Raw genomic sequence first — 55,100 nt, 5'->3', positions numbered from 1 at the left:
GCCGCCCCGCGGCACCAGGATGTGGGTGCCGGCAAAGCCGCCCTGCTTGCCCAGCGCGATGGCCGGGCCTTCATGCAGCACATTCGACGACGGCAGCTCGCGTGAGCCCATGCTGGCGTAGGCGAACAGCGTGCCGATGCCGCCTTCGACGTCGACCCAGCTGTCCTGGCGCGTCGCGCCGGTCAGGTGCGAGATCGCATACAGTTCTTCCTTGCGCTCCATCAGGTACAGCGCGAGCGCCTTCAGCGTGGCCGCGCGCTCCTGGAACGTCTGGCGCATCAGCGCCCTGACGCCCGTCTTGCGCGCGAAGGTCAGTGCTTCATCGAAGTCGATCTTCTCGGCGTGCGTGTGATAAATCAGGGTGCTGTCGAGCGCGCTGTGCAGCGGCGTATGCGATGCGGCGCCGTGCCAGCGGCCGGCGATCAGGCTTTGCAGTGTCGGGATGTGGCCCATGTAATCTCCAGTAGGTTCAGGACTTCGGCGTGTGCAGCGCGCTCGTGTCGAAAGCAATGCGGCCACGGTCCGGCGCCACGGCGGTGTCGGCATCGACTTCGCGCATGGTCTGCAGCGAGCGCACGGCCAGTTCGTGGTACTGGCGCGTGCCGAAGCTCTTCCACGCGACGTCGTCGTCGGTCAGTTCGCGCACCACCTTGGCCGGCGCGCCCATGACCATCGAGCGCGGCGGGATCACCATCCCCGCTTTCACGAAACTCATCGCGGCGACGATCGATTCCGCGCCGACGACCGCCTTGTCCATCACCACCGCGTTCATGCCGACCATCGCATTGCGCCCGACGCGGCAGCCATGCAGCACGGCGCCGTGGCCGATGTGGCCATCGACTTCGACGACGGTGTCTTCCAGCGGAAAGCCGTGCATCACGCATGAATCCTGCAGATTGGCGCCTTCCTCCAGGATCAGACGCCCGAAGTCGCCGCGCAGGCTTGCGCACGGGCCGATATAGCAGCGCGGGCCGACGATCACGTCGCCGATCAACACGGCAGAAGGATGCACGTAGGCGCTCGGATGCACGACGGGCCGCACGCCATCGATTTCATAGACTTTGACCATGCTGCTAGACCCGCTCGACGATCAGGGCGATGCCCTGGCCGACGCCGATGCACATCGTGCACAGCGCGTAGCGCCCGCCCGTGCGGTGCAGCTGGTTCACTGCGGTCATGACGAGGCGTGCACCGGACGCCCCCAGCGGGTGCCCCAGCGCGATTGCGCCGCCGTTCGGGTTGACGTGCGCCGCGTCGTCCGGCACGCCCAGGTCGCGCAGCACGGCCAGGCCCTGCGCGGCAAACGCTTCGTTCAATTCGATCACGTCCATCTGGTCCAGCCTCAAGCCCGTCTGCGCCAGCAGCTTCCTGACGGCCGGCGCCGGACCAAAACCCATGATGCGCGGCGCCAGGCCGACGGTGGCCATGCCGATCACGCGGGCGCGCGGCGTCAGGCCGTGGCGCGCTGCAGCCTCGCCGGAAGCCAGCAGCAGCGCGCAGGCGCCGTCGTTCAGGCTCGATGCATTGCCGGCGGTGACCGATCCGTCCGGGCTCACCACGCCCTTCAACTTCGCCAGCGCTTCGATGCTGGAATCGGCGCGCGGCTGTTCGTCGGTATCGACGATGCGCGTTTCCTTCTTGCCCTGGAGCGTGACCGGCACGATCTCGTCCTTGAAGACGCCAGCGGCATGCGCCTGCGCCCAGCGCTGCTGGCTGCGCAGCGCGAACGCGTCCTGGTCGGCGCGGCTGACATTGAATTCGCGCGCCACGTTTTCGGCCGTCTCGGGCATCGAGTCGATGCCGTACTGCGCCTTCATGCGCGGATTGACGAAGCGCCAGCCGAGCGTCGTGTCCTCGATTTTTGCGGCGCGCGAAAACGCGCTGTCGGCCTTGCCCATGACGAACGGCGCGCGCGTCATGCTCTCGACGCCACCCGCGATCACCAGCTGCGCTTCGCCGGCCTTGATCGCGCGCGCAGCGGTGCCGATGGCGTCCATGCCCGAGCCGCACAGGCGGTTGATCGTGTTGGCCGGCACGTCCTGCGGCAACCCGGCCAGCAATACGGCCATGCGGCCGACGTTGCGGTTGTCTTCGCCCGCCTGGTTCGCGCAGCCGTAGAACAGGTCGTCGACCTGGGTCCAGTCCACGCCGGGGTTGCGGGCCATCAGCGCGGCGATGGGCAGCGCGGCCAGGTCGTCGGCGCGCACGGTCGAGAGCAGCCCGCCGTAGCGGCCGAAGGGTGTGCGGATGGCGTCGCAGATGAAAGCGTCAAGCATGCTGGTTTCCTTGTTCATTGTTTGGGACGGCCGTCGACCACACGCCGGGCCTTGCCGGTCAGCGTGCGCTCGATGCCTTGCGGTGGCAGCAGGCGCACGCGCGTGGTCACGCCGACATAGGTCTTGATGCAGTGCTGCAGCTCGCGCGCCTGCGCTTCCACGGCGTCCGGCGCAAGCAGCGTATCGCGCAGCTCGCACAGCACCTCGAGCGTGTCGAGATGGCCGTCGCGCGCCACGACCAGCTGGTAGTGCGGCGCCAGTGCCGGCATGCGCAGCACCAGTTCCTCGATCTGGCTGGGGAACACGTTCACGCCGCGGATGATCAGCATGTCGTCCGAGCGCCCGGTGATGCGGCCCATGCGGCGCATCGCACGCGAGGTCGGGGGCAGCAGGCGCGTCAGGTCGCGGGTGCGGTAGCGGATGATCGGCAGCGCTTCCTTGGTTAGCGACGTGAATACCAGCTCGCCTTCTTGCCCATCGGGCAGCACCTCGCCCGTGTCGGGGTCGATGATCTCGGGGTAGAAATGATCTTCCCAGATCACCGGGCCATCCTTGCTCTCGATGCATTCGCTGGCCACGCCGGGGCCCATCACCTCGGACAGGCCGTAGATGTCGACCGCATCGATGCCGGCACGCGTCTCGATCTCGCGCCGCATCGCATCGGTCCACGGCTCGGCGCCGAAGATGCCGACCTGCAGCGACGACGCTGCGGGATCGAGCCCCTGGCGCGCGAATTCCTCGATGATGTTGAGCATGTACGACGGCGTGACCATGATGATCGATGGCTTGAAGTCGCAGATCAGCTGCACCTGCTTCTCGGTCTGTCCGCCCGACATCGGCACCACCGTGCAACCGAGGCGCTCGGCGCCGTAGTGCGCGCCCAGGCCCCCGGTGAACAGGCCGTAGCCGTAGGCGATGTGTACCAGGTCGCCCCGGCGCCCGCCGGCGGCGCGGATCGAACGCGCGACGATGTTGGCCCAGGTGTCGATATCGTTCTGCGTGTAGCCGACCACGGTGGGCTTGCCGGTGGTGCCGGACGAGGCATGCACGCGCACCACCTGCTCGCGCGGCACGGCGAACATGCCGAACGGGTAGTTGTCGCGCAGGGCCTTCTTTTCGGTGAACGGAAATTTCGCCAGGTCGGCGAGTGTCTTGAGATCGGTCGGATGCACGCCTGCGGCGTCAAACGCGGCGCGGTAGTGCGGCACGTTGTCATACGCATGCTGCAGCGTCCATTGCAGGCGTTGCAGTTGCAGCGCCTGCAATTCGTCGCGGCTGGCGCGCTCGATCGGTTCCAGGTCGCCCGGTGCGGGAAGGTGTTGGACCATCTGTCGACTCCTTGTGGTTCAGGCGTCCACGGGCGCCACGGTGCCGCTGATGCGATGCGATTTGCCGCGAAACAGCGCGATGGTGCGCCCGTCCGCGGTCTTCACCGTGACGTCGTAGACGCCGGTTTTGCCCTGCAACGCCTGCTCGGTGGCCTCGGCCACCAGCACGTCGCCCGCGCGGCCAGGGGCGAGATAATCGATCGTGCAGCCGGCGCCCACGGTGCTGAGGTTGTGCGAGTTGCAGGCGAAGGCAAAGGCGCTGTCGGCCAGCATGAAGATGTAGCCGCCGTGGCAGGTCGCGTGCCCGTTGAGCATGTCGGCGCGCACCGTCATCGTCATGCGCGCGTAGCCGGGCCGGATCCCGGCCAGCAGCATGCCCAGCGCCTGGCTGGCCGGGTCGCGTTCGTACATCGTTCGCCCGGCCAGCTCGGCCAGCGCCTGTGCGTTCTGATCCTGACCATCATGCATGAAAGCGCGCCCCCTGCGGATCGGCAGCCAGCTTGCGGCGCAGCAGCGGCGAGACGCGGTAGCGGTCTTCACCATACGTCGCGGCCAGGTTCGACAGCACGGTCACGACCTGCCCCATGCCGATCGCATCCAGCCAGGCCAGCGGCCCGCGCGGATAATTCACGCCCTTCTGCATCGCGATGTCGACGGCGCGCGCGCTGCACACGCCCTGGTGGACGGCGTCGGCCGCTTCGTTGGCCAGCATCGCTACCGTGCGCATCACGGCCAGGCCGGGCACGTCGTCCAGACGCGTGACGGTGAAGCCGGCAGCCTGGAACAGGCCGACTGCCGCGCGCCATGCGTCATCACTGCAACCGTCGGCGCGGGCGAGCGCGATGCGCGGCGCCTTGGCAGCGTCGAACAGCAGGTCGAACACGATCGTGTCACGCTGGTTATCCGCCTGCGCGCGCTCGGTGGCACTGCGCCCGTCAGTCAGATGGATCGCCGCGCCGCCGCAGTACAGGCCCGGTGCCGCTTCGATCTCGGTCAGCTCGATGCCGCAAGCCTGCAGCCGCGCGACGAGTGCATCGACGCTGCCGGGCGCGCCTGCGTACTTGATCGCCGCCGGCCGATCGCACGCAGCTTCGGATTGCGCGACCGGCGTCTCCACCCCGTCGCCATAGCGATAGAAACCGCGCCCCGTCTTGCGGCCCAGATAACCCGCATTGACCAGCTCCTGCTGCAGCACCGATGGCGTGAAGCGCGGATCGCCAAAGTACGCCGCAAACACCGACTGCGTGAACGAGAAATTGACGTCATGCCCGATCAGGTCCATCAGTTCGAAGGGGCCCATGCGAAAACCGCCGCAGTCGCGCATGACGGCGTCGAGCGTGGCCACGTCGGCCGCCTGTTCGAGCAGCAGGCGCAAGGCTTCGCCGTAGAACGGGCGCGCCACGCGGTTGACGATGAAGCCGGGTGTCGACTTGGCATGCACGGGGCTCTTGCCCCATTTTTCGGCGGTGGCATACACGACCTGCGCGACATCGCGCCCGGTCGCCAGGCCGCTCACCACTTCCACCAGCGCCATCAGCGGTGCCGGATTGAAGAAGTGCATGCCGACCAGGCGTTCGGGGTGCGCCAGTTGCGCGCCGATGGCCGTGACCGAGATCGACGATGTGTTGGTCGCCAGGATGCAGTCGCTGGCGACGACGGCTTCGAGCGCGGCAAACAGCGCGCGCTTGACCTGCAGGTCTTCGACGATGGCCTCGATGACGAGCACCGCACCGGACGCTTCGTGCAAGGCATCGATGCGGCGCAAGCGCTCGCGCGCGAGATCGGATTCGACGGCGCCCATGCGGCCCTTGGCGACCAGGCGCGCATAGGTGGCGCCGATCTCCGCGATGGCCTTGTCGGCGGCGCCAGTGCGGGTATCGAACAGCAGGACCTGATGGCCGGCGGTGGCCGCGACCTGAGCGATGCCCGCGCCCATTGCGCCGCTGCCGATGACGGCAATCGTCGAATGCGGTGGCAGTGACTGCATCCTCACTCCCCCTTGAACTGCGGCGCGCGCTTGGCCAGGAACGCGGCGACGCCTTCGCGGTAATCGTGGCTGTTACCGAGTTCGCGCATCATGTCGGCTTCGAGCTGCAGCTGCTGCGCCAAAGTGTTGGTGTAGCTGGCCTGGAAGGCGCGCTTGGTGAATGCCAGGCCCTTGGTCGGCGCCGCGGCAAAGTGTTGTGCCATGGCCAGCGCTTCGTCCATCAGCGTCTCGTCCGGCACGCAGCGCCAGATCAGGCCCCAGGCCTCGGCCTTTTCGGCACTGAGTTTTTCGCCCAGCATGGCCAGGCCCATCGCGCGCGCGGGGCCGATCAGGCGCGGCAGATGCCAGGTGCCACCGGTGTCCGGGATCAGGCCCAGTTTGCTGAACGCTTCGATGAAGCTGGCCGATCGGGCGGCCAGCACGATGTCGCAGGCCAGCGCCAGGTTGGCCCCGGCGCCGGCGGCCACGCCGTTGACGGCGCAGATGACGGGCATCGGCAGGTTCTTCAGCGTCAGCACGAGCGGCGCATAGAACTCTTCGACCGAGGCGCCCAGGTCGACACTGGGGGCGCCCGGGTCGACGGCGCGGTCGGCGAGATCCTGGCCGGCGCAAAAGCCGCGGCCGGCGCCGGTCAGCACCAGCACGCGCACGGACTGGTCGGCCTGCACGCGGGCAAGCGCATCGCGCACTTCGAGGTGCATGGCGCGGGTGAAGCTGTTGAGGCGATCGGGGCGGTTCAGGGTCAGGATGGCGACGCCGCCTTCTGCCTTGAACTGGATGCTGTCGTAGTTCATCGTGGTCTCCGTTCTTGTTCTGGTGGCGCGTGGTTATTCGGCGATATCGAAATCCACCACCACCTTGTCGGTCACCGGGAAACTCTGGCAGCTGAGCACGAACCCGCGCGCGACTTCATAGTCTTCCAGCGCGTAGTTCACGTCCATCTCTACTTCGCCATCAAGTACCTTGCAGCGGCAGGTCGAGCACACGCCGCCCTTGCATGAATAGCGCATGTCGATGCCGGCGCGCAGGCCCGCGTCCAGCAGCGATTCGGTGTCCCGGTCCATCGTGAAGCTGGCGGCGCTACCGTCCATGATCACGGTCACCTCGGTGTGCTGGCGCGCGCTGGCAGCAACCGCGCGCGGCGTGCGCTCGCGGGTCGGCACGCTCGCGGCAAACAGCTCGATGCGGATCTGCTCTTTTGCCAGCCCGGCCGCCTGCAGCGCGCGCGAGACGCCATGCATCATGTCTTCGGGGCCGCAGATAAAGGCGACGTCGATCGCCTTGATGTCGATCCACTGGCGCAGGAACTGCGTGCACTTGTCTTCGGTGATGCGCCCGTTAAAGAGTTCAATGTCCTGCTGCTCGCGGCTCATCACGTAGACCAGACGCAGGCGGTCCATGTACTGGTCCTTCAGGTCGGTGAGTTCGTCGCGAAACAGCACGCTCGACGAGGCGCGGTTGCCGTACACGATCGTGAAGCGGCTGCCCGGTTCGGCGAGCAGCGTGGTCTTGACGATCGACAGGATCGGCGTGATCCCGCTGCCGGCGGCAAACGCCAGGTAGTGGCGAGCGCTGGCCGCGTCGAGCGGCACATTGAAGTTGCCACTCGGGGGCATGACGTCCAGCTGCGCGCCCGGTTGCAGGCTGTCGTTGGCCCAGCTCGAGAACTGGCCGCCGGGCGTGCGCTTGATCGCCACGCGTAACTGGTCGTCCTGCACTGCCGAACAGATCGAGTACGAACGGCGCACGTCCTCGCCATCGATCGTGGTGCGCAGCGTCAGGTACTGGCCCTGGCGGAAGGCGAAGGTCTCTTTCAATGCCGGCGGCACGTCGAACGTCACGCACACGGCGTCGCGCGTTTCGTGTTTCACCTTGCTGACGGTGAGAGGATGGAATTGGCTCATGCTGGGCTTTAATGACACTTGAAATAATCGAAAGGCTCGCGGCAATCGAGGCACTTGTAGAGCGCCTTGCACGGGGTCGAGCCGAATTCGCTGGTCAGCTGGGTGTGGGCCGAACCGCAGTGCGGGCAGCTCACGGCAGGCGCGGCGCGGCGGCGGATCCCTGCGTGCAGGCCGCTGATGTCGATCGCCTGCTGCACGGGCGGCGCGATGCCGTAACCGGTGAGCGCGGCCTTGCCGGCTTTGCTCATCCAGTCGGTGGTCCAGGCGGGCGCCAGGCGCGTCGCGATGCGCACGCGTTCGAGGCCATGCGCGCGCAGTGCGTCGCCCACGCTGTCGGCGATCACGTTCATGGCCGGGCAGCCCGAATACGTCGGCGTGATCGTCACCACCCACGTGTCGTCGTCCAGCGCCACGTCGCGCACGATGCCCAGGTCAACGATCGAGATGACGGGGATTTCCGGATCGGCGACTTCGCCCAGCCAGGCCCAGACCTGCTCGACCGAAACGGCCAGCGCAGTCATCACCAGGCCGCGCCCGGATAGGCGCGCTGCAGGAACTGCATCTCGGCCAGGATGAAGCCGAGGCGCTCGCTGTGCCGGCCCTGCTTGCCGCCGCGCTGCATCCAGGCGTCGGGCGATGGCATGGTCAACGTGGCTTCGGCAAATATCTCGGCCAGGTGGATCAGATAGGCTTCACGCAGCGGCCCGACGGCCGGCGCCACGCCCTCTGCCACCATCGCCTCATCGATCGCGTCGTACAGGAACATCTCGCCGCTGTACATCCACAGGTCGTCCAGCGCGGTCTGCATCATCGCGTGGCTGGTGGGCGTGCCGTCGCCCAGGCGCACCACCAGGTCGCCGCTGCGGCGCAGGTGGTACGTGACTTCCTTGAGCGACTTGGCCGCAATCTCGACGATACGCGGATCGCTCGAGCGGGTCAGGCCATCCATCAGGAAGTAATGCCACGCATCGAACAGGAACTGGCGCATGACGACATCGGCATAACTGCCATTGGGCTGCTCGAGCAGGATGCAGTTGCGGTACTCGCCGCTGTCGCGCAGGAAGGCCAGGCGGTCTTCGTCGCGGCCCTGGCCTTCGAGTTCGGCGGCGTACGACAGCCACATGCGGGTCTGGCCCAGCAGGTCGAGCGCCACGTTCGACAGCGCCATGTCTTCTTCGAGTGCCGGCCCCTTGCCGCACAGCTGGCACAGTTGCTGCGACAGGATCAGGGCGTTGTCGCCCTGGCGCAGCAGGTAGTCGATTTTTGCATCCATGGGATTGGTCTCCGGCACGCTCACAGATTCTTGACTTCTTCCGGCATCGGGAAGAACGTCGGGTGGCGATACACCTTGCTGTTGGCTGGCTCGAACAGCGACGCTTTATCGGCCGGGCTGCTGGCGACGATGTCGGCGGCGCGCACGACCCAGATCGAGACGCCTTCGTTGCGGCGCGTGTAGACGTCGCGCGCGTTGTTGACGGCCATCTCGGCGTCAGGGGCGTGCAGGCTGCCGACGTGCTTGTGGGCGAGGCCGTGCTGGCTGCGGATGAAGACTTCCCACAGGGGCCATTCTTTGCTCATTGTTGTCTCCGTATTGCCATCGCATCGTGTGAGTGTGCGAGTGTGCGAATCTGCGTTGGAATCAGGCGGCCACTTTTTTTGCGGCCTGCTTGTCGGCGTGCGCCACCAGCGCGTCGCGGAACCATTCGCCGTCGTCCCAGGCTTTGACGCGCGTGCGCAGGCGCTCGCGGTTGCACGGGCCGTTGCCTTTCAAAACATCGTAGAACTCGGCCCAGTCGATCGCGCCGAAGTCGTACGAGCCGCGTTCGGCATTCCATTTGAGGTCAGGATCCGGCACCGTGAGGCCCAGGTACTCGGCTTGCGGCACGGTCTGGTCGACCATGCGCTGGCGCAGTTCGTCGTTGGAGAACAGCTTGATGCGCCAGGCGCTCGACTGCGCGCTGTTGACCGACTCGGCATCGGACGGCCCGAACATCATCAGCGACGGCCACCACCAGCGATTGAGCGCATCCTGCGCCATCGCCTTCTGCTCGGGCGTGCCCTTCGCCAGCGCCATCATGATGTCGTAGCCCTGGCGCGCATGGAACGATTCTTCCTTGCAGACGCGGACCATCGCGCGCGCATACGGCCCGTACGAGCAGCGGCACAGCGGGATCTGGTTGATGATCGCCGAGCCGTCGACCAGCCAGCCGATCGCGCCCATGTCGGCCCAGCTCAGGGTCGGGTAATTGAAGATGCTCGAATACTTGGCTTTACCGGCATGCAGGGCCGCCAGCAGCTCGTCGCGCGAGACGCCCAGGGTCTCGGCGGCGCTGTAAAGGTACAGGCCGTGGCCGGCCTCGTCCTGGATCTTGGCCAGCAGGACCGACTTGCGCTGCAGGGTCGGCGCGCGCGTGACCCAGTTGCCTTCCGGGAGCTGGCCGACGATCTCGGAATGGGCATGCTGCGAGATCTGCCGGATCAGCGTCTTGCGGTATGCTTCCGGCATCCAGTCCTTCGGTTCGATCTTGATCCCGGCGTCGATGCGCGCCTGGAATGCCCCCTCTTCGGCGCTCATGTCCTGTTCTGTGCGGACTTTATTGAGGCCTGTCTCCACCATTTGTGCGTACATGGATCTCTCCCGTTGCAAAATCTGTGAGAATCATAATACGATACAAAAAATCGGAAGTACACAATAATTTTGAATCATATCGAGCCAGCCCGTGAATGACATGACCAGCACCCAGTGGATCGCCCACAGCCTGGCCACGGATCCTCCGCGCCACAAGTCGCTGGTGGTGACGATCTGCGGCGACGCGATCGCGCCCCATGGCGGCGCCTTCTGGCTCGGCAGCATGATCGAGCTGCTGGCGCCCTTCGGCGTGAACGACCGGCTGGTGCGCACCAGCGTGTTCCGGCTGGTGCAGGAAGGCTGGCTGACGGCCAGCCGCGAAGGCCGGCGCAGCCGCTATGCGCTGGCGCCGACGGCGCTGCCGCGCTTCGAGCGTGCCAACCGCCGCATCTACGCGGCGCCCGGGCAGGACTGGGATGGCCGCTGGACGTTCGTGCTGGCCACGAATGGCAGCATCGACAGCGACCTGCGCGCGCTGGTGCGCAAGGAACTCGAATGGGAAGGCTTTGCGATGCTGGCCAGCGGTGTGATGGCGCATCCGGCGCCGGACCGCGACACACTGCGCGATATCCTCGCGCGCACGGGGGCCGAGGGGCGCGTGTTCGTGTGCCAGGCCGATGAGGTGCCGGACGCCGGTTCGCGCCCGCTGCCCGAACTGGTGGGCGACTGCTGGAACCTCGATGCGGTGGTGCTCGGGTACCGCGGCTTCATCGAGACGTTTGCCCCGCTGCCGGCCATGCTGGCGCGCGGTGACGTCAGCCCGGCGCACGCGTTCGCGATCCGCACCCTGCTGATCCACGCCTACCGCCGCGTGCAGCTGCACGACCCGATGCTGCCGCTGCCCCTGCTGCCCGACCCGTGGCCGGGCGCCGACGCGTATGCGCTGGCGCGCACCATTTATCAACTGAGTCACGAACGCGCCGAGGAGCACGTGCTGGCCATGCTGCGCGTCGAGGATGCGGCCACGCCCGAGGCGGATGCGGCGTTTCGCAGCCGCTTCGGCGGGCTGGCGCCGGTTACCTTGTCGCGACCGTAAAACGCGCGCGCACATGGCGCGGCTGCTCGATCTCGTCGACGATGGCGAGCGCCAGGTCGGCCACGGCGATGCCGGCCGGCTGCGCGCCATCCATCAGCAGGTCGTCGCCACCCAGACGATAGGCACCGGTCGGCTCGCCCTGTCCCAGCATCGCCGGCGGGCTCAGATAGGTCCAGTCGAGCACCGTGTTGGCGCGCAGTGCCGTCAAGGCGTCGCGCGCGGCGAGTGCGCCGGGCACCACGTTCGGCGGTACGTGATCCAGAAACTGCGGTGTATCGATCAGCTGCACGCCGGGCGCGACGAACAGGCTGCCGGCGCCGCCCACCACCAGCAGGCGTCGCACGCTACTCCCCTCGACGCCGCGCACGATCGCATCGAAGCCGCGCGTGAAGTTGTCGTACAGGGCAGGATCGTTCCAGCCCGGATTGAAGGCCGAAACGACGGCGTCCGCGCCTTCCACGGCACGGGCGACGGTGTGTGAGTCATAGGCGTCGGCCACGGCCACGGTCAGTCCGGGCTGCGCAGGCAGGCGCGCGGCGTCGCGCACCAAGGCAGTGACCTGGTGGCCGCGTTGCAGCAGGTTGGCAAGGACGGCGGCGCCAACAAAACCGGTGGCGCCAATGAGGGCGATGTGCATGGTGACTCCTGAATACGTGAATGAGCTACTTACGATACCGGCTTCACGACGGGGCGATAAGATAGGAAAATTCACTATCACCTTGAAGCTGGGCTAACAGATGCTTGATCTCAAACCGTATGCCGTGTTTGCCGAAACCGTCGCCGCCGGCTCGATGAGCGGCGCCGCGCGCCGCCTCGGCATGAGCCCGTCGGCCGTCAGCCAGACCATCCGCGCGCTCGAGGCGCAGGCCGGCGTGACGCTACTGCACCGCTCGACCCGCAAGCTGACACTGACCGAGGCCGGCGCGCGCTGCTATCCGCACTGCCTGCGGCTGCTGGAAGCAGCAAGTGCGGCCAGCGATTCGCTGCTGCAGGCGCGCGATGCGCCCAGCGGCGAACTGCGGGTGGCCGCGCCGGTGGGCTTCGGCGCCCATATCGCGCCGGCGCTCGCGCCCGTGCTGGCGGCCTGGCCGCAGCTGCGCCTGCGCCTGCTGGTGGACGACGCTATGATCGACCTGATCGGCGAGCGTATCGACCTGGCGATCCGCGCCGGCCGCCTGCCCGATTCGCGCTGGATCGCGCGGCCCTTGTGCCAGTTCGAGATGATCGTGTGTGCGGCGCCGGCCTACCTGGCGCGGCACGGCGTGCCTGCCACGCCGCAGGCGCTGGCAGATCACGCCTGGCTCACCTCCACGCGCGACGGCGTCGACGCCGACGACGGTCCGGCCACGATGGCGCTCGATCTGCACCGGGCCGATGCCGATGCCGACGTGCAGGTGCAGGTGCAGGTGCAGGTGCAGTTGCAGGTGCAGGCGCGCATCGTCAGCAACAACCAGCTGTCGCTGCACCAGATGTGCGAACAGGGCATGGGCCTGGCGCGCCTTGGCCACGCCGACGCACACGCCGCGATCGAGCGCGGCGCGCTGGTGCGCGTGCTGCCGCAATGGCAGTCGGCGCCGCTGCTGGTATCGGCGATGACGCCGCGGCGCGACGGCGATCCGGCCAAGGTGCGCGTGGCGCTGGAGGCGCTGCGACGCCACTTCACGGCCCTGCCGGGAACCCGGCCAGCCTAGCGAACGCCTGCTGAAAACGGGTATCATCATCGTTCTACGCACCTTCCCAACACAGGACAACACCATGTCTATCAAGATCAGCAGCCAATTCGACGCTGGCGCCATCGAGGTCGTGAACGCCACGAGCGCGAACGCCATCGACCTGAACATCCGCAAGGATTCGCACGCCGACATCATCCAGTGGTTCTATTTCCGCCTGCAGGGCGCGCAAGGGCAAGCCTGCACCATCCGCCTGCTCAATGCCGGCAAGGCCGCCTATCCGGCCGGCTGGGAAAACTACCAGGCGATGGCGAGCTACGACCGCGTGAACTGGTTCCGCGTGCCGACGTCGTTCGACGGCAGCGTGCTGGCCATCGAACACACGCCCGGCATGGACAGCGTGTATTACGCCTACTTCGAGCCGTATTCGTTCGAACGCCACCTCGAACTGCTCGACCGCGCCCAGATGGCCGAAAACGTGCGCATGCTCGACCTGGGTTCGACCGTCGACGGCCGCGACCTGAACATGCTGGTGATCGGCGAGCCGGCCGAAGGCAAGAAGAAGGTCTGGGTCATCGCGCGCCAGCACCCGGGCGAGACGATGGCCGAATGGTTCGTCGAAGGCATGCTCGACGCGCTGCTCGATCCGGCCAACCCGTTCGGCCGCCAGCTGCTGAAAGAGTCGGTGTTCTACGTCGTGCCGAACATGAACCCGGACGGCTCGGTGCGCGGCAACCTGCGCACGAATGCCGCCGGCGCGAACCTTAACCGCGAGTGGCTCAATCCGAGCATGGAGCGCAGCCCGGAAGTCTTCCTGGTGCGCCAGAAGATGCACGAGACGGGCGTGGACGTGTGCCTCGACGTGCACGGCGACGAAGGCTTGCCGTACGTGTTCGTGGCCGGCAGCGAGTCGCTGCCGAACTTCACTGCCGAGCAAGGCGCGGCGCAGGCCAGCTTCATTGCCGACTTCAAGATCGCCAGCCCGGACTTCCAGGACGTGCACGGCTACGGCAAGACGCCCTACACTGACCAGACCCTGACCATGGGCTCGCCGCACATCACGCACACCTTCGGCGCCCTGTCGCTGACGCTCGAACTGCCGTTCAAGGACAACGCAAACGACCCGGATCCGCTGGTCGGCTGGGACGGCGCACGCAGCGCACGCCTGGGCGCAGCAGTACTGCAGCCGGTGCTGAACGCGATCCGCGCGCGCAAATAAAGCCGGTAAAGCTGGGGTCAGGTCTGACATTTGGACACGACCTCAACTTTCACAGCTGGGGTCAGGTCTGACATTTGGACACGACCTCATCCTTAGCCACGTCCAGTGGTGTCTAGCCCATCATCAGCGTGGCCCGTGCCAGCTAGTTTCGACTGCCCGACTGTCGAGCTCGTGTCCGAATGTCAGACCTGACCCCGGCTCTTCAGTGCCAGCTGGTTTCGACTGCCCAACTGTCGAGCTCGTGTCCGAATGTCAGACCTGACCCCGGCTTTTCATTGAGCGCGCGCGGGTAGCTGCGGGGCGTGCAATGCAAAACGCCGTCGGGTCGACGGCGCTTTTTTGATGCCAATACCATGGAGAGCGTCAGCCGTACGGGACGTACTCGAAGCCGTTGGCGATGAGCGGCGCGACCGCTGCGATGTTTTCAGCGCTGTCGCTGATGGCCTCGAGCACCTGGGCGGTGCTTGCCTTTCCGCTGTCGAGCAGGCCGGCCCAGTAAGCCAGGCCGCCCGCGTCCGGCGCGCGCTCGAGGATGTTCGTGTAGTACTTCGTCACCAGGTCGGTATTGCTGGTCACGCCGTTGTACAAGGTGGCGTATTCGGCGCTGCCGATGAAGCCGGCGGCGATGTCGACGGTGTTCGCGCCATTGTCGAGGCGGTCGATCCAGTAGCCAAGACCCGCGCTATCCGGCGTGCGGTTCAGCGCGGCCTCGTACAGGCGGTAGATGGTGCCGCCATTGTCGTTGGCGCCGACGTCGATGGCGATGTGCTTGTCGGTGAAAGCGAGGCGCTCCACATTGATCAGGGTGTCGCTGCCGGCCGCGCCGGTCACCGCGAACGAGCTGTCGCTGCCACGGACCGAGTAGCTGGCGGCCGTGCCGCGGTAGACGGCGGTATCGATGCCACCATAGCCATTGAGGAAGTCGTTGCCGGCACTGCCGATGACCGTGTCGGCGCCCGACAGCACATAGGCGTAGGTCTGCTGGGTATCGAGTTCGTTGCGCGCGAATTGCGCGATCCGGCCGGCGTCGAGCTGTGCATCCGAGACGCGGTAGACTTCGACGTCGTTCTGGAAAAAGGACGTGCCGGTGACCGTGCCGGCCACCCGGTCGATGCCGAGATACGAGAAAGCGCCGCTGAAGGTCTGCTTGTTGCCCGCACCCTCGATCGTGATGCGATTCTGGATCGCCTCGGTGATGGTCCACTCCCAGTCCTGGGCAGTACGGAAGTCGAATGCTCGATACAACTCGATGGTGGCCATGCACGATCCTTTAAGTAGGTTACAGATCGACGCCCAGATGTGCCTTTACCCAGGCGTTAGCGTCGCTGCTGCTGTCGAAAAGCAGGGTGGCGATCGCGGTTTTATCCGGCGCCAGGAATGTGGCATACACCTTGCGACTGTCCCCGCTCGAGCTGAGCAGATCAGATTGGGGAGCGAGCTCGACGGTGGCTACCAGGTCGAGGTTGAGCAGCACCGTCTTCGGGCTGCTTTCCTTGTCGATGCGAACGAAACGGGTCATGCGTTTTCCTTAGTTGCCGGCAATGACCATGTTCTCGATCAGGATCGAGCCCGTGGTCTTGTTGCCGCGAACCAGCGTGTCGGTGCCGACGGCAACGATCTGCTGGAACATATCGCGCATATTGCCGGCGATCGTGATTTCTTCGACCGGATACTGGATCACGCCCTGCTCGACCCAGTAACCGGATGCACCGCGCGAATAATCGCCGGTGACGTAGTTGACGCCCTGCCCCATCAGTTCGGTAACCAGCAGGCCCGTGCCGAGCTTGCGCAGCATGCCCTCGAAGTCATCGGTGCGGCGTGTGGCCGTCGAGACGATCTCGAGGTTGTGCGCGCCGCCGGCATTGCCGGTCGTTGGCATGCCCATCTTGCGCGCCGTGTACGATGACAAGAAATAGCCCTGCAGCACGCCATCGCTGATCACCTTGCGGCGCACGGTCTTGACGCCTTCGTCATCGAACGGGGCCGAGCCGACGCCGCCGATCAGGTGCGGGTCTTCGACCACCTGGATATACGATGGGAACACCGGCTTGCCCAGCATGTCGAGCAGGAACGTGGACTTGCGGTACAGCGCGCCACCGGAGACGGCCTGCACGAACGCGCCCAGCAGGCCCGCGGCCAGCGGCGCTTCGAACAGCACCGGGCAGGTGCGGGTGGTGAGCTTGCGGGCATGCAGGCGCGCCAGCGCGCGTTCGGCGGCGTAGCGGCCGACTTGTTCAGGTGCGGCCAGTTGCATTGGGTCGCGCGACGACGTGTACCAGTCGTCGCGCTGCATCGCATTGCCCTTGCCGGCAATGGGCGCGACCGAGATCGTGTGGCGCGAAAACGGATAGCCGCCAAGGAAACCACGCGAGTTGGCAGCGACGAAGTGCGATTGCTGCACATAGACGCTGGCGCCTTCGCTGTTGGTGATGCGCTTGTCGACGGCGAACGCGGCAGCTTCGCAGCGCTGGCCCAGTTCGACGGCTTGTTCGGTGGAGATGGGCCACGGGTAGAACAGGCGCAGGTCGCGCGGCGCGGTTTCGATCAGGTCAGCATCGGGCAGGCCGGCGCAGTCATCCTCAGCGGTAAAGCGCGCGATGTTCGATGCTGCTTCGACGGTGGCCTTGAGCGACGCGGCGGAAAAATCGGACGTGCTCGCGTTGCCGCGGCGCTGGCCAAAATACACGGTGATGCCCAGGCCCTTGTCCTTGTTCTGCTCGATCGTCTCGATGTTGCCTTTACGCACAGAAACCGACAACCCGCTCCCTTCACTGATTTCAACCGCTGCATCCGACGCGCCTTGCTCGCGCGCGAGGGCCAGCATGTCGCGCGCCAGCTGTTTCAGCTGATCCTGGGTGTGGGTAAAAGGGGTGTCGTTCATCGGTGTTTTTCGTGGCCAGCCCTAAAACAGTTATCATAGCAGCCGTTTACTGTTTTCACTGATCGGCCCAGCGCCAATCAAATCATTCAAATCATGCCTAATCCAAATCGCGGCTCGGTGGGCTTCCAGTCCAACGAGTTCGAACCAGAGTACGACCGTCCCTCCAAGTCTGAGCTCAAGCGCCAGTCGAACGAGCTGCAAAAGCTCGGCGAGCAGCTCGTCGAAGCAGCGCGTGACCGCGTCAAGCGCGTCGAGATGCCGGAGGACGTGCGCGATGCCATCCTCACGTGCCAGACCATCACCAACCACGAAGGCCGGCGCCGCGCGCTGCAATTCGTGGGCAAGAAGATGCGCACGCTGAACGAAGAAGAAGTCGCCGTCATCCAGCGCACGATCGACAGCTGGAAAGGCGCGTCGAAGGCCGAGACAGCGTCGCTGCATGCGCTCGAACGCCGCCGCGACAAGCTGCTGTCGGACGACACGGCGCTGACCGTGCTGCTCGAAGAAAATCCCGAGCTCGACGTCCAGCACCTGCGCACGCTGATTCGCAACGCGCGCAAGGAAGTGGCCGAATCGAAGCCGCCGAAAGCCTTCCGCGAAATCTTCCAGATCCTCAAGGACCTGCAAAAGAAGAAGAAAGCCGACGCCGCAGCCGCTGCCGACGAAGAAGCGAACGATGACGAGTCCGACGACGAGTAACGCTATCGCTGACGATGTGCTGGTGATCGGCCTCGTCTCCGTCTCCGACCGCGCCAGCGGCGGAGTGTACGAAGACAAGGGCATCCCGGCGCTGACCGACTGGCTGGCCAGCGCGCTGACGACACCGTATCGCATCGAGACGCGACTGATCCCGGACGAGCGCGCAGCCATCGAAGCCACGCTGACCGATCTGGTCGACACGGCGCGCTGCCACCTGGTGCTCACCACCGGCGGCACCGGCCCGTCGCGGCGTGATGTCACGCCCGAGGCCACGCTGGCCGTCGCGACCAAAGAGATGCCGGGCTTCGGCGAACAGATGCGCCAGATCAGCCTGCGCTTCGTGCCAACCGCGATCCTGTCGCGCCAGACGGCCGTGATCCGTGAAACCGCAGACCATGCGGCCCTGATCATGAACCTGCCGGGCCAGCCCAAGTCGATCAAGGAAACACTCGAAGGCCTCAAGGACGACGCCGGCGCCACGATCGTGGGCGGCATCTTCGCGGCCGTTCCCTACTGCGTCGACCTGATCGGCGGTCCGTACATGGAAACCAATCCGGCGGTCAGCAAGACCTTCCGCCCCAAATCGGCATTGCGAAAGACACCATGACCCAGCTGCTGGACAATATCGAAATCGAGACCGCTCCGAATCCGACCATCGCCATCGTCTGGCTGCACGGCCTGGGCGCCGACGGCAATGACTTCGTGCCGCTCGTGCGCGAACTGGACCTGACCGGCCTGCCGGGCATCCGCTTCGTCTTCCCGCATGCGAACACGATGCCGGTGACGATCAACGGCGGCTACGTGATGCGCTCGTGGTACGACATCGTCGCCACCGACCTCACGCGGCGCGAAGACGAAGGCGGCCTGCGCGCATCGCAGCTGCAGGTCGAGGCGCTGATCGCCCGCGAAAAAGCGCGTGGCATCCCGGCCTCGCGCATCATCCTGGCCGGCTTCTCGCAGGGTTGCGCGATGACGCTGCAGACCGGCTTGCGCCATCCCGAGAAACTGGCGGGCATGCTGTGCCTGTCCGGTTACCTGCCGCTGGCCAGCGTGGCCGGTGCCGAGCGCAGCGAAGCGAGCCTGGGTACGCCGATCTTCATGGCGCATGGCGTGCAGGATCCGGTGGTGCCGTTTGCCCGCGCCGAAGAGTCGCGCAAGGTCGTCGAGGCGCTCGGCTATCAGGTCGAGTGGCACGCGTATCCGATGCAGCACACGCTGTGCCTTGAAGAGGTGCAGGACATCTCGACCTGGATTCGCAAGGTCGTGGCTTGATGTGACGTGACTGTTGTGCTGGCTGACCTGGATTCCCGCCTCCGCGGGAATGACGGTTTTTCAGGCACGTGACCGATATATCGTCGTTCCCGCGAAGGCGGGAACCCAAGTTTCGCACCGCACCACCAACGCCCGCATCAGCCCACGATCGCGGCCTCCACCGCATCGGCAAGCCGCGACACAATCTCCGACAACTCCCCCGGCGTCACGATGAAAGGCGGCGCCAGCAACACATGGTCACCCAGCTGACCATCGATCGTCCCCCCCATCGGATACACCAGCAAACCCCGCGCCATCGCCTCAGCCTTGAGCGCCGCGTGCAGTTTGATCTCCGGCGCAAACGGCGCTTTCGTCTCCCGGTCCCGCACAAATTCCAGCGCCATGAAAAGCCCGCGCCCGCGGATATCGCCCACGTGTTCATGCGTTCCAAACGCATCGCCCAGCATCCGCCGCAACAGCGCGCCTCGGCGCTGCACTTGCGCCAGCAGGTCGTCACGCTCGATCACCTGCTGCACCGCCAGCGCCGCTGCTGCCGCCACCGGGTGGCCGACATACGTGTGCCCGTGCTGGAACATGCCGCTGCGCTGGCGCAGCGTGTCGACGATGGCCTCGTGCGCGAGCACTGCGCCGATCGGCTGGTAGCCGGCACCCAGGCCCTTGGCCACGGCCACGATGTCCGGCGCCACGCCCTCCTGCCCGATCGCGTACATGCTGCCAGTGCGGCCCATGCCGCACATGACTTCATCAGCGATGAACAGGATGCGGTGCCGGTCGCAGATATCACGCACGCCCTGGAAGTAACCCGGCGTGGGCGGGATCGCGCCGCCGGTGGCGCCCACCACCGGTTCGGCAACGAAGGCGATGATGGTGTCCGGCCCGGCCTTGATGACGGCCGTTTCCAGTTCGTCGAGCAGGCCGGCCGTGTAGTCGTCGAGCGACATGCCGCCGCTGCAGCCCCGGTAGGCGTAACAGGGCGCGACGCGTAGCGCCTCTTTCAGCAGCGGGGCAAAGGCGCGCTTGCGCCATTCGTTGCCGCCCACGCCCAGCGCGCCAAGCGTGTTGCCATGGTAGCTCTGGCGGCGCGCGATGAACTGCGTGCGCTGCGGCTCGCCCGCCTCGACCCAGTACTGGCGCGCCAGCTTGAGCGCGGTCTCCATCGCTTCCGAGCCGCCCGAGACGAAATACACGCCACCCATGTCCTGCGGCCCGCCGGCGATCAGGCGCCCGGCCAGTTGCTCGGCCACGTCGGTGGTGAAGAACGCGGTGTGGGCATAGGCGCAGCGGTCGATCTGGCGGTGCATGGCCGCGATCACGTCCGGGTGGCCGTGGCCCAGTGACGACACGGCCGCACCGCTGCTGGCGTCGAGATAGGTCTTGCCGCTGCTGTCGCGCAGCACGATGCCCTCGCCGCCGACCGCCGTGGGCGGTACCTGGCGCAGGTTGCGGTGGATGATGTGGCTCATGGACGGCTCCCTCGGCGGTGGTTGCAACGCTTGACGATAAGCGTGCTCCGCAGCACTTCTTTTGATTTTTGACGCGGGCCGTGCGAATATTTTCCTGCTTTCAATTTCGATGCAACAGGCGGGTATGCGCGATGAGTGAACGTCTCGGCCCCATTCCCGATCACGCATTGAGCGCGGCCCAGCGCGCCGCCGCGCAGGAAATCATCGACGGCCCGCGCGGCGCCGTCTACGGCCCGTTCGTGCCGCTGCTGCGCAGTCCCGAACTGATGCAGCATGCGCAGCGCATGGGCGAGTACCTGCGCTACCGCAGCGCAATCGGCGTGCGGTTGTCGGAGCTGGCAATCCTGGTCACCGCGCGCCAGTGGGACCAGGCAGTGGAATGGGCGATCCACGCGCCGATCGCGGCGCAGGCGGGGATCCCGACATCGGTGATTGCAGCGATTGCAGCGCGGGAGCGGCCCGCGGACATGCTGGTCGACGAGGCGGTGGTGCACGATTTCTGCATCGCGCTGCACGAGACCAAGGCAGTACCGGACCGCGTGTACGCGGACGCGCTGGCGCTGTTCGGCGAACAGGGCGCGGTCGATCTGACGGGGATCTGTGGCTATTACACGCTGCTGGCGATGGTGATGAATACGGCGCGCACGGCCGTACCGGATGCCGGCGAGCCGCGCGGCGGCCCGCCTTGATACGGCTTACTTCGGATACGCCAAGACGTCGGCCTGCTGCTCACCGAGACCGGCGATGCCCAGGCGCAGCTGGTCGCCCTTCTTGAGGAAGCGTTGCGGCGTGCGGCCCATGCCCACGCCCGGTGGCGTGCCGGTGGTGATGATGTCGCCCGGTTCGAGCGTCATGAAGCGCGACACGTAGCTCACGAGCTGCGCGACGCTGAAGATCATGCTGGCCGTGTTCCCGGTCTGCATGCGCTTGCCGTTCAGTTCAAGGTACAGGTCGAGGTCCTGCACGTCGAGGATCTCGTCGCGCGTGACAAGGAACGGGCCGACCGGGCCGAAGGTATCGCAACCTTTGCCCTTGTCCCACTGCGAGCCCATCTCGAACTGATAGGCGCGTTCAGTCACATCATTCACCACGCAATAGCCGGCCACGAACTTGAGCGCCTCTTCTTCGCTCACGTACTGGGCGCGCGTGCCGATGATCACCCCGAGTTCGACTTCCCAGTCGGTTTTCTTCGAGCCTTTCGGCAGCTGGATCGGATCGTCCGGGCCGTTCAGGGCGCTGATGGCCTTGGTGAAGAAGATCGGTTCGGCCGGCACCTCGGCGCCCGTTTCGCGCACGTGGTCCAGGTAGTTCATGCCGATGCCGATGAATTTGCCGATGCCCTTGACCGGCACGCCCAGGCGCGGATTGCCGCGCACGAGCGGCAGCGTTTTCTGGTCGACTTTGGCGAGTTTGCGCAGTGCCTTGTCGGACAGCTGCGACGGATCGATATCGTCGATGATCCCGGACAGGTCGCGCAGGCGCCCCTCTTCATCGAACAGGCCCGGCTTTTCCTTGCCCGGGCGGCCATAGCGGACCAGTCTCATGATGTCATTCCTGTAGAAAAACGCGAATGATACCAATGAATGGTGTCAATGACTCATCTCATCGACTGCGCTAGTGGCTCAGCAGGTAGGCGCTGATATCGATCGCATCGCGCTCGCTCACGCCCATGTTCGGCATCGCATTGCCCGGATCGATCGCCTGCGGATCGCGGATCCAGCGCACCAGGTTGGCCTGGGTATTGGGCAGCTTGCCCGCAATGTAGCGCTGCTGCGCGAGCGCGTCGAGCGGCCGGCCCACGCGCACGTCGGAACCGGGCACACCCGGCACCACGTGGCAGGAATGGCAGGCGTATTGCGCGGCGGCGATCTTGCCGCGCATCGGGTCGCCCACCAGGCCGGGGGCCAGTTTCGGCGCGCAGCCGACCAGCAGCGCAGACAGGCCGAGAAGGATGGTGATCGTGGATTTCATGGCTGGCCTTCCTGTCCCTGCTGCGCGCGGTCCGTTGCTGTCTGTTCGACCTGCGGCGGAACGGCGCCGCCCGCCGTCATGCGTTTGAAGTCCTGGCTCGTCATGCCCGGCATGGCGCCCACGAATGCCACCACGGCCCACATGTCCGGCTCGCTCAGGTGGTATTCCCAGGCCGGCATGCCGCTCATCTTGATGCCGTTGCGGGTGATCCAGTACAGCTCGCGCGTCTTCCAGTTGACGTCGGCATCGACGAGCGGGCCCGGGGCCGGCTGCATGCTCATGCCGATCGTGCTGGGCGCAACGCCCGGCCCGCCGTGGCATTGCACGCAATTGGCCTGGTAGACGAGCGCGCCGCGCTGCAGGCGCTCGGGCGTGTTAAGGTTGGGTGGCACCACGACCTCGCGCGCGTGGTTCTGCACCGAGTACTGCATTCCCTCGCCCAGCACCGTGTAGACCAGCGCGTAATGCTGCGTGATCGCGCTCAGGTCATAGAAGCCGCCGCGCAGCACGATCAGGCCACCGACGGCGCCGATCGCGCCCGCGCCCAGCAGGGTCAACACCATGGTCTTGACAATAAGTCGTGCGCGATTAGATAGCATAGCCTAGGGCGTCCAGTTGAAAGAATGACATCTACTTTCCTTGTATTATAAAAGCCATCGCTTTTTCACGAAAAATCAACCGTGCGCAACCCATCTCGTCAACACCAACGCTTGCTTTCTGTGCTGCGGACTTGCCTGACTACGCACCTGAGCACGGGCGCCCTGCTCGTCTGCGCAGCCCTGGCGAGCGGCTGTGCAAAGGAAAAACCCGCCTCGCGCGTGGCCGGCGGCGACCCCGAACGCGGCCGCCTGCTGGTGCAGCAATACCAGTGCGCCGCCTGCCACTTCATCCCCGAAGTACAGGGTCCGAATGGCGATGCCGGTCCGTCGCTCCAGTCCATGGGCCGCATGAGCTACATCGCCGGCAGCATCCCGAACCAGCCAGAGAACATGATCCGCTTCCTGCAGAATCCCCCCGCTGTAAAACCCGGCACCCTGATGCCGGCGCTCGGCATCAGCAACGACGAAGCGCGCCACATGGCCGCTTTCATGTATTCGCTCAAATAATATGACGCCAATAAGCGACATCCAGTCCGTCATGCATCCGGCCGGCGCCGACGCGGCCATCATCTATCAGTTCACGTGGGTCCTGTTCGTCGGCGGCACGGTGATCTTCGCCATCGTCATGGGCCTGCTCGCGCTGGCCATGCGGCGCCAGGCGCGCCCGATCACGCCCGGTGTCTGGATCCTGGGCGCCGGTATCGCGTTCCCGGTGATCGTGCTCACCGCGCTGCTCACCTGGAGCACCTGGCGTACCGGGCAACTGGTGCCGCAAACCTCGCACAAGGCCTTGAGCATCTCCGTGACCGGCAAGATGTGGTGGTGGGAAGTGCGCTACCGCGACCCGACCAGCAACCGCGAAATCATCAGCGCCAACGAAATTTATATTCCGGTCGGCGAATCGGTGTACCTGGGCCTGACCGCATCGGACGTGATCCACAGCCTGTGGGTGCCGTCGCTGGCGGGCAAGCGCGACATGATCCCGGGCCGCGTGACGGGCCTGAACCTGCGCGCCGACAAGCCGGGCACCTACCGCGGCCAGTGCGCCGAATACTGCGGCGAACAGCACGCACGCATGGCGTTCCATGTGATCGCCCTGCCGCGTCCCGAGTTCGACGCCTGGCTCGCGCGCCAGGCCCAGCCGGCCGTGCCGGCCGACACCACGGTGCTGCAGCGCGGCCGCGAGGCGTTTCTCGCGCAGCAGTGCCAGACCTGCCACACGATCCGCGGCGTGACCGATGTCGCGCCGCAGCTGGATGAACGGATTGCCGATGCCCCGCGCCTCGGCCCCGACCTGACGCACATCGGCAGCCGCCGGCACATCGCTGCCGGCACGCTGCGCAATCACCGCGGTACGCTGGCCGGCTGGATCGCCGACCCGCAAGCCATCAAAACGGGCGTCTTCATGCCGCCCTCCCCGGACCTGGACGGCGAGACCCTGCGCGCACTGGCCACCTACCTTGAGCACCTGAAATGACGCGCGACGCAACCTTACCCAACTCCGCCCCCCGCCCGCCAGAGGAGCTGGAAAAACTGGAGGCCGTGTGGAAGACGCCATCCGGCCTGGGCTTCTTCAAGTCGGTCAACAACACCAATATCGGCCTGCTGTACATCGGCACCGCGATCCTGTTCTTCATCCTGGCCGGCATCCTGGCCCTGATCATGCGGGTGCAGCTGTCGGTGCCGGACAACGACCTGGTCTCGGCCGGCACCTACAACCAGATCTTCACGATGCACGGCACCGTGATGATGTTCCTGTTCGCGATTCCGATCGTCGAGGCGATCGCCGTTTATCTGCTGCCGAATATGCTGGGCGCGCGCGATTTGCCGTTCCCGCGCCTGTCCGCGTATGCGTTCTGGTGCTATGCCTTCGGTGGCCTGGCCTTCTTTTGCACGCTGTTCTGGGGCCTGGCGCCGGACGGCGGCTGGTTCATGTACCCGCCGCTGACGGGGATGAAATATTCGCCCGGCCTGAATGCCGACTTCTGGCTGCTGGGGATCGGCTTCATCGAGATTTCCGCCATCGCCGGCGCCATCGAACTGATCGTCGGCATCCTGTTCACGCGCGCGCCCGGCATGACGCTGCGCCGCATGCCGATCTATGCATGGGCGATGCTGGTCGTGGGCGTGATGATCGTGATCGCCTTCCCGGCCGTGATTGCCGGCACGGCGCTGCTCGAACTCGAGCGCGCGCTGAACCTGCCGATCTTCGACCCCGAACGCGGCGGCGACCCGATCATCTGGCAGCACCTGTTCTGGTTCTTCGGCCACCCCGAGGTCTACATCATCTTCCTGCCGGCTGCCGGCATGATCTCGACGATGATCCCGACGATTGCCGGCAACCGCCTCGTGGGCCGCCGCGCAATCGTCGTCGCACTCGTTGGCGTGGGCATCTTCAGCTTCGGCCTGTGGGCGCACCACATGTTCACGGCGGGCCTGGGCGTCATTGAAATGAGCCTGATCTCGGCGGCCAGCATGGCCGTGGCGATCCCCACCGGCATCCAGGTGTTCGGCTGGATCGCCACGCTGTGGAGTGGCCGCATCAGGATGAATGCACCGACGCTGTTCATGCTCGGCTTCATGTTCATCTTCGTGCTCGGCGGCCTGACCGGCGTGATGGTGGCCGTGATCCCGTTCGACTGGCAGGTACACGACACCTACTTCATCGTGGCCCACCTGCACTATGTGCTCATCGGCGGCATGGTGTTCCCGGTGTTTGCCGCGATCTACTACTGGATCCCGCTCATCAACGGCAACACGATGTCCGAGCGCCTCTCGAAATGGACCTTCTGGCTGCTGTTCGGGGGCTTCAATATCAGCTTCTTCCCGATGCACATCACGGGCCTGTTCGGCATGCCGCGCCGCGTCTACACGTATTCGAGCGAAATGGGCTGGGATGCGCTGAACATGATCTCGACCCTGGGCTCGTTCCTGTTCGCCCTGGGCATCCTCTTGATGATCATCGACGCCACGCGCACGCTGCGCCGTCCGACCAAGGACGTGGGCAATCCGTGGAATGCGGCCACGCTCGAGTGGCTGCCGTCGGAAGACTACGGCAACCGCAGCATCCCGATCGTCACGTCGGACGACCCGCTGTGGGACCAGCCGACGCTGTCGCAGGAAGTCGCCGAAGGTCGCCACTACCTCCCGAACACCGTTACCGGCCGCCGCGAAACCATCTCCACCAGCCCGGTCAGCGCAAAGCCGACCTACCTGATGATCCTGCCGGGCGACAGCTGGCTGACCGTGCTGGGCGCCTTCGGCACCGCCGGCTTCTTCCTGCTGCTGACCGTGAAAGCCAATGTGCTGGCGATCATCTGCGGCCTGATCGCCATCGGCTCGATCATCGCCTGGCTGTGGCAGTCGGACCAGAAGGTGCCGATGCGCGAGGCCGACATCGGCGGCGGCGTCATCCTGCCGATCGGCGCGCGCGGCACGGCGTCGCACTCGTGGTGGGGCACGTTCATCATGCTGATCGTGCTGTTCCTGATCTACTGCTCGTTCGCCTACGTCTACATCCACACGTCGATGCGGCTGCAGATCTGCCCACCGCCGGGCGCATCGCTGCCGGCGTGGTCGTGGACGCTGCTGTCGGGCGGCCTGCTGCTGGGCGGCTCCGCGCTGGTGTGGCTGAGCGACCGGGTCTCGAACAAGCTCACGCCGTGGGTGCTGATCGTGGCGCTGGCGTGTACCGCTGCCGCCTTCGGTGTCGACGTCCACAGCTGGCGCCTGGTGAACCTGGACGGCACGCGCGACACGTGGAGCGCGTCGATCTCGATCCTGCTCGGCTTCCAGGGCATCATGCTGTTCGTGCTGCTGCTGGCCGCGCCGTACCTGTGCGTGCGCGCCTGGCGCGGCATGATCAGTGCCGAGAACCGCGCCACGCGCGACAATATCGCGCTGATCTGGCATTACGTGACGCTGCAGGGCCTCACCGGATTCCTGGTGATCCGCGGCCTGCTGCTGGTGATGGAGTGATGCGATGAGCGACCATTTCTTTTCGCGCGCCACGCGCGCCTCGCTGCCCCTGCTGATCTGGGGCGCGCACTTCGCGTTCGCCTACATCGTCGCGGCGAGCCAGTGCACACCGGGCGCACTGCGCGCTGCGGGGCCCAATCCGTGGCTGCTGGGCGGCGCGACGCTGCTGTCGATGGCGGCGTGCGTGTGGGTCGGCGCCCTGGCCGGCAAGCGCCTGCGCCAGGGGTCCGATGAGTTTGTGGATTACGTGGGTGCGGCCAGTGCAGTGCTGGCCGTGGTGGCGGTGGCGTGGACCGGGATTCCGGTGCTCTTGGTGACGGGCTGCGCCTGAAACACGTCGTTCCCGCGGAGGCGGGAACCCAAGTTCTTCGCGGTGCCAGTAACGCAAGCACACTTGGGTTCCAGCCTTCGCTGGAACGAGGTGGGGACGTCTTGGTATTACCCGGCGTCCGGCACCACCCGCCAGATCACGTTGCCGACATCATCCGCCACCAGCACTGCGCCCTTCTTGTCCACGGCAACCCCCACCGGCCGTCCCTGCGCCTCGCCGTCCTTGTTGACGAAGTCACTGAGAATGTCGACCGGCTTCCCGTTCGGCATGCCATCCCTGAACGGAATGAACACGACGTTATAGCCCGAGCGCGGCTTGCGGTTCCAGGAGCCGTGGTTGCCGATGATCGCGCCGTTCCGGTACTGCGCCGGCAGCAGCGTGCCTTCGTAAAACGTCAGCCCCAGCGCAGCCACATGCGCACCCAGCGCGTAGTCGGGCACGATCGCCTTGTCCACCAGGTCCGGCCGCTGCGGCTTGACGCGCGCGTCGACGTTCTTGCCGTAGTAGCTGTACGGCCAGCCGTAGAAGCCGCCCTCCTTCACCGACGTCAGGTAGTCGGGCACCAGGTCGCTGCCGATTTCATCGCGCTCGTTCACGACCGTCCACAGTGCGCCCGTATCCGGATTCCACGCCATGCCGTTCGGATTGCGCAGGCCCGACGCGAACACGCGCGTGGCGCCACTGGCCAGGTCCACCTCGAGGATCGCGGCGCGGTTCTTTTCGATGTCCATGCCGTTCTCGGCGACGTTGCTGTTTGAGCCCACCGTGGCATACAGCTTCTTGCCATCCTGGCTGGCGATGATGTTCTTGGTCCAGTGGTGGTTCAGCCCGCCCGGCAGCGGCGCGACCGGCTGCGCTGCCTCCGTGATCTCGGTGGCGCCTTCCTTGTACCTGAAGCGCACGATGGCATCGGCATTGGCCACGTACAGCGTGTCGCCCACCAGCGCCATGCCGAATGGCGAATGCAGGTTCTTCAGGAAGACGGTTTTCAGCTCGGCCACGCCGTCGCCGTCGGCATCGCGCAGCAGCGTGATGCGGTTCGCGCTCGGCACGCCGGCGCCGGCGCGGGCCATCACCTTGCCCTGGATCCAGTTGCGAATCCCGCCCGCATCCGGCTTGGCCGGGGCATTCGACTCGGCCACCAGCACGTCGCCATTGGGCAGCACGTACACCCAGCGCGGATGATCGAGCGCCGTGGCGAAGGCGTTCACTTCCAGGCCGGCCGCCGCCGTGGGCATCACGCCCGCAGGCCAGCCGGTGGCCTTGGCGATGTTGACTGTCGGGATCAGGGTCTTGTTGGGCGCCTTGAGCTCGGGCTGCGGCCCGATGTCGGCGCCTTGCGGCAGCGTCGACTTGTCGCCGCAGGCGGCCAGCAACAGGATGGTGGCGCCGGCGCACAGGCGCGGAAGATGATGTCGCATGGTGTTCCCCCAAAATACAGAATGGAGAAATCTTATATTGACAAAACATTACACCATGTACGTTACGCCGAAGCAATCTCACGCCTGCCGCAGAAGCGCCCCCTTGCGACGACGCGCGTACTGCCACAACCCTGGCACCTGAATCAGCACCAGCAGCGCGAATGCACAGCGATAGGCAGCGGCAGGCGCGTGGCCCAGCAGATCGGGCTGCCAAAACCCGATCACCACGCCGAACCCGGCCTGCACCAGGAAGGCGCCAATGAAGATCAAGAGGTTCAGGAAGGTGGCGGCGCGCCCCGTCAGCGCGCGCGGCATCGACTGGGCCACGATCGCGTAATCGATGCCGGTGACCGTGCCGGCCAGCGTGAACATCACCGACAGCCACGGGAAGCTGGGCCGGTAACCGATCACGAACGCCGCCTGGATCAGAACGAACATCGTGATGCCGGCGGCCGCCACATCGAGCGGCGGCATGCCGCGCCGCCCGGCCCACTCGGTGATCATCCCCACTGCGATGGCGCCGAACACCACCGCCGCCATGCCCAGGTACAGCAGGTAGGCCACGGCGTCTTCCGGGTACAGCGCCACGTCGGCCAGCCAGCGCCCGATCCACAGGCCCTGCACGCCGAAGAACACCGCGTGCGGCACCAGCACCAGCGCCACCACGGCGCGAAAGCCGGGCGCGCGCCACACCTCGCGCAACGCTGGCAGCACCGGTGATAGCGGGCCGCCCCCGGGCGCCGCATCCTGGGTCTTCGGATACAGCAACGCAATCAGCAGGCCCGTGCAGGCGACCAGCCCGGCAAGCAGCAGGAACAGGCCGCGCCAGTCGGTGTACGTGAGCATCGCACGCACCGGCATCGTGGCGCTGGCCGCGCCCATGCCGCCGACGGCGATCAGGTAGCCGTGCACCGACGGCAGCCGGCTTGGTGCGATCCAGATCGACACGGCCTTGACCGCCGCCATGAAGCAGCCACCCAGGCCGCACCCCATGACGGCGCGCGCCGCGAGCAGGCTCCAGAAGCCGCCGCCACGCGCGAACAGCACCGCGCCGCAGGACGCCACCAGCAGCATCGCCACCTGCACGCGGCGCGGCCCGTAACGGTCCAGCGCCATCCCGACCGGCAGCTGGACCAGCGCGAACGCAAAGAAGAACGCACTGGTGAGCAGCCCCAGCTGGCCCGGCGTGAGCGCGAGCGCACTTGCCAGTTGCGATGCCAGCACCGCGTTCACGTTGCGCAGCAGCGAGGACAGGTAATGCCCCAGCGCGAACGGCACGAACACGTACACGAACACCGCCAGGCCGGACAGGCGCGGGGTAGCGGGAGACACCAGCGTGGCACCGGGTTGCATGGCGCAGCATCCGACCGGACGTCGACCGGTTATGCCGCGTCAGGCTGGGCGTGGCCGCGCTGGCCGGCAGGTACCAGCGGGATCACACGGCCGCCGGCGCCCCGCAGCGGGCCGCCGCTTTCCGTCTCGAAGAAGAAGCGGTCGCGCCCGAACGCCGGTTTCAGGTGATCGAGCCAGGTCGCCGTGGCGTCGTACCTGGCAAAGAACGGCCGCCGCACCCATTCCGGATTGCGGGCCTGCAGGAACTGCAGCGCGAACAGCTTTTCGCCATTGATCGTGACGACGCCGTCGATCACGACCTTGCCGGGGAACGCGCTCATCGACGGCCCGCGCACGGTGCGCGACAGGCCCGAGACCATCGAATAGGCTGCCTGGAAAATCTCGTGGGCGCGCGCCAGCGGCAGTGCAAAGTAGTCGCGCGGGCCGGTGTCGCGCTCGACGAACATATAATAGGGAATTGCACCCAGGCGCACGCCGGTGGTCCACAATTCGGCCCAGCTTTTCGGGTCTTCGTTGATGTGGCGGATCAGCGGCCCCTGCATGCGCAGCGTGGCGCCGGTGCCGACGATGCGCTTGACCGCCTGCTGCGCGATCGGTGCGCGCAGTTCGACCGCGTGGTTGTAGTGGCCCATGATGGCCAGGTTCTTGCCGCTGGCGACCACCGTTTCGAACAGACGCATCAGGTCATCGCTGTCCTTGTCCGACACGAAGCGCTGCGGCCAGTACGCGACCGACTTGGTGCCGATGCGGATGTTCTGGATGTGCTCCAGTTCGGGGATCAGCAGCGGCTCGAGGGATTCGGCCAGCGAGCGCGTATTCATGATCATCGGGTCGCCCCCGGTGATCAGCACGTCGGTGACCTCCGTGTGCACCTTCAGGTAGTCCACCAGTTCGCCGCATTCGCGCGCATCGAACTTCAGGTCATCCATGCCGACGAACTGCGGCCAGCGAAAGCAGAAGGTGCAATAGGCGTGGCAGGTCTGGCCGGCACTCGGGAAGAACAGCACCGTTTCCTTGTACTTGTGCTGCAAGCCCCTGAGCGGCGCATCGTTCACGCGCGGCACGTTGTGCGTCATCTGGCCGGCCGGGTGCGGATTCATGCGCATGCGGATCGCGTGCACCAGGCGCGCGATCGCGGCGTCATCTTGTTTGACCAGCACCAGCTCGCGCAGCTGCTCGTATTCGGCGGCCGGAAGCATGTCGCGGTGCGGAAACGTCAGCCGGTAGATCGGATCGTCCGGCACGCGCGACCAGTCGATCAGCGTGTCCATCACATACGCATTGGTGCGAAACGGCAGCACATGCGAGACCACCTGCACGGCTTCCTGCAGCTCGGGCGTGAGCCATTCCCATTGGCGCGCGGTCACGATCGACTGGCGCGTGAAGGGCTTGAACTTGGTGGGCGTCGTGGCGGTCGTGTTCACGGAGAACTCCAGAAGAAGACGGTGGAAAGGCCGGCGGATTGCCGGAAAGAACCCATCTTAGGCAGGCCGAATGGACGCCAATTGCCATCCATCAATGAGATGGTGTCTGACAGCGTGGATAGGACAATCACGGGCCGCAGTAGGAAAAAGTGCGGCATCGGCGCAACGGCGCCCGGGGCGATTTCTGCGCACTTGTGCCTGCGCAATCCGGCAAGGAAACGCGCCGCTAAAGTAGTGAATGCACTTGAGCAATATTTCTGATGCATTCAACGCGAAAGGACCGTCATGAAACTGATCGCCACCGCCGCCGCCCTGTGCCTGGGGCTGGCATCAACCGCTGCCCTGGCCATTGAGCCGACCGAGAAAGACGCCATCGCCATGGCCGAACGCGGCGCCGCCCTGATCAAGGCCAAGGGCAAGGGTGAAATGATGAAGCGCATTAACGCCAAGGACCCGGATTTTGTCCAGGGCCAGCTGTACATCGACCTGCGCGACGTCAAGACCGGGATCGTGCTGGCCCATCCCTACAACCCGTCGATCGTCGGCAAGGACCTCACCGACGTGCCCGATGCGAACGGCAAGAAGTACCGGCGCGAGATCATCGAGCTGGCCGCTGCCAAGGGCAAGGGCTGGGTCGACTACCAGTACAAGAATCCCGCCACCGGCAAGATTGAACCCAAGACCACCTACATCCTGCTGGTCGACGGCGTGGTGCTCGAAGCGGGCATCTACAAGAAATAAGCCTGCGCCGGCCTCGCGCATCCCCTGCTGTCGCTGCCGTCGCCCTGCCCGCGATGGCAGCTTTTTTTGTGGAGTGACCCATGCTGAACAAACTGCGGATCGGCCAGAAACTGCTGCTGGCCCCGGGCCTCGTGCTCGTGCTGCTGACCATGCTGTCGGGCGCCGCCTACTACGGCATGGTGCGCCAGAACGCCTCGCTCGAACACATGGTCCAGGTACGCGCGGCGCGCCTGCAGGCGGTGGCCGATGTCGCCGGCGAGGCGCGCTTCGCGCACGCCAACGCCTACCAGTTGCTGGCCTGGACCAACGGCAGCTTCGCGCAGAACCGCTTGCGCGCGCTGACGGCCGACATCGGCCGCCGGCACGCCGCCGTCAGCGACAAACTGGGCAAGTTCGCGCACGCCGCCGAGCGCGAAGAACGCACGCCGGTCGCGGCATCGCAGGCAGCGCTGGCGCGCTATCGCAAGGCGATCGGCGAGACGATCGAGATGGCGGCCGTGGACCAGTCGATCGCCACCAACGCGATGCAGAAGGCCGAGCAGCAGTTCGGCGCGCTCGACGCCGCACTGACGCAACTGGCGCACATCGAAAGAACCATGAACCAGGAGGCCTACGCCGCTGCCAGGGCCGAATTTCGCACGTTGGGCTGGACCATGGCCGGCCTGGTGCTGCTGTCGATCACGCTGTCGCTGGCGGTGACGATGCTGGTGCGGCGCGCGATGCTGGCCGGGATCCACTCGATCGCGCACACGGTGGGCGAACTGGCCGAGGGCCGGCTCGACGCGCCGCCCGTGGACGCGCAGGGCCGTGACGAAATCGCTGACACCGGCCGCGCGCTCGATCACACGATCGCGCGCCTGAATGCCGCGCTGCGCAGCGTGATGACGTCGGTGCGCTCGATCGACACGGCGTCGCAGGAAATCGCCACCGGCAATATGGACCTGTCGAGCCGCGCCGAGATGCAGGCCAGCTCACTCGAGCAGACGGCCAGCACGATGGAGACGCTGACCACGGCGGTCAAGGACAACGCCAGCAACGCGCGCCAGGCGTCCGAGCTCGCAGCCGAAGCGGCGCAGCTGGCCGCGCGCGGCGGCCAGGCGGTGCAAGGCGCGGTGACGACGATGGAATCGATCCAGGCAAGCTCGCGCAAGATCGTCGAGATCATCGGCGTCATCGACGGCATCTCGTTCCAGACCAATATCCTGGCCCTGAATGCGGCGGTGGAAGCAGCGCGCGCCGGCGAACAGGGGCGTGGCTTTGCCGTGGTGGCCTCCGAAGTGCGCACGCTGGCGCAGCGCTCGGCGGCGGCAGCCAAGGAAATCAAGGGCCTGATCGCGGACTCGGTCAGCATCATCGAACGGGGCAACGCGTCGGTCAGCGAAGCCGGCGCCAGCATGGGCGACATCGTTTCGTCGGTGCGCCAGGTGAACGACATCATCGGCCGTATCAGCATCGCCAGCACCGAGCAGGCCGACGGCATCGCCGACGTCAATCGCGCGGTCGGGCAGATGGACAGCATGACACAGCAGAATGCCGCGCTGGTCGAGCAGGCCGCAGCGGCGGCCGAGAGCCTGCACGAGCAGACCGTCAACCTGGCCAGGGCCGTGGCGATCTTCCGCATCGCACCGGGCGACGACGAGGTGGACGCGGTGGATGCGCAGCACGAAGAGACGCTGGCGGCGGGCTTCCAGGGCGTCGCCGAACGGCGCAGCCGCGCCAGCACGATGCGCGCGAAGCCCGTGCCGGCCCTGCCACCGGCGACCGCGCGCCGGCGCGGGGCCGCCTAGTTGCCGGCTTGGCTGCGGAGTGGCCGGCTCAGAAAGCGCGAGCCGGCCAGGCCGAAGCGCCACGGCACATCGACCGCCTTCGAGATGCCGATGCGGATGCCTTCCGCGACGACCAGTCCCGCTTCTGCCGGCAGCAGGGCAAACGACGCCCCCGCCAGCGCCATCCCGTCGTGCGCCCGCGTGACGCCCAGCGCCTGGCACAACTTGCCCGGCCCCGAACACAGCGCGCGCTCGTCCTGCGCATCGCGCCGCGCGCGCATGCTGTCCAGCCCCGCCACCGGCTCCAGCGCGCGAATCAGGACGCCGGCGCCGTGCCCCGCTTCGCGGCACACGAAGTTCAGGCACCAGTGAATGCCGTACGAGCGGTACACGTAGGCATGCGCCGGCGGCCCGAACATCGACGCATTGCGCTCCGTCTCCCCGGCAAACGCGTGCGACGCCGGGTCTTCGCGGTCATACGCCTCGGTCTCGACGATGCGCCCGCCAACGCCGTCGAGCAGCACCGTCACGCCGATCAGCTGGCGTGCGACGGTCGCGGCATCGGCTGAAAAATCAATCCCTGCAATTGTCGAATTCACCATACCGGGATTCTAGCGTGTACGGCCGTGCCCCCGCGCTATGGTGGAATTGCCACATTAACCAGTTGATTTGCACATTGCCTTGCTGCAATATTTTACCGGCTCGGGTATAGTTGCACGTTCCCCCGCAACGTCCGAGATGCCCTCTCGCGCCCCGCCATCTCATGAATACCGTCGTCGAGTCCGCCCCCCAAACCGACCAGGTCGATGCCCTGATCAAGTCGATCCGCATTCCGCCGCGGCCGAGTCTGCTTGCCGACCTGCAGCGCGAGCTGGGGGCCGACGATCCGTCGCCCGACGCCATCGGCAGGATCGTGGCCAGCGACGTCGGCATGTCCGGCGCCCTGCTCAAGCTGGCCAATTCGTCCGTCTACGGCGGCCGGCGCAAGGCCAAGTCGATCGAGCAGGCCATCCTGTTCCTGGGGATTAACCAGGTCGCGGCCCTGATGACCGGGCTGCTGGCGCGCCAGGCGATTCCCGTCAACAGCGCCGCGCTGGCCAGCTTCTGGGACATCTCGACCCGTCGCGCGCACGCGATGGTGTTCCTGACCCGCCGCCTGCGCATGGGCGAGACGGACGTGGCCCATACGTTCGGCCTGTTCTGCGACACCGGCGTGCCGCTCCTGATGGACCGCTTCAAGGATTATGAAGCCACCTACGGCGCGGCGTCGATGGAGCCCCACCGCCCGTTCACGGACCTCGAGAACGAACGCCACGCGACCAGTCACGCCGCGATGGGCTGCCTGCTGGCCCGCAGCTGGGGGCTGTCCGACCACGTCGCCTGGGCCATCCTGCACCATCACGATTTCGCCGTGATCGACGATCCGGCCACCGCGGGGCCGGTGCGCTCGCTGATCGCCCTGTCGCTGCTGGCCGAGAACGCGATCTGCCGCTATCAGGGCCACGCCGAGTCGAACGAATGGAACAAGGGCGGCGTCGCGGCCTGCGCGTATCTGGGCCTGTCGGCCGAAGAAACGGCCGAGATCATGGATGAACTGCTGGAAGCCTTCCACGAAGACTGAGCTTTGACTTCGCCCGCAAGGGAGCGGATACTGCCTTGTCAGTACGCTCGTTTGCAGGAGGCGCCATGCGCTGGTTCTCGTTCGGTTGGCTGTCGTTCGTTTGGCTGTCGTTAAGCATATTGCTGGCCGGCTGCGCCAGCCTCGCTCCTCCCCCTGCCCCGCCAGCGGCCCTGTTTGCCGATGCACGCTTCGCGCCGCCATCGGAACCCATCGGCGCGCACGACCTGTTCGCGCTCAGTCCCGCGATGCGCGCTTACCTGAACAGCAGCGCATTCACGTCGCGCCTGCGCACCAAGGGCATGCAGCACGGCCTGGTCGATGCGCTCTACAGCAAGTCCGACCTCAAGCTCGAGTACGAATCCACCATCACGCGCACTGCCAGCCAGACCTACGCCGCGCGCATGGGCAACTGCCTGTCGCTGGTGATCATGACGGCGGCCTTCGCGAAAGAGCTGGGCATGCCGGTCCGGTTCCAGAGCGTGGACGTCGACAATGCCTGGAGCCGCACTGCGGGCCTGTACCTGTCCAGTTCCCATATCAACGTCAGCCTGGGCGAGCGCCCGGCCGACGCGCCGCGCGGCTACCAGCCGCAGCGCGTGCTGGTCGTCGATTTCATCCCGCGCGACCAGGCCGCGCGCCTGCGCACGCGCGAGCTGGAAGAAGAGGACATCGTCGCCCTGTTCCTGAACAACCGCGCCGCCGAGGCACTGGTGCAGGGGCGGATTGACGACGCCTACTGGTGGGCGCGCGCGGCGGTCCAGGCGCGCCCCGGCATGGCGGGCACACTCAACACGCTGGGCGTGATCTACCAGCGCCATGGCGACGCGGCGCTGGCCGAGCGCGCGTTCCAGGCGGCGCTGGTGCGCGAACCCGAGAACCTGTCGGTGCTGCGCAACCTGCAGCCGGTGCTGGTGACGCTCGGCCGCCCCCTGGAAGCAGCGGCGCTGGCCGCGCGCATCGCGGCGGTCGATCCGACACCGCCCTACCATTACTTCGATCTGGGCACCGAAGCGCTCAAGGCCGGCCGATATGACGATGCGGTGGCGAACTTCGCGCGCGAGGTGCGGCGCGCGCCCTACAACGACGAGTTCCGGTTCTGGCTGGGCGTCGCCCATCTGCAGCTGGGGCACGTGCGCGAGGCACGTGAACAGATCGCGCTGGCGGTCGATCACAGTACACGCCGGGACATGCGCGAGGTGTATTCGGCGAAGCTGGCGTATCTGCGCAAGATGGCGGCGGGGACCGGGACGCATATCCGGTAGGGGGTGGTGATGGTAACCACTTGAATCTTCAAGACATCGGTGTTACCTTGGTAGCACCACAACCAATGGCGCCATTCCCATGTCGACGACCTCACTGAAACTTCCCGATGAGCTCAAGCAGCGCGCAGTCGATGCTGCGCAAGAACTTGGCATCAGTCCGCATGCATTCATGGTCGACGCGATCCGGCAAGCTGCTCATGCAGTCGAGCAGCGCGCTGCCTTCGTTGCGCAAGCACGTGACGCGAGGGCAGAGTTGCTGGCGCAAGGACAGGGCTACGCTGCTGACGACGTGCGCGCCTACCTGCGCAGCCGCCTGACAGATGGGGCGGCAGCCAGACCTGCCAAGACAGCATGGCGCGAATAAGCTACGCAAGCCGCGCGCTCTCCGACCTGGAACGGATCAGCGACTTCCTTATGCCAGAGGGTGTGGATGCTCAGTTGGCAACACTCGATCTGATCGAGGAAGCCATCGCCATTCTCGTTCGGCACCCCCTGATCGGTCGCCTGGCCGAACACGGCTTGCGGGAACTGGTTATCTCACATGGCAAGACTGGCTACATCGCGCTGTACAGCTACGAGGCCGAGGAGCATGCCATCCTCGTACTCGCAGTTCGACATCAGCGTGAAGTGGGTTTTTATGGCTAAGTCCGGCGATGCCTGGTGCCGAATTTCGTGCGGCCATCATTGGCAGCCAACCTGAAGAACATCAGTCCACCAGCAAACGCTGCCAGGCCAGCAGCTTTTGCGCAAACGGCATCGCCGCATACGCTGGCGAGGTCGATGGCAGCAGGACCGTGCGATAGCCCGCATCGGCAAATTGCGGTGCAAATTTGCCCGCCGTCTTGCCATTGAAACCGACGGTTTCAAGCAGCGGACAACGCTCGCGCAGCCGCGCGAAGTCGTTCGCGGCTGGCGCACGGATGGCTGAATCGAGACTGCCCGTGCGCTCGCACGCACCCAGCACATCCCACAAGCCGATGCCGTGTGCCAGGAGGCGCGGCAGGCGCTCGTCGTAGGGCAAGCCGGCCAGGTCTTCGCCGGTCAGGTTCGACAGGATCGGCCACAGCAGGTTGCGCGGGTGCGCATAATACTGCCCGGCCGCCAGCGACGCGGCGCCCGGAAAACTGCCCAGCACGAGAATGCGGGTAGTGGCGTCGATGACGGGCGCGAGGCCGGTGAGCGGTGGAGCAGAAACACAAGCAGGTGCGATGGACATGGCGCCATTGTAGCGGCGCCCAGCCGCGTCACGTCGACGACCGGCCGCCGTCGCCTGCAGCCGGTACGTCACACACAGCGGATCCTTACTTCATCCACACCGCGTAATTGCTGCCCGACGTCTGCAACACCCAACCGGTGCCGGCCGGGCTCCAGGCGTTCGGCCCGATCTTCATCGCGAGCTGGCGCGTGTTGCCCGTGACGACTGCCGCGTACAGTCCCTGCGCCGCCTGCTGGATCGCCACCGGCGACGTCGACGTGACCCCGGCCGCCCGGCGCGCCGCCATCAGCGCGGCGATCGGCGTCTTCAGGCCCCAGTTGTAGATGTGCGGGTAGTACACGGTCGGAATGCCGGGGTGGCTCAGCACATAGGCGTAGCCCTGCATCACCGCACCGCACGGCACCGCCCAGTGGTTCTGGCCATTGCCGCAGCTTTCGGACGGACCCGTGTCGTGGTTGTCGACGAAGGTCACTGCCATCGCAGGCCACCAGCCGATCGCGCCCTGCGGCTTGCCGGCGGCATCCTTCAGGCGCCAGTAATTGCCATTGGCCAGCGCGTCGTTGAGCAGGCCCTTGGTGGTGAAGTCGAATGCGCCGCAGCTGTTGCTGGTCCCGTTAATCCAGTTCATGATTTCCTGGCGGTGCGCATCGACGTTGTTCAGGTTCAGGTCGTTCCACAGCTCGCCGACGCAGAATTCGGCGTTGAAGGCATTCGCATACTGCCCGACGTAGCTGGGACTGAAGCCCCGCACATAGTCCACCCGCATGCCGGTAAAGCCCACCGGTTTGAGCGTGTAGTTCAGCCACGTGGTGATGCCGTTCTGGACTTCGCCGACGTTGCGGTGGTCCAGGTCGCGCCCACCGTTGAAACCGAGTGCCGTATCGGCGCTGCCCAGGCCGCAGTTGCACTCGTCATTGTTGACGATCGAATACACGGTCCAGTTGGGATTGGTGAAGTCCGACCAGCCGGTGGTGCCGACGCGGTGGTTGACGACGACGTCGGCCACCGCCTTGATGCCGCTGTTCGTGAAGGCGCGCACGACGTTGGTCAGCTCGGCCGAGCTGCCGTAGGCGGAGTTCAGGTTGTTCAGCTGGCGCGGCAGATAGCCCTGCGAGGCCGCCGAGTCGGATGGCGGCGGGAACCAGACGTGGCTAAAGCCCATGGTCTTCAGCTCGCCCACATTGCCCTGCAGGGTGTTGTACCAGTTAGGGCTTCTGGCGCTCGACGAGTTCCAGTGGAAGCCCTGCAGCAGCACGGCGGAACTGTTACCCGCCTGGGCAGGCGGGGTGGCGGCCAGGGCCGGGTTGCTCAGTGCCACGACGCTGGTGGCAAGCATGGCGATGATGCTTTTCTTCATTTTGTCTCCTCCGGTGTAATTGGTATGTTTCAGTCTCTTCAGGACATCGACAGAGGTGCTGGTCACGTAGATAAACTACCTGACCTTATGCCATGGTCTCTGGGCGGACCCTTTCGGCCCACAGATTCTGTTCCTGACGATTATTAGACTCAATTGAATCCGGATATTTTTGTAGTTTTGCTACACAGACGAAAAAAACGGCGGTACGCTCACGCGCACCGCCGCAAAGGGCAAACAACTTTTATACGGGAATCAACGTTGCGCCACCGCCGCATTCACCGGCTGCGTCGCATCCCAACCGCCGCCAAGTGCGCGAATCAGCGCCACCGTCGTCAACGCGCGCTCACCGCGCAACTGCACCGCCGTGCGTTCCACCACGGCCAGGTTGCGCTGGGCGTCGAGCAGCTCCAGATAGCTCGAGCGGCCCGCGTCGTACAGCTTCTGCGCAAGATCGGCCGAGCGGCGCGCCGAGACCACGGCTGCGTCGATCTCACCGGCCTGCCCTGCCAGGATGCGCAGGCCGGCCAGGTTGTCCTCGACCTCGGCAAACGCCACCAGCACGCTCTGGCGGTAGGTGCCCACCGATTCTTCGAGTACCGCTTCGCTGCGCACGATGTTGTTGCGGTTACGACCACCGTCGATGATCGGCATCGAGGCCAGGGCGCCGAGTACCCACGAACGGCTGCTCCACTTGAACACTTCCGAGAACACGCCGCCCACGCCGCCGCCATCGGCATTGATGGTCAGGGCCGGGAACATCGCCGCGCGCGCCACGCCGATGCGGGCGTTCGACGCTTCCATCGCGCGCTGGGCGGCGACGATGTCGGGCCGGCGCTCGAGCAGCGACGATGGCAGGCCGGCAGGAATCGCCGGCATCAGGCTCGCATCGAGCAACGGGCTCGGACCAGCCACGTAATCGGCAGCCGGCTTGCCCAGCAAGACCGCCAGCGCATGCTCGGTGGTCGCGCGCTGGCGCTGCACGCCGATGGCTTCGGCGCGCGCGGTGGACAGCTCGGTGCGGGCGCGCGACAGGTCGAATTCACCGATGTCGCCCAGGTCGAAGCGGCGCTGCGTGACATTGATGCTTTCTTCACGCAGCCGCACCGTGTCGGCCAGCGTCACGAGTTCGGCATCGAGTGCGCGCAGCCTGAAATAGGTCTGCGCGACGTCCGCCTGCAATGCCAGCAGCACCGAGCGGAAGTTGGCTTCGGACGTCGCTGCATCGCCCCGCGCCGCCGACACGCCGGCCGCCACGCGGCCGAACAGGTCGACCTCGTAGCTGGCCGACAGGCGCGCGCTGTAGCTCGTGTAAGCCTCGGTGCCCGCGCCTTGCGGCAGGTTCGATTCGCGTGGCGACAGGCGCGCACGCTGGGCGCCGATGCCCACGCCCACCTGCGGGATGCGATCCGCTTCGGCGATACCGGCAATCGCGCGCGCCTGCTTGACGCGGCTGGCCGCGACCGACAGGTTGGCGTTGTTGGTGGCGGCTTCCTCGATCAGCGCGGTGAGCGCCGGGTCGTTGAAGGCCAGCCACCACTGGCCGCGCGGCTGCTGCTCGGCCGGCTGCGCCGGCTTCCAGCGCGCACCGTCGATGCCGGCTACTTCTGCTGCCGGCACTGGTGCCTGCGACTCGCGGAAGGCGTCCGGCGTGGCGATGTGCGGCTGCACGAAGTCGGGCGTGGCGCAGGCCGTCAGCAGCAACGCCGCCAGCAGGGGCGCGACGCCCTTTGCAATCATCGTATTCATCAGTGCACTCCTTCTGCGCTGTGCGCCACCGCAGGGGCGGTGTGCACGGGTTTTTCAAAACGCTTGGCCAGCGAGCGCAGCAACACATAGAACAGCGGCGTGAGGAACAGGCCGAAGAAGGTCACGCCCAGCATGCCCCAGAACACGGCGACACCGATGGCATGGCGCATCTCGGAACCCGCGCCGCTCGAGAACACCAGCGGCACCACGCCGGCGATGAACGCGATCGACGTCATCAGGATCGGCCGCAGGCGCAGGCGGCTCGCTTCCAGCGCAGCCTCGACGACGCTGCGGCCATGGTCTTCGAGTTCGCGGGCAAATTCGACGATCAGGATCGCGTTCTTCGACGCCAGGCCGACCAGCACGAACAGCGCGATCTGCGTGAACACATTGTTGTCGCCCCCGGTGAGCCTGACGCCGATGAGCGCGCACAGGATCGACATCGGCACGATCAGGATCACCGACAACGGCAGCGTCCAGCTTTCGTACTGGGCTGCCAGCACCAGGAACACCAGCAGCACGCACAGCGGGAACACATAGATCATCGTGTTACCCGACAGGACGTCCTGGTAGGTCAGCTCGGTCCATTCGTACGACACGCCCTTCGGCAGCACTTCTTTCGCGATGCGTTCCATCGCCGCCTGCGCCTGGCCGGACGACACGCCCGGTGCCGCGCCGCCATTCATCTCGGCCGAGACATAGCCGTTGTAGCGCGTCACGCGGTCCGGACCATAGGTGTCCTTCACGCGCATCATCGACGACAGCGGAATCATTTCGCCCGTATTGCTGCGCACCTTGAACTGCTCGATCTGCTCGCGCTGCGAACGGAACGGCGCGTCAGCCTGCACCCGCACCTGGTAGGTGCGACCGAACTGGTTGAAGTCGTTCACGTACAGCGAGCCCAGATTGACCTGCAAGGTCTGATTGATGCTTGCCAGCGGCACGCCCAGCTGCTTGGCCTTCACGCGATCGATGTCCGCGTACAGCTGCGGCACGTTGATCTGGAAGCCCGAGAACACGCCCGCCAGTTCTGGCGTCTGCGCGGCCTTGGCCGTCAGCGCCTGCACTGCCTTGTTCAGCTCTTCGTAGCCGACGTTGCCGCGGTCTTCGATCATCATCTTGAAGCCGCCCGTCGTACCGAGGCCATTGACCGGCGGTGGCGACAGCACCATCACGAAGGCATCTTCGACCGCGCCCATGCGCTTGTTGATTTCGGCAGCGATGGCTTCGGCGCTCTGCGCCTTGTCCTTGCGCTGGTCGAACGACTTCAGGCCCACGAACACGATGCCGGCGTTCGGTGCATTGGTAAAGCCGTTGATCGACAGGCCCGGGAAGGCGATCGACGATTCGACACCGGGAATCTCCTGGGCGATCTTCGACATCTGGCGGATCACGGCGTCAGTGCGGTCGAGCGAAGCGGCGTCCGGCAGTTGCGCGAAGCCGATCAGGTAGGCCTTGTCCTGCGGTGGCACGAAGCCCGGCGGTACGGCCTTGAACATGAACACCCCGGCCACGGCCAGCGCGAGGTAGACAGCGACCGAAGCGCTCTTGCGGCGCAGGACACCCTTCACGCCATGTTCATAGCGCACCGACGAGCGGCCGAAGAAGCGGTTGAAGGCGGCAAAGAAGCGACCCAGCACGGCGTCGATCATGCGCGTCAGGCGGTCTTTTGGTGCGTTGTGCGGTTTCAGCAGCGCGGCCGACAGGGCCGGCGCCAGCGTCAGCGACGCGAAGGCCGAGATCACGGTCGAAATTGCGATCGTCAGTGCGAACTGGCGATAGAACTGGCCGGTCAGGCCCGACACGAACGCAATCGGCACGAACACGGCGCACAGCACCAGCGCGATCGCGATGATCGGCCCGCTGACTTCCTTCATGGCCTGGATGGTGGCATCGCGCGGATTCAAGCCATCGGCGATATTGCGCTCGACGTTTTCCACCACCACGATCGCATCGTCGACCACGATACCGATGGCCAGCACGAGGCCGAACAGCGACAGCGTATTGATCGAGAAACCGAAGGCCAGCATGACGGCAAAGGTACCCACCACCGACACCGGCACGGCCAGCAGCGGAATGATCGACGCGCGCCAGGTCTGCAGGAAGATGATCACCACCAATGCGACCAGCACGACCGCTTCGAACAGCGTCACGATGACCGAGTTGATCGACTCGCGTACGAACTGGGTCGGGTCATACACGATCGAGTACTTCACGCCTTCCGGGAACTCCTGCGACAGCGCTTCCATTGTCGTGCGCACGTCGGCGGACAGCTGCAGGTCGTTCGCGCCAGGGGCGGCGAAGATCGGGATCGCGACGGCCGACTTGTTGTTCAGCAGCGAGCGCAGTGCGTACGAGCTCGAACCGAGTTCCATGCGCGCGACATCCTTGAGCAGCGTGGTGCCGCCTTCGGCATTGGTCTTGAGGACGATGTCGCCGAATTCGTCGGTGCTTTGCAGGCGGCCCTGCGTGTTGACGGTGAGCTGGAAGTCGGCGTCCTTGGCCGGACCCTGGCCGATCACGCCGGCGGCGACCTGCACGTTCTGTTCGCGGATCGCATCGATGACGTCACCGGCGGTCAGGCCGCGCGCGGCGACCTTCTGCGGATCGAGCCAGATACGCATCGCGTAGTCGCCCGAGCCGAACAGCTGGACTTCGCCCATGCCCTTGATCCGGGCCAGCTGGTCCTTCACGTTCAGCACCGCGTAGTTACGCAGGTACAGGTCGTCGTAACGGCCGTCCGGCGAATTCAGGTGGACCACCATCGTCAGGTTCGGCGACGACTTCACGGTCGTCACGCCGATCTGGCGCACTTCTTCGGGCAGCCGTGGCAGCGCGCGCTGGACCCGGTTCTGCACCGCGGTCTCGGCCTGCTCGACATCGGTGCCGATCTTGAAGGTGACGGTCAGCGCCAGCGCGCCATCGGACGTGTTTTGCGACGACATGTACAGCATGTCTTCGACGCCGTTGATCTGCTCTTCCAGCGGCGTGGCCACCGTTTCGGCGATGACCTTCGGATTTGCGCCCGGATACTGGGCGCGCACCACCACGGAGGGCGGCGTCACTTCAGGGTACTCGGAAATCGGCAGCATGAAGATCGAGATCAGGCCGGCGACAAAGATGATCACCGACAGCACGACCGCGAAGATCGGCTTGTCGACAAAGAATTTAGGAAAGTTCATGGTGACTTATGCTCCCGTTGCGGCCGCTGCCGGTGCCGGTGCAGCCTTGGCCACCATCGGCACGACCTGCGCCGCGATCGGCGCGCCCGGACGCACGCGCTGCAGCCCGTTCACGACAATCTTTTCGCCAGGTTTGAGGCCTTCGCGCACGATGCGCAAGCCGTCGTCCAGCGGGCCCAGTTTGACACTGCGGTATTCGGCCTTGCCGTCCTTGTCGACAACGTAGACGAACTTGCGGTCCTGGTCGGTGTTGATGGCGCGGTCGACGATCAGGATCTGCGGGGTCGGCGCGCCGCCGGCGATCTGCACGCGGGCAAAGAGGCCCGGCGCCAGCGCGCGGTCGGCGTTGGCCAGCGTGGCGCGCATGCGCACGCTGCCGCTGCGGCTGTCAAGCTGGTTGTCGACGAACTCGAGCTTGCCGCTGTGCGGGAAGCCTTCTTCGCCGGCCAGGCCCACCTTCACCTCCACCGGCTGGCCGGCGTTGGTGCGGCGCGACACGCGCAGGTAGGTGGATTCATCGCCATCGAAGCTGGCGTAGATGCGTTCGAGCGAGACGACCGAGGTCAGGACTGCCGTGGCGTCCACCAGGTTACCCAGGGTGATCTCGGCCTTCGAGACGCGCCCGTCGATCGGCGACGTGACGCGGGTGTAGGCCAGGTTCAGGCGCGCCGTTTCGTGCTCGGCCTGGGCGGCGCGCACGCTCGCATCCAGTTCCTTCTGGCCAGCGGCGCGCTCATCGAACTCGCGCTGGGCGATGGCCTTGTCGGCCAGCAGAAGCTCGGCGCGCTGCAGTTCAAGACGGGCCAGGCCGGCGCGTGCCTGTGCGGCAGCGGCGACGGCCTTCGTGCGGTCCGCTTCGGCCTGGTAGGGCCGTGGGTCGATCACGAACAGGACCTCGCCCTTTTTCACTTCGGCGCCCGGCTTGAAGTTCACCGCGGTGATGTAGCCCGACACGCGGGGACGGATTGCTACGACTTCGATCGCTTCCAGACGACCGGAGAATTCCTGCGTTTCGGTCACGGGGCGCTGGATGACGACCGCGCTCGTGACTGGTGGTGCGCCTGGCGCTGCCGCTGCCGGTGCGTCGTCGCTGGTGGCGTCCGCGCAGCCGGTCAGACCGGCGCCCGCGAGACCTGCGATTGCCAGCGCGGCGATGATGACGCGCAGTTTGCCCATCCCTGATTGGTTATTCATGATTAACCCTTTTATTAAGAACGATGAAATACGACGATGAAAAAAAAGACAATAGAACCCCGTCCCGCGTCGCTGGCATGTCGGGCCAGACGAAACGCAGGCAAAACGAATCCCCTTCCGCGCCTGGGCGTGGAAAAAATTTCTGCTATCTGATGTAGAGCCGGTGGCTTATGCCGGCGGTTGGCCGTGTGTTATCTGCAAGGCAGGTGCTGCGACTGGACGCTGTGATGCATTAGCACTTCCTTATTGTGATGAACTCTTACTTACCATTGTGGTTGCAACTAGTAGGGTGGACGGCTACGCCGTCCACGCGTTCAAATCCATATGGTTTTGTGGCACGCCATCGTTCGTCGAACGCGTGGACGGGAAACCCGTCCACCCTACGACGGCGCACATCAAGCCCCCTGCCGCCCTTCCAGCCGCGCCAGGAAGTTGGCAATCTCGCCCATCGCCTGCCACTTGCAGGCGCATTCATTGCGGCCGTTCGGGTCTTGCAGATCGGCGGGCGCCATGCGCCGCACCGTAGTACAGATACCCGCATTGATCAGCTTTGCGCCATACAGCTCGGCTTCGTCGCGCAGCGGATCGTCTTCGGCCGACAGGATCAGCGCCGGCGCAAGGTTCTTCAGCCGGCTCGAATGCAGCGGCGCCGCGTACGGATGCGAGCGGTCGGCAGCATGGGGCAGATAGCCGCGATAGGCTTCGGCGCAGATCGTGGCGGCCTTTTCGCGGTCGGAGCATTGCGTGAGCTGGCGCATCGAGCCGGTGCTCAGGGCCGGATCGAGCATCGGCATGACCAGGATCTGGCCAGCGAGTGCCGGGCCACCACGATCACGCGACATCAGCGCGCAGACGGCCGCCAGGTTGGCGCCGGCTTCGATGCCGGCCGTGACCAGCAGCTTGCCGTTCCAGCCAAGCTTGGTCTTGTTCTTCTTGGCCCATTGCAGGACCGCGTGGGCATCCTCGACGGCGGCCGGGAACGGGCTGACCGTGGCCAGCGTGTAGCTCGGTGCCAGCACCAGCGGCAGGTGATCGCATTCGGCCAGCGAGCGCAGGAAGTCGTCCGCCTCATCGAGGTCGCCGCTGTCGAAACCGCCGCCGTGGTAGAACACGACCAGCATGTCGCGCTTGGCGGCCGGGCCGGCGGCGTACAGGCGGGCGGGCAGCCCACCGGTGGCGCCCGCGACCTCGAGGTCGCGTACTTTCAGCGCGCGGTCCGGGATGTCGCCCACGGCGTTCATCGCGGGACCTGCCCGAGCTCGAGTTCGACGATGCGCTCGTCGACGACGGCGCAATCGCCCACGCAGCTCATCTGCATCTGCATCGACAGTGCCCGCACGCCGCGTGCTTCGGCGCCGGCGGCGCGGGAGTAAGCATCCGTGCAAAGCAATCCCGCCAGCGCAACGCCGCTAAGCGTGACTGCAACCGTGGTAAAAATGCCATCTCGAATACTCATGTCCTGCTCCGTCTTCTCAAGTAAAAATTTGTTGCGATGCACACATAATAGTCTTGATCTACAATCGGATAAAGATGGCAATACCGAATTGATTGTTCAGATTCCTGAACAATGTCACGCATTTTGAATGAAAACCCGGATGAACAAGCTGCAAGCCATGGAAGTGTTCGTACAAGTCGTCGATGCGGGCAGCTTCACGCGCGCCGCCGATACGCTGCAGATGCCCAAGGCGACGGTGTCGACGCTGATCCAGGCGCTGGAAACGTCGCTCGCCTCGCGCCTGCTGCACCGTACGACCCGCCACGTGTCCGTGACATCCGATGGCGCCGCCTATTACGAGCGCTGCGTGCGGATCCTGTCGGACGTGCGCGACGCCGAAGAATCGCTGACGCGTCACCGCTTCAGCCCCAGTGGCCGGCTGCGGGTGGACGCGCCCACGGGCCTGACCTGCGAGATCCTGATTCCGGCCCTGCCCGACTTCTTCGAGCGCTATCCCGATATCACGCTGGAGATGGGCAGCACCGATCGCCCCGTCGACCTGGTCGAGGAAGGCGTCGACTGCGCCGTGCGCGGTGGCGACCTGATCGACAACAACCTGATTGCACGCCGCGTTGGCGTGATCAATTTCGTCACCTGCGCGGCACCATCGTATATCGAGCGCTTCGGCATGCCGCTGCATCCGAACGATCTGGAACGCCATCGGTGCGTCAATTACTTTTCGTCCAAGTCGGGCAAGGTCAGCGGCTGGGATTTCACCCGCGACGGCGAGCGCATCGAGGTCATGCTGCCCGGCGCCATCGCGCTCAACGACTCGAACGCCTATATCAAGGCAGGCCTGGCAGGCCTGGGCGTGATCAATATGACCGACTATCTTTTGTCCGAGCAACTTGCCACCGGCAAGATGGTGCGGCTGCTGCCGGATTGGCGCTGCGATCCGATTCCCGTCCACGTCGTGTATCCGCACAACCGCCATTTGTCGGCCAAGGTGCGGGTATTCGTCGAATGGATCGCCGAGCTGTTCGCGAACCATGCCCATCTGCGCGTGCAGCCCGCCGACACCACGGCGCCCACACCAGCGCTGCCGCCAGGGGCGCGATGAGCGGGACGGCGCGGTAAAAGCGGCGGTAGAATCGTCCTTACAACAATGCAAGGAGACGCCGCCATGCACACCGCATCCACGCCCCGCGCCATCGATGTCCTGCTGGCGCGCTATGGCGAAAGCCACCGCAATCCCGTCAATGAGCTGATCCACATCGTCTGCATTCCGGCAATCGTGTTCAGCCTGCTGGGCATCCTGTGGGCCATCCATCCAATCGTGCCGCTGCTGGTCGTGGCGGTGGCGCTGGTGTATTACAGCAAGCTGTCGCGCACGTTCGCGCTGGGCATGGCCGTGATGGCTGGTGTCATGCTGGTGCTGCTGGCCCTATTGCCGGACGGGACCGTGTTGACGACGTCGATCGGCGTGTTCGTGGCGGCCTGGATCGGCCAGTTCGTCGGCCACCATATCGAGGGCAAGAAGCCGTCGTTCTTCGACGATCTGCGCTTCTTGCTGATCGGGCCGCTGTTCGTGCTGAGCATTCTGTACCGGCGTATCCGGCTTGCATGGTGATGTTGCATTTCTACTACATCGGGACGACCGGCCGATGAGGTGATGCCGACAGGAACGTGGGGGCCATCTATACTCCCGCGATGTCTTCCCCCATCCTGTTTACCCTCGCGTCCCTGATCTGGGGCTCGACCTTCTGGGCCATCACCCTTCAACTGGGGCACACCGCACCGGCGGTGTCGGTGGCCTACCGCTTCTTCCTTGCCGCCGCCGCGCTGTTCGCCGTGTGCATCGTGCGCCGCGAACGCCTGAGCCTGCCATGGCGCACGCACCGCTGGATGGCGCTGCAGGGCGGCCTGACCTTCGGCATCTCGTATATCTGCACGTACCACGCGGAGCAGCATGTCGTCTCTGGCCTGGTGGCCGTGATGTTTGCGCTGATGGTGTTCTGGACGCCGATCTGGAGCCGCCTCTTCTTCGGCACCGCCATCAACCGCCGTACCTGGACCTGCGGCACGGCCGCCACGGTGGGCGTCGCGCTGCTGTTCTGGCACGCCATTGGCGACGCCTGGCAGGCGATCCAGGCTGGCGGCAACGGTCACTTCATTGCCGGCGTCGTGCTGGCGCTGGCCGCGACCATGGCCAGCGCGGGCGGCAGCGTTGTCGTCACCAAGGTCAAGCAGCAGTGCGCGAACCTGCCGCTGACGATGGCGTGGTCGATGCTGTGGGGCGCCTCGATGGTGACGCTGTGGTCGCTCGCGAACGGCGACGCCTTCACGCTGCCCGACAGCGGCACCTACTGGGCTGGCCTGTTTTATCTGTCGATCTTCGGCTCCGTCATCGCCTTCTTTGCCTACTTCACGCTGATCGCCCGCATCGGCGCCAACAGGGCCGTGTACGTCACCGTCGTCACGCCCGTGCTGTCGGTGCTGCTGTCGGTACTGCTTGAAGACTACCGCCCCGGCGCGCTCGAATTTCTCGGCATGATCGTGTGCCTGGCGAGCGTGGCCTGGGCCGTGCGCGCACCCGCACCGAAAATCGTGCAATCCGCTAACCTGAACAATCCCATCGAATCGCTATGACCGCTGCCCCATTTTCCATCCGCCCTGCCCGTCCCGACGACGTCACCCACATCCACGCCATGATCGTGGAACTGGCCGTCTTTGAAAAACTCGAACACATGGTCGTGGCCACCGAAGCGCTGCTGCACGAAGGCCTGTTCGGCGCGCACCCATCGTGCGAAGCGATCGTTGGCGAAGAGAACGGCGAGGTCGTCACCTTCGCGCTGTTCTTCCATAACTTCTCGACCTTCCTGACCAAGAAGGGCTTGTACCTTGAAGACCTGTATGTGAAGCAGGCGCATCGCGGCAAGAACATCGGCACGCGCATGCTGCAACGGCTGGCGCAGCTGGCGGTCGAGCGCGGCTGCGGGCGTTTCGAATGGTCGGTATTGGATTGGAACGAGCCTGCGATCAATTTCTATAAGGCGATGGGTGCTGACGTGATGCCTGACTGGCGCATCTGCCGCGTGACGGGCGAGAGCCTGACGGCACTGGCCGGGCGCTAAACCTGACCGACAAAGAAAAACCCACGACGCGTTGGCGCCGTGGGCAAACCCATTTTGGCAAATGGGGAGGGGAGAAGTTGAATCACGAGAAGGACTATAGCCAGCGATCCTTAACGATTGATTAAGCCTTACATTTGCTTACGGCCGTCGCCGTTTTTTTTACACGTCTTTAGATTCATCTTCTCTGAAACGCAGATGACAGACTTGCGGGCGATCAAGCGCTCAACCGATGGTGCGCAGGACGCCGCCATGGATGACGGCCTGGCAGGGATTCAAACCAATCGCATAAGCCAGATCGGCGGGTCGCGCGATGTTCCATAACGCCAGGTCGGCGCGCTTGCCGACCGTGAGCGTGCCGATCTCGTCCTGCAGACCGAGCGCGCGCGCCGCGTGCGCGGTCACGCCCAGCAGCGCCTCTTGCGGCGTGAGGCGCCACAGCGTGCAGGCCATGTTCAGTGCCAGCAGCAATGACGTCAGTGGCGAGGTGCCGGGATTGCAGTCGGTGGCCACGGCCATCGGCACGCCGGCGGCGCGCAAGGCAGCGATGGGCGGCATCACCGTTTCGCGCAGATAGTAATAGGCGCCCGGCAGCAGCACGGCCACCGTGCCGGCGCGGGCCATCGCGGCGATGCCCTGTTCGCTCAGGTGTTCAAGATGATCGGCCGACAAACCACCATGGCGCGCCACAAGTTCTGCGCCGCCCTGGTCGGACAACTGCTCGGCATGCAGCTTGACGGGCAAGCCCAACGCGCTTGCCTTGTCGAACACGCGCGCGGTCTGGGCATTCGTAAAGCCGATACGCTCGCAGAACGCATCGACTGCATCGACCAGGCCCTGCTCCGCCAGCGCGGGCAGCATGACGTCGCACACCTCGCTAATGTAATCGTCCGGACGCCCCGCGAATTCGGGCGGCAGCGCGTGCGCACCCAGGAACGTGGTGACGACGCGCACCGGCAGCAGTTCGCCGATGCGGCGCGCCGCGCGCAGCATGCGCTCTTCGGCGTCCAGCGCCAGACCGTAGCCGGACTTGATCTCGAGCGTCGTCACGCCTTCGGCCAGCAAGGCCTGCACACGCGGCAGGCTGGCCGCGACGAGCGCATCGACGTCCAGCGCGCGCGTGGCGCGCACGGTGGCCATGATGCCGCCGCCCTGGCGCGCGATGTCTTCATAAGTGGCGCCGTTCAGGCGTGCTTCCCATTCGTCGCTGCGGTTGCCGCCATGGACGATGTGGGTGTGGCAGTCGATCAGGCCAGGCGTGAGCCAGGCGCCGCCGCAGTCGTGTTCACGGGCGGCCTCCGGCGCATCGCGGCGCGCGCCGATCCAGGCGATGCGGCCATCCTTGATGGCCAGCGCGGCGTCGTGCAGCAGGCCGTAGCCGTTGTCCATCGTGGCCAGGTGCACGTTGGACAGCAGCAGGTCAGTCATACATCCCCATGTCGTCGTCATCGTCGTCAGAGTAATAGTGGACATCGACGATATAGATGGTGGCCTGGCCCGCCTCGAGCGTCCACACGGTGCCCTGGTCGAGCACCACCGCGTCGTAGCGCACGAGGCCGATGCGCTCGCTGTCGCTGGCCAGCTGCAGGCTGTCGCCTTCGGCCAAAAACAGCACCGTGATCTCGGCGCGCGCGATGAAGGTCGAATCGCCGCTCAGGCGCCGCCGGCCGAACTGGTGATAACAGCGCTCGCTGCGCGACATGACATTGAAGTCGGTCGTCGGCCCGCGATTGAGTTTGGCCCGCACTTCCGAGCTGCCGTCGAACGCGACGACCGGCTCGGCATGCGTGATCAGGGTCGGCTCGCCATCGATCTGCAAGGTCATGCCGTGGCCATCGACCAGCGCCAGCGTGCGGTCGACGCCCTCGAACTGCGAGAACGCGCCGTCTTCGGCGATGGTGGCGAGGCTGACGCGCCAGTCGAAATCGTCAAAGCCGGCGTCGAGCGGGCCGATCGCGATCTCGGTCGTGTTGCCGCCGCCGTTCTTCCACGGTACCGGGGCCAGGCCTGCAAACGGAATCAAGACAGTCATGTGGTCACCTTTCTAAGAACGCAAATCCCGGAGCGCCTGGCGGTAGCGCGAGGCAATCGCCTCCTGCGCCCGGTGGCGGCCGCTTTGGACCACCCAGCGTCCGCCGCACAGCACGTCGCGCACGAGGTTATCGTTACCGCAAAATACCATGCGACCAAGGACCTCGGCGTGGTCCACGCCGTCGAGGTTCGGATGCTGGGCGTCGAGCACCAGCAGGTCGGCGCGCCGCCCTGCTGCCAGTGCACCGACGCGCCGGCCAGTGGCCTGCGCGCCGCCAGTCAACGCAGCTTGCCACAAAAAGTCGCCGACGCTGCGCTGCGCAGGCACGTGCGCCACATTGCGCTGCCGGTGCTGCAGGCGCTGGCCGTATTCGAGCCAGCGCAATTCTTCGACGGGACTCTGCGAGACATGGCTGTCGCTGCCAATGCCGAAGCGCCCGCCGGCGGCGATGTACGGCGCCAGCGGGAACAGCCCGTCGCCCAGATTGGCCTCGGTAGTCGGGCACAGGCCGGCGACGGCGCCGCTGGCTGCCAGCGCCGTCACTTCGCCCGCATCCAGATGCGTGGCGTGCACGAGGCACCAGCGCGCGTCCAACGCGAGCTGGTCGAGCAAATAGGCCACCGGCCGCTGGCCCGTGTGCGCGATGCACTGCGCCACCTCGGCCTCCTGCTCGGCGATGTGGATGTGCAGCGGCCGCTCGGCGGGCAGGCCGGCCGCCAGCGCGCGGATCGCATCGATGCCGGCCGCGCGCAGCGAGTGCGGCGCGGCGCCCACTTCGAGCTGGCCGCTGCGCAGCGGCGCCAATGCCTCGACGATGCCCAGCACGTCGTCGACGTCCGTGCGAAAGCGCGCCTGGCCCGGCGTGAGCGGTTGCGCGCCAAACCCGGCATGGCTGTACAGCACGGGCAGCAGCGTCACGCCCATCCCGGCCAGTTGCGCGGCCGCGGCCACGCGCTCGGCGGTTTCGGCGGGCCGTGCATAGCTGGCGCCATCGGCAGCGCGCTGCAGGTAATGAAATTCGCAGACCGACGTATAGCCATGGCGCAGGCATTCGGCGAACAGCTGCGCGGCGATGGCTTCGATTTGCTCGGGCGTGATGCGCGCGGCGAAGCGGTACATCAGGTCGCGCCAGGTCCAGAAGCTGTCCGGCCCTTCGCTGCCCGTTTCGGTCAGGCCGCCCAGCGCGCGCTGGAACGCGTGCGAATGCAGGTTGACCATCCCCGGCAGTACGTATTCGGCGCGCGCCACGTTCAGCGGGGGGCGCGCGCCGGGCGCCACCTGCGTCAGGTCGCCCCCACTATCCCATTCGAGCAGCACGTCGCGCTGCCAGCCCTGCGGCAGCAGCGCGTGGCGCGCGAACAGCGCTGTCATGGGCGCACCCAGTCGACAGCGGCGCCAATCATGTCGCGCAGCAGTGGCTGCAGCGTCGCGGCGACCGCCGGCCGGTATTCGAACGGTGGCGCTTCGTTCATGTACAGGTACTGGCATTTCTCGAGCTGGATCGCGTGCACGCCCGATGCCGGCTGGCCGTAGTGGCGCGTGATGTATCCGCCCTTGAAGCGGCCGTTGAGCGCGATCGAGAAGCGCTCCTGCACGCGCGGCACGTCCAGCACCGCGGCTTCCAGCCCCGGGGCGCAGGAGGTGCCTTCGGCCGTGCCGAAGTTCAGGTCCGGCAGCGTGCCCTCGAAAAAGCGCGGCACGACGGAGGCGATGGAATGCGCGTCCCACAGCACCACGCGCCCGTGCTCCATCTTCAGGCGGTCGAGCTCCGCGCGCAACTGCGCGTGATACGGCTGCCAGTAGCGCGCCAGGCGCCGCTGCACCTCGGCCGCATCGGGCTCCATGCCATCGCGGTACAGGCGCTCGCGCCCGAAGGTGTCGAGCGGGCACAGGCCAGTGGTGTCCAGGCCCGGATACAGGTTCGTGTCTTCGGGCGGCCGATTCAGGTCGATCAGGTAGCGTGACCAGCGCGCCGAGATGGTCGAGATGCCCATCTCGTCGAGGAAGCCGTACAGTTCAGGCAAGTGCCAGTCGGTGTCGGCGCGCGCAGCGGCGCACGGCGCCAGCGTGTGCGCTACCTCGTCGGGAATATCGGTGCCCGCATGCGGCATCGATACCAGCATGGGAAGCCTGCCTGCCTTGAAGCGAAATTCCATCGCAACTCCCTGGTCGATTTACGGATGCAGCGCCGTGAACAGCGCCTTGCACGAGGCCGACAACGCGCCCTGCCACACCATCGTGCGCGCCGCCTCGATGTCCGGCGCAAAGAAGCGGTCGGCGTCGTATGGCGCGACCTGCTCGCGCAGCTGCGCATGGACCGATTCCAGCGTCTGCGAACTGCGCAGCGGCCGGTGGAACTCGATACCCTGGCACGCGGCCAGCAGCTCGATGCCGACGATCACGCAGGTATTGTGCGCCATCTGGTGAAGACGGCGCGCCGCGAAGGTCGCCATGCTGACATGGTCTTCCTGGTTGGCCGACGTCGGCAGGCTGTCGACGCTGGCGGGATGGGCCAGCGATTTGTTTTCGGACGCCAGCGCTGCTGCCGTCACGTGGGCGATCATGAAGCCGGAATTCAGGCCCGGCTCGCGCACGAGGAACGCCGGCAGGCCGGACAGGTTGGCGTCGATCAGCAGCGCGATGCGGCGTTCGGCCAGCGCGCCGATTTCGGCGATGGCCAGCGCCAGCGAATCGGCGGCAAACGCTACCGGCTCGGCATGGAAGTTGCCGCCCGAGAGGATGACGCCATCGTCGAACAGCAGCGGATTGTCGGTGACGGCATTCGCCTCGATCAGCAGCGTGCGCCCGGCATTGCCGATCAGGTCCATCACGGCGCCCATCACCTGCGGCTGGCAACGCAGGCTGTACGGGTCCTGCACACGCTCGTCGCCGACCAGGTGCGAAGCGCGGATCGCGCTGCCGGCCACCAGCTCGCGGTAGATGGCGGCCGCCGCGATCTGGCCCGGCTGTCCGCGC

57 protein-coding genes (2 of these 57 only partly in view) are annotated in these 55,100 nt (G+C 65.9%); 21 read left to right on the top strand and 36 right to left on the bottom strand.

All coding sequences use genetic code 11. The features are described from left to right. The 12 genes from paaZ to paaA form a co-directional block, all read right to left on the bottom strand. Positions 1–453 carry the beginning of a phenylacetic acid degradation bifunctional protein PaaZ gene (gene paaZ / locus AC56LN_RS01295; protein ID WP_499569539.1) on the bottom strand. The gene continues 1,620 nt to the left of window position 1, outside the view, so 453 of the gene's 2,073 nt are visible here — the first part of the coding sequence; the start codon lies at positions 451–453; the stop codon falls past the left edge of the window. 16 nt (positions 454–469) lie between these two features. Then, positions 470–1,069, bottom strand: a complete 600-nt coding sequence (locus AC56LN_RS01290; RefSeq protein ID WP_482896271.1) for a phenylacetic acid degradation protein PaaY — start codon at positions 1,067–1,069, stop codon at positions 470–472. A gap of 4 nt (positions 1,070–1,073) precedes the next feature. Further along, complete coding sequence (gene pcaF / locus AC56LN_RS01285) at positions 1,074–2,276, bottom strand: 3-oxoadipyl-CoA thiolase (protein ID WP_499569538.1); 1,203 nt, start codon at positions 2,274–2,276, stop codon at positions 1,074–1,076. Between the two features lie 14 nt (positions 2,277–2,290). After that, positions 2,291–3,604 (bottom strand): phenylacetate--CoA ligase PaaK, encoded by a 1,314-nt coding sequence (paaK, locus tag AC56LN_RS01280; protein WP_499569537.1) that lies wholly within the window; start codon positions 3,602–3,604, stop codon positions 2,291–2,293. A gap of 18 nt (positions 3,605–3,622) precedes the next feature. Further along, positions 3,623–4,072 (bottom strand): hydroxyphenylacetyl-CoA thioesterase PaaI, encoded by a 450-nt coding sequence (gene paaI / locus AC56LN_RS01275; RefSeq protein ID WP_499569535.1) that lies wholly within the window; start codon positions 4,070–4,072, stop codon positions 3,623–3,625. Then, positions 4,065–5,591: a 3-hydroxyacyl-CoA dehydrogenase PaaH gene (paaH, locus tag AC56LN_RS01270; protein ID WP_499569534.1), complete on the bottom strand. Its 1,527-nt coding sequence runs from the start codon at positions 5,589–5,591 to the stop codon at positions 4,065–4,067. Before paaH ends, paaI begins: the two co-directional genes overlap by 8 nt. A 2-nt stretch (positions 5,592–5,593) precedes the next feature. Beyond that, positions 5,594–6,385 carry a 2-(1,2-epoxy-1,2-dihydrophenyl)acetyl-CoA isomerase PaaG gene (gene paaG, locus AC56LN_RS01265; protein WP_499569533.1) on the bottom strand — a complete coding sequence of 264 codons (792 nt, stop codon included), beginning with the start codon at positions 6,383–6,385 and terminating at the stop codon, positions 5,594–5,596. A 33-nt stretch (positions 6,386–6,418) separates the two neighbouring features. Next, positions 6,419–7,495 (bottom strand): 1,2-phenylacetyl-CoA epoxidase subunit PaaE, encoded by a 1,077-nt coding sequence (gene paaE, locus AC56LN_RS01260; RefSeq protein ID WP_499569532.1) that lies wholly within the window; start codon positions 7,493–7,495, stop codon positions 6,419–6,421. Positions 7,496–7,503: 8 nt separating this feature from the next. Next, on the bottom strand, positions 7,504–8,016 hold the full coding sequence (paaD, locus tag AC56LN_RS01255) for a 1,2-phenylacetyl-CoA epoxidase subunit PaaD (RefSeq protein WP_499570763.1): 513 nt from the start codon (positions 8,014–8,016) through the stop codon (positions 7,504–7,506). After that, on the bottom strand, positions 8,016–8,768 hold the full coding sequence (paaC, locus tag AC56LN_RS01250; protein ID WP_499569531.1) for a 1,2-phenylacetyl-CoA epoxidase subunit PaaC: 753 nt from the start codon (positions 8,766–8,768) through the stop codon (positions 8,016–8,018). Before paaC ends, paaD begins: the two co-directional genes overlap by 1 nt. Before the next feature lie 20 nt (positions 8,769–8,788). Continuing rightward, positions 8,789–9,073: a 1,2-phenylacetyl-CoA epoxidase subunit PaaB gene (paaB, locus tag AC56LN_RS01245; RefSeq protein WP_482896280.1), complete on the bottom strand. Its 285-nt coding sequence runs from the start codon at positions 9,071–9,073 to the stop codon at positions 8,789–8,791. A gap of 61 nt (positions 9,074–9,134) precedes the next feature. Then, positions 9,135–10,124 (bottom strand): 1,2-phenylacetyl-CoA epoxidase subunit PaaA, encoded by a 990-nt coding sequence (gene paaA / locus AC56LN_RS01240; protein WP_499569530.1) that lies wholly within the window; start codon positions 10,122–10,124, stop codon positions 9,135–9,137. Positions 10,125–10,224: 100 nt separating this feature from the next. On the opposite strand from paaA, the gene paaX reads away from it, so the two are divergent. Then, entirely contained in the window at positions 10,225–11,160 is a 936-nt protein-coding gene (gene paaX, locus AC56LN_RS01235; RefSeq protein WP_499570762.1) for a phenylacetic acid degradation operon negative regulatory protein PaaX, read from the top strand. On the opposite strand, the gene AC56LN_RS01230 is transcribed toward paaX, so the two are convergent. Continuing rightward, the gene (locus AC56LN_RS01230) at positions 11,141–11,797 is read right to left on the bottom strand and encodes an NAD(P)-dependent oxidoreductase (RefSeq protein WP_499569529.1); all 657 of its coding nucleotides are present in this window, start codon (positions 11,795–11,797) and stop codon (positions 11,141–11,143) included. The two genes, paaX and AC56LN_RS01230, sit on opposite strands and share 20 nt — an antisense overlap. 100 nt (positions 11,798–11,897) lie before the next feature. Between AC56LN_RS01230 and AC56LN_RS01225 the strand changes: the two genes are divergently transcribed. Then, positions 11,898–12,851: a LysR family transcriptional regulator gene (locus AC56LN_RS01225; RefSeq protein ID WP_499569528.1), complete on the top strand. Its 954-nt coding sequence runs from the start codon at positions 11,898–11,900 to the stop codon at positions 12,849–12,851. 64 nt (positions 12,852–12,915) lie between these two features. After that, the gene (locus AC56LN_RS01220; protein ID WP_499569527.1) at positions 12,916–14,049 is read left to right on the top strand and encodes a M14 family metallopeptidase; all 1,134 of its coding nucleotides are present in this window, start codon (positions 12,916–12,918) and stop codon (positions 14,047–14,049) included. A 363-nt stretch (positions 14,050–14,412) separates the two neighbouring features. Here AC56LN_RS01220 and AC56LN_RS01215 read toward each other — a convergent pair whose 3' ends face one another. From AC56LN_RS01215 to pmbA, 3 genes are read right to left on the bottom strand one after another with little or no spacing between them, the layout of a single operon-like run. Then, positions 14,413–15,309 carry a DUF4214 domain-containing protein gene (locus AC56LN_RS01215; protein WP_499569526.1) on the bottom strand — a complete coding sequence of 299 codons (897 nt, stop codon included), beginning with the start codon at positions 15,307–15,309 and terminating at the stop codon, positions 14,413–14,415. 19 nt (positions 15,310–15,328) lie between these two features. Then, entirely contained in the window at positions 15,329–15,568 is a 240-nt protein-coding gene (locus AC56LN_RS01210) for a hypothetical protein (RefSeq protein WP_499569525.1), read from the bottom strand. A 9-nt stretch (positions 15,569–15,577) separates the two neighbouring features. Next, positions 15,578–16,930 carry a metalloprotease PmbA gene (gene pmbA / locus AC56LN_RS01205; RefSeq protein WP_499569524.1) on the bottom strand — a complete coding sequence of 451 codons (1,353 nt, stop codon included), beginning with the start codon at positions 16,928–16,930 and terminating at the stop codon, positions 15,578–15,580. A 93-nt stretch (positions 16,931–17,023) separates the two neighbouring features. Here pmbA and yjgA point away from each other — a divergent pair, with 93 nt between their 5' ends. From yjgA to AC56LN_RS01190, 3 genes are read left to right on the top strand one after another with little or no spacing between them, the layout of a single operon-like run. Next, a complete protein-coding gene (yjgA, locus tag AC56LN_RS01200; protein ID WP_482896287.1) occupies positions 17,024–17,629 on the top strand; it encodes a ribosome biogenesis factor YjgA in 606 nt (201 codons plus the stop codon). Further along, complete coding sequence (gene mog, locus AC56LN_RS01195) at positions 17,607–18,236, top strand: molybdopterin adenylyltransferase (RefSeq protein ID WP_499569522.1); 630 nt, start codon at positions 17,607–17,609, stop codon at positions 18,234–18,236. Before yjgA ends, mog begins: the two co-directional genes overlap by 23 nt. Then, positions 18,233–18,901: an alpha/beta hydrolase gene (locus tag AC56LN_RS01190; protein WP_499569521.1), complete on the top strand. Its 669-nt coding sequence runs from the start codon at positions 18,233–18,235 to the stop codon at positions 18,899–18,901. Before mog ends, AC56LN_RS01190 begins: the two co-directional genes overlap by 4 nt. Positions 18,902–19,038: 137 nt before the next feature. On the opposite strand, the gene AC56LN_RS01185 is transcribed toward AC56LN_RS01190, so the two are convergent. After that, complete coding sequence (locus AC56LN_RS01185) at positions 19,039–20,364, bottom strand: aspartate aminotransferase family protein (protein ID WP_499569520.1); 1,326 nt, start codon at positions 20,362–20,364, stop codon at positions 19,039–19,041. 131 nt (positions 20,365–20,495) lie between these two features. Between AC56LN_RS01185 and AC56LN_RS01180 the strand changes: the two genes are divergently transcribed. Then, positions 20,496–21,053: a carboxymuconolactone decarboxylase family protein gene (locus tag AC56LN_RS01180; RefSeq protein WP_499569518.1), complete on the top strand. Its 558-nt coding sequence runs from the start codon at positions 20,496–20,498 to the stop codon at positions 21,051–21,053. Positions 21,054–21,059: 6 nt separating this feature from the next. Here AC56LN_RS01180 and AC56LN_RS01175 read toward each other — a convergent pair whose 3' ends face one another. The 3 genes from AC56LN_RS01175 to AC56LN_RS01165 all read right to left on the bottom strand — a co-directional run bounded on the left by AC56LN_RS01175 (position 21,060) and on the right by AC56LN_RS01165 (position 22,898). Continuing rightward, entirely contained in the window at positions 21,060–21,908 is an 849-nt protein-coding gene (locus tag AC56LN_RS01175; RefSeq protein ID WP_499569516.1) for a fumarylacetoacetate hydrolase family protein, read from the bottom strand. A gap of 70 nt (positions 21,909–21,978) precedes the next feature. Continuing rightward, positions 21,979–22,335, bottom strand: coding sequence for a c-type cytochrome (locus tag AC56LN_RS01170; RefSeq protein ID WP_499569514.1), 357 nt, complete (start codon positions 22,333–22,335; stop codon positions 21,979–21,981). Then, positions 22,332–22,898 (bottom strand): c-type cytochrome, encoded by a 567-nt coding sequence (locus AC56LN_RS01165; RefSeq protein WP_499569513.1) that lies wholly within the window; start codon positions 22,896–22,898, stop codon positions 22,332–22,334. The genes AC56LN_RS01170 and AC56LN_RS01165 overlap by 4 nt, the downstream gene beginning before the upstream one ends. A 156-nt stretch (positions 22,899–23,054) precedes the next feature. Here AC56LN_RS01165 and AC56LN_RS01160 point away from each other — a divergent pair, with 156 nt between their 5' ends. The 4 genes from AC56LN_RS01160 to AC56LN_RS01145 are packed head-to-tail and all read left to right on the top strand — an operon-like array spanning position 23,055 to position 27,243. Then, positions 23,055–23,441 carry a c-type cytochrome gene (locus tag AC56LN_RS01160; protein ID WP_499569512.1) on the top strand — a complete coding sequence of 129 codons (387 nt, stop codon included), beginning with the start codon at positions 23,055–23,057 and terminating at the stop codon, positions 23,439–23,441. A gap of 1 nt (position 23,442) precedes the next feature. Then, positions 23,443–24,411, top strand: coding sequence for a cytochrome c oxidase subunit II (gene coxB, locus AC56LN_RS01155; protein WP_499569511.1), 969 nt, complete (start codon positions 23,443–23,445; stop codon positions 24,409–24,411). Then, positions 24,408–26,912 carry a cytochrome c oxidase subunit I gene (gene ctaD / locus AC56LN_RS01150; RefSeq protein WP_499569510.1) on the top strand — a complete coding sequence of 835 codons (2,505 nt, stop codon included), beginning with the start codon at positions 24,408–24,410 and terminating at the stop codon, positions 26,910–26,912. Before coxB ends, ctaD begins: the two co-directional genes overlap by 4 nt. A 4-nt stretch (positions 26,913–26,916) precedes the next feature. Beyond that, entirely contained in the window at positions 26,917–27,243 is a 327-nt protein-coding gene (locus tag AC56LN_RS01145; RefSeq protein WP_183556231.1) for a hypothetical protein, read from the top strand. Between the two features lie 107 nt (positions 27,244–27,350). Here AC56LN_RS01145 and AC56LN_RS01140 read toward each other — a convergent pair whose 3' ends face one another. The 3 genes from AC56LN_RS01140 to AC56LN_RS01130 all read right to left on the bottom strand — a co-directional run bounded on the left by AC56LN_RS01140 (position 27,351) and on the right by AC56LN_RS01130 (position 31,441). Next, positions 27,351–28,664 (bottom strand): PQQ-dependent sugar dehydrogenase, encoded by a 1,314-nt coding sequence (locus AC56LN_RS01140; RefSeq protein WP_499569509.1) that lies wholly within the window; start codon positions 28,662–28,664, stop codon positions 27,351–27,353. Positions 28,665–28,742: 78 nt separating this feature from the next. Further along, the gene (locus AC56LN_RS01135; protein ID WP_499569508.1) at positions 28,743–30,017 is read right to left on the bottom strand and encodes an MFS transporter; all 1,275 of its coding nucleotides are present in this window, start codon (positions 30,015–30,017) and stop codon (positions 28,743–28,745) included. Between the two features lie 29 nt (positions 30,018–30,046). Beyond that, entirely contained in the window at positions 30,047–31,441 is a 1,395-nt protein-coding gene (locus AC56LN_RS01130; RefSeq protein WP_499569507.1) for a KamA family radical SAM protein, read from the bottom strand. Positions 31,442–31,726: 285 nt separating this feature from the next. On the opposite strand from AC56LN_RS01130, the gene AC56LN_RS01125 reads away from it, so the two are divergent. Both AC56LN_RS01125 and AC56LN_RS01120 read left to right on the top strand, forming a co-directional pair. Beyond that, positions 31,727–32,182: a cache domain-containing protein gene (locus AC56LN_RS01125; RefSeq protein WP_499569506.1), complete on the top strand. Its 456-nt coding sequence runs from the start codon at positions 31,727–31,729 to the stop codon at positions 32,180–32,182. 80 nt (positions 32,183–32,262) lie between these two features. Then, a complete protein-coding gene (locus AC56LN_RS01120; RefSeq protein ID WP_499569505.1) occupies positions 32,263–33,969 on the top strand; it encodes a methyl-accepting chemotaxis protein in 1,707 nt (568 codons plus the stop codon). Here the strand turns inward: AC56LN_RS01120 and AC56LN_RS01115 are convergent. Beyond that, on the bottom strand, positions 33,966–34,550 hold the full coding sequence (locus AC56LN_RS01115) for a DNA-3-methyladenine glycosylase (protein WP_499569504.1): 585 nt from the start codon (positions 34,548–34,550) through the stop codon (positions 33,966–33,968). The two genes, AC56LN_RS01120 and AC56LN_RS01115, sit on opposite strands and share 4 nt — an antisense overlap. A gap of 161 nt (positions 34,551–34,711) precedes the next feature. On the opposite strand from AC56LN_RS01115, the gene AC56LN_RS01110 reads away from it, so the two are divergent. From AC56LN_RS01110 to AC56LN_RS01095, 4 genes are all read left to right on the top strand, one after another. Continuing rightward, complete coding sequence (locus AC56LN_RS01110) at positions 34,712–35,569, top strand: HDOD domain-containing protein (protein WP_499569503.1); 858 nt, start codon at positions 34,712–34,714, stop codon at positions 35,567–35,569. Positions 35,570–35,634: 65 nt separating this feature from the next. Next, positions 35,635–36,831, top strand: a complete 1,197-nt coding sequence (locus AC56LN_RS01105) for a tetratricopeptide repeat protein (protein ID WP_499569502.1) — start codon at positions 35,635–35,637, stop codon at positions 36,829–36,831. A 79-nt stretch (positions 36,832–36,910) separates the two neighbouring features. Then, positions 36,911–37,195, top strand: a complete 285-nt coding sequence (locus AC56LN_RS01100; RefSeq protein ID WP_499569500.1) for a CopG family transcriptional regulator — start codon at positions 36,911–36,913, stop codon at positions 37,193–37,195. After that, positions 37,183–37,476 carry a type II toxin-antitoxin system RelE/ParE family toxin gene (locus tag AC56LN_RS01095; protein WP_499569499.1) on the top strand — a complete coding sequence of 98 codons (294 nt, stop codon included), beginning with the start codon at positions 37,183–37,185 and terminating at the stop codon, positions 37,474–37,476. The genes AC56LN_RS01100 and AC56LN_RS01095 overlap by 13 nt, the downstream gene beginning before the upstream one ends. Before the next feature lie 61 nt (positions 37,477–37,537). On the opposite strand, the gene AC56LN_RS01090 is transcribed toward AC56LN_RS01095, so the two are convergent. From AC56LN_RS01090 to AC56LN_RS01060, 7 genes are all read right to left on the bottom strand, one after another. After that, positions 37,538–38,047, bottom strand: a complete 510-nt coding sequence (locus AC56LN_RS01090) for a DNA-deoxyinosine glycosylase (RefSeq protein ID WP_499569498.1) — start codon at positions 38,045–38,047, stop codon at positions 37,538–37,540. A gap of 85 nt (positions 38,048–38,132) precedes the next feature. Further along, positions 38,133–39,404 (bottom strand): glucan 1,4-alpha-maltotetraohydrolase domain-containing protein, encoded by a 1,272-nt coding sequence (locus tag AC56LN_RS01085; RefSeq protein ID WP_499569497.1) that lies wholly within the window; start codon positions 39,402–39,404, stop codon positions 38,133–38,135. Positions 39,405–39,656: 252 nt separating this feature from the next. After that, the gene (locus AC56LN_RS01080; protein ID WP_499569495.1) at positions 39,657–41,150 is read right to left on the bottom strand and encodes an efflux transporter outer membrane subunit; all 1,494 of its coding nucleotides are present in this window, start codon (positions 41,148–41,150) and stop codon (positions 39,657–39,659) included. After that, entirely contained in the window at positions 41,150–44,332 is a 3,183-nt protein-coding gene (locus AC56LN_RS01075) for an efflux RND transporter permease subunit (protein WP_499569493.1), read from the bottom strand. Before AC56LN_RS01075 ends, AC56LN_RS01080 begins: the two co-directional genes overlap by 1 nt. 6 nt (positions 44,333–44,338) lie before the next feature. Beyond that, a complete protein-coding gene (locus AC56LN_RS01070) occupies positions 44,339–45,526 on the bottom strand; it encodes an efflux RND transporter periplasmic adaptor subunit (RefSeq protein ID WP_499569492.1) in 1,188 nt (395 codons plus the stop codon). A 395-nt stretch (positions 45,527–45,921) separates the two neighbouring features. Next, positions 45,922–46,767 carry an alpha/beta hydrolase gene (locus tag AC56LN_RS01065; protein WP_499569491.1) on the bottom strand — a complete coding sequence of 282 codons (846 nt, stop codon included), beginning with the start codon at positions 46,765–46,767 and terminating at the stop codon, positions 45,922–45,924. After that, complete coding sequence (locus tag AC56LN_RS01060) at positions 46,764–46,982, bottom strand: hypothetical protein (RefSeq protein ID WP_258835739.1); 219 nt, start codon at positions 46,980–46,982, stop codon at positions 46,764–46,766. Before AC56LN_RS01060 ends, AC56LN_RS01065 begins: the two co-directional genes overlap by 4 nt. A 139-nt stretch (positions 46,983–47,121) precedes the next feature. On the opposite strand from AC56LN_RS01060, the gene AC56LN_RS01055 reads away from it, so the two are divergent. The 4 genes from AC56LN_RS01055 (at position 47,122) to AC56LN_RS01040 (ending at position 50,095) form a co-directional block, all read left to right on the top strand. Continuing rightward, positions 47,122–48,081: a LysR family transcriptional regulator gene (locus AC56LN_RS01055; protein ID WP_499569490.1), complete on the top strand. Its 960-nt coding sequence runs from the start codon at positions 47,122–47,124 to the stop codon at positions 48,079–48,081. A 63-nt stretch (positions 48,082–48,144) separates the two neighbouring features. Then, positions 48,145–48,591 carry an Mpo1 family 2-hydroxy fatty acid dioxygenase gene (locus AC56LN_RS01050; protein WP_499569489.1) on the top strand — a complete coding sequence of 149 codons (447 nt, stop codon included), beginning with the start codon at positions 48,145–48,147 and terminating at the stop codon, positions 48,589–48,591. Positions 48,592–48,671: 80 nt separating this feature from the next. Then, positions 48,672–49,610: a DMT family transporter gene (locus AC56LN_RS01045; protein WP_499569488.1), complete on the top strand. Its 939-nt coding sequence runs from the start codon at positions 48,672–48,674 to the stop codon at positions 49,608–49,610. Beyond that, a complete protein-coding gene (locus AC56LN_RS01040) occupies positions 49,607–50,095 on the top strand; it encodes a GNAT family N-acetyltransferase (RefSeq protein WP_499569487.1) in 489 nt (162 codons plus the stop codon). The genes AC56LN_RS01045 and AC56LN_RS01040 overlap by 4 nt, the downstream gene beginning before the upstream one ends. Positions 50,096–50,317: 222 nt before the next feature. Here the strand turns inward: AC56LN_RS01040 and hutI are convergent, their stop codons facing one another. The 5 genes in view from hutI to hutH are tightly spaced (at most 18 nt apart) and all read right to left on the bottom strand, a layout consistent with a single transcriptional unit that may run on beyond the window. Continuing rightward, the gene (gene hutI / locus AC56LN_RS01035; RefSeq protein WP_499569486.1) at positions 50,318–51,520 is read right to left on the bottom strand and encodes an imidazolonepropionase; all 1,203 of its coding nucleotides are present in this window, start codon (positions 51,518–51,520) and stop codon (positions 50,318–50,320) included. Next, complete coding sequence (locus AC56LN_RS01030; RefSeq protein WP_499455705.1) at positions 51,513–52,124, bottom strand: HutD/Ves family protein; 612 nt, start codon at positions 52,122–52,124, stop codon at positions 51,513–51,515. The genes hutI and AC56LN_RS01030 overlap by 8 nt, the downstream gene beginning before the upstream one ends. A gap of 12 nt (positions 52,125–52,136) precedes the next feature. Then, positions 52,137–53,495 carry a formimidoylglutamate deiminase gene (locus AC56LN_RS01025; RefSeq protein ID WP_499569485.1) on the bottom strand — a complete coding sequence of 453 codons (1,359 nt, stop codon included), beginning with the start codon at positions 53,493–53,495 and terminating at the stop codon, positions 52,137–52,139. Further along, entirely contained in the window at positions 53,492–54,280 is a 789-nt protein-coding gene (gene hutG / locus AC56LN_RS01020) for an N-formylglutamate deformylase (protein ID WP_499569484.1), read from the bottom strand. The genes AC56LN_RS01025 and hutG overlap by 4 nt, the downstream gene beginning before the upstream one ends. 18 nt (positions 54,281–54,298) lie before the next feature. Then, a protein-coding gene (gene hutH, locus AC56LN_RS01015) for a histidine ammonia-lyase (RefSeq protein WP_499569483.1) crosses the window boundary here: on the bottom strand, positions 54,299–55,100 show its 3' portion. It continues 731 nt past the right edge of the window; 802 of the gene's 1,533 nt are visible here — the last part of the coding sequence; the start codon falls outside the window, past its right edge — the gene reads right to left on this strand; the stop codon is at positions 54,299–54,301.

This window comes from Telluria sp. ZT3P26, from assembly GCF_059686035.1.
The sequence above is the reverse complement of the archived record's forward strand: the minus strand, read 5'-3'. Positions and strand labels throughout refer to the sequence as shown.

Coding starts and splice junctions, on each gene's coding strand:
- AC56LN_RS01210 (WP_499569525.1), bottom strand. CDS start 15,568: ATGACCCGTTTCGTTCGCATCGACAAGGAAAGCAGCCCGAAGACGGTG.
- paaG (WP_499569533.1), bottom strand. CDS start 6,385: ATGAACTACGACAGCATCCAGTTCAAGGCAGAAGGCGGCGTCGCCATC.
- AC56LN_RS01075 (WP_499569493.1), bottom strand. CDS start 44,332: ATGAACTTTCCTAAATTCTTTGTCGACAAGCCGATCTTCGCGGTCGTG.
- AC56LN_RS01140 (WP_499569509.1), bottom strand. CDS start 28,664: ATGCGACATCATCTTCCGCGCCTGTGCGCCGGCGCCACCATCCTGTTG.
- AC56LN_RS01165 (WP_499569513.1), bottom strand. CDS start 22,898: ATGGTGTTGACCCTGCTGGGCGCGGGCGCGATCGGCGCCGTCGGTGGC.
- AC56LN_RS01085 (WP_499569497.1), bottom strand. CDS start 39,404: ATGAAGAAAAGCATCATCGCCATGCTTGCCACCAGCGTCGTGGCACTG.
- paaD (WP_499570763.1), bottom strand. CDS start 8,016: ATGACTGCGCTGGCCGTTTCGGTCGAGCAGGTCTGGGCCTGGCTGGGC.
- yjgA (WP_482896287.1), top strand. CDS start 17,024: ATGCCTAATCCAAATCGCGGCTCGGTGGGCTTCCAGTCCAACGAGTTC.
- hutI (WP_499569486.1), bottom strand. CDS start 51,520: ATGACTGACCTGCTGCTGTCCAACGTGCACCTGGCCACGATGGACAAC.
- AC56LN_RS01145 (WP_183556231.1), top strand. CDS start 26,917: ATGAGCGACCATTTCTTTTCGCGCGCCACGCGCGCCTCGCTGCCCCTG.
- AC56LN_RS01065 (WP_499569491.1), bottom strand. CDS start 46,767: ATGAACGCCGTGGGCGACATCCCGGACCGCGCGCTGAAAGTACGCGAC.
- AC56LN_RS01135 (WP_499569508.1), bottom strand. CDS start 30,017: ATGCAACCCGGTGCCACGCTGGTGTCTCCCGCTACCCCGCGCCTGTCC.
- paaE (WP_499569532.1), bottom strand. CDS start 7,495: ATGAGCCAATTCCATCCTCTCACCGTCAGCAAGGTGAAACACGAAACG.
- paaC (WP_499569531.1), bottom strand. CDS start 8,768: ATGGATGCAAAAATCGACTACCTGCTGCGCCAGGGCGACAACGCCCTG.
- AC56LN_RS01290 (WP_482896271.1), bottom strand. CDS start 1,069: ATGGTCAAAGTCTATGAAATCGATGGCGTGCGGCCCGTCGTGCATCCG.
- AC56LN_RS01045 (WP_499569488.1), top strand. CDS start 48,672: ATGTCTTCCCCCATCCTGTTTACCCTCGCGTCCCTGATCTGGGGCTCG.
- AC56LN_RS01220 (WP_499569527.1), top strand. CDS start 12,916: ATGTCTATCAAGATCAGCAGCCAATTCGACGCTGGCGCCATCGAGGTC.
- AC56LN_RS01060 (WP_258835739.1), bottom strand. CDS start 46,982: ATGAGTATTCGAGATGGCATTTTTACCACGGTTGCAGTCACGCTTAGC.
- AC56LN_RS01030 (WP_499455705.1), bottom strand. CDS start 52,124: ATGACTGTCTTGATTCCGTTTGCAGGCCTGGCCCCGGTACCGTGGAAG.
- AC56LN_RS01110 (WP_499569503.1), top strand. CDS start 34,712: ATGAATACCGTCGTCGAGTCCGCCCCCCAAACCGACCAGGTCGATGCC.
- AC56LN_RS01175 (WP_499569516.1), bottom strand. CDS start 21,908: ATGAGACTGGTCCGCTATGGCCGCCCGGGCAAGGAAAAGCCGGGCCTG.
- AC56LN_RS01185 (WP_499569520.1), bottom strand. CDS start 20,364: ATGAGCCACATCATCCACCGCAACCTGCGCCAGGTACCGCCCACGGCG.
- AC56LN_RS01230 (WP_499569529.1), bottom strand. CDS start 11,797: ATGCACATCGCCCTCATTGGCGCCACCGGTTTTGTTGGCGCCGCCGTC.
- AC56LN_RS01055 (WP_499569490.1), top strand. CDS start 47,122: ATGAACAAGCTGCAAGCCATGGAAGTGTTCGTACAAGTCGTCGATGCG.
- AC56LN_RS01120 (WP_499569505.1), top strand. CDS start 32,263: ATGCTGAACAAACTGCGGATCGGCCAGAAACTGCTGCTGGCCCCGGGC.
- coxB (WP_499569511.1), top strand. CDS start 23,443: ATGACGCCAATAAGCGACATCCAGTCCGTCATGCATCCGGCCGGCGCC.
- paaK (WP_499569537.1), bottom strand. CDS start 3,604: ATGGTCCAACACCTTCCCGCACCGGGCGACCTGGAACCGATCGAGCGC.
- pmbA (WP_499569524.1), bottom strand. CDS start 16,930: ATGAACGACACCCCTTTTACCCACACCCAGGATCAGCTGAAACAGCTG.
- AC56LN_RS01050 (WP_499569489.1), top strand. CDS start 48,145: ATGCACACCGCATCCACGCCCCGCGCCATCGATGTCCTGCTGGCGCGC.
- AC56LN_RS01190 (WP_499569521.1), top strand. CDS start 18,233: ATGACCCAGCTGCTGGACAATATCGAAATCGAGACCGCTCCGAATCCG.
- AC56LN_RS01180 (WP_499569518.1), top strand. CDS start 20,496: ATGAGTGAACGTCTCGGCCCCATTCCCGATCACGCATTGAGCGCGGCC.
- hutG (WP_499569484.1), bottom strand. CDS start 54,280: ATGGAATTTCGCTTCAAGGCAGGCAGGCTTCCCATGCTGGTATCGATG.
- mog (WP_499569522.1), top strand. CDS start 17,607: ATGACGAGTCCGACGACGAGTAACGCTATCGCTGACGATGTGCTGGTG.
- AC56LN_RS01115 (WP_499569504.1), bottom strand. CDS start 34,550: ATGGTGAATTCGACAATTGCAGGGATTGATTTTTCAGCCGATGCCGCG.
- AC56LN_RS01070 (WP_499569492.1), bottom strand. CDS start 45,526: ATGAATAACCAATCAGGGATGGGCAAACTGCGCGTCATCATCGCCGCG.
- paaX (WP_499570762.1), top strand. CDS start 10,225: ATGACCAGCACCCAGTGGATCGCCCACAGCCTGGCCACGGATCCTCCG.
- AC56LN_RS01215 (WP_499569526.1), bottom strand. CDS start 15,309: ATGGCCACCATCGAGTTGTATCGAGCATTCGACTTCCGTACTGCCCAG.
- AC56LN_RS01225 (WP_499569528.1), top strand. CDS start 11,898: ATGCTTGATCTCAAACCGTATGCCGTGTTTGCCGAAACCGTCGCCGCC.
- paaI (WP_499569535.1), bottom strand. CDS start 4,072: ATGCATGATGGTCAGGATCAGAACGCACAGGCGCTGGCCGAGCTGGCC.
- AC56LN_RS01095 (WP_499569499.1), top strand. CDS start 37,183: ATGGCGCGAATAAGCTACGCAAGCCGCGCGCTCTCCGACCTGGAACGG.
- AC56LN_RS01025 (WP_499569485.1), bottom strand. CDS start 53,495: ATGACAGCGCTGTTCGCGCGCCACGCGCTGCTGCCGCAGGGCTGGCAG.
- ctaD (WP_499569510.1), top strand. CDS start 24,408: ATGACGCGCGACGCAACCTTACCCAACTCCGCCCCCCGCCCGCCAGAG.
- AC56LN_RS01170 (WP_499569514.1), bottom strand. CDS start 22,335: ATGAAATCCACGATCACCATCCTTCTCGGCCTGTCTGCGCTGCTGGTC.
- paaB (WP_482896280.1), bottom strand. CDS start 9,073: ATGAGCAAAGAATGGCCCCTGTGGGAAGTCTTCATCCGCAGCCAGCAC.
- AC56LN_RS01080 (WP_499569495.1), bottom strand. CDS start 41,150: ATGAATACGATGATTGCAAAGGGCGTCGCGCCCCTGCTGGCGGCGTTG.
- AC56LN_RS01125 (WP_499569506.1), top strand. CDS start 31,727: ATGAAACTGATCGCCACCGCCGCCGCCCTGTGCCTGGGGCTGGCATCA.
- paaH (WP_499569534.1), bottom strand. CDS start 5,591: ATGCAGTCACTGCCACCGCATTCGACGATTGCCGTCATCGGCAGCGGC.
- AC56LN_RS01040 (WP_499569487.1), top strand. CDS start 49,607: ATGACCGCTGCCCCATTTTCCATCCGCCCTGCCCGTCCCGACGACGTC.
- paaA (WP_499569530.1), bottom strand. CDS start 10,124: ATGTACGCACAAATGGTGGAGACAGGCCTCAATAAAGTCCGCACAGAA.
- pcaF (WP_499569538.1), bottom strand. CDS start 2,276: ATGCTTGACGCTTTCATCTGCGACGCCATCCGCACACCCTTCGGCCGC.
- AC56LN_RS01100 (WP_499569500.1), top strand. CDS start 36,911: ATGTCGACGACCTCACTGAAACTTCCCGATGAGCTCAAGCAGCGCGCA.
- AC56LN_RS01105 (WP_499569502.1), top strand. CDS start 35,635: ATGCGCTGGTTCTCGTTCGGTTGGCTGTCGTTCGTTTGGCTGTCGTTA.
- AC56LN_RS01090 (WP_499569498.1), bottom strand. CDS start 38,047: ATGTCCATCGCACCTGCTTGTGTTTCTGCTCCACCGCTCACCGGCCTC.